This is a genomic window from Massilia timonae CCUG 45783 (assembly GCF_000315425.1).
Taxonomy (GTDB): domain Bacteria; phylum Pseudomonadota; class Gammaproteobacteria; order Burkholderiales; family Burkholderiaceae_D; genus Telluria; species Telluria timonae.
This window is the reverse complement of record NZ_JH992925.1, coordinates 328,858-385,116: the sequence shown is the minus strand read 5'-3', so window position 1 is coordinate 385,116 and position 56,259 is coordinate 328,858. Positions and strand designations below refer to the sequence as shown.

The following is a 56,259-nucleotide window of genomic DNA, read 5'->3' as shown; positions in this document are numbered from 1 at the left end:
CCCGCTCGGCCTCGCGCCGGCGCGCTTCATTGGCCAGCTTCAGGGACTGGAACGTGGCCTCGTGCCCGGCCTCGTCGATGTCGCGCAGGCGCCGCGCCGCTTCTTCTTCGCTCGCGCGCAGCCGTACGAGCTCGGCGCGCTGGCGCGCCGCGTCCTCGATCTGGCGCGCCTGCTCGATCTTGTTGCGGATCTGCTGTTGCAGCAGTTGCTGGGAAAAGCGCTGCTGCGCCAGCTGGCGCGCCTGGGTGGCTTCTTGCTGCGCGCTCGCGATCTCGGCGCGCATGCGCACGCCGGCCAGCGCCCGCAGGTGCCGCCACTCGGCCGCCTCGTCGGCGCGCTGCGCGTTCTTGTGCGCCATCTCGTGCTCGAGTTCGGCCAACACCTCGGCCGCGCCATTGGCCAGCGCCTGCTTGCGCGACCCTGCCTCGAGGATGCGGCCGTATAGTTCGATCTGGCGCGCCCGCACGCCATGCGCGCGGTCGGCGCCCTGCAAGGAAAGTTCGGCGCGCGCGATGGCGTCATCCTGGCGCAGCTCGGCGCGCCGCAGCCGCAGCCGCCCTTCTTCTTCGCTGCGCTTGATGCGCTGCCATTCCTCGGCCGTGTACAGTTCGTCCAGGTGGCGGCTGTGCGCGAGCTGCACGTGCTTGTCGTCGGCCGCCAGCCACAGGCTGCCGATGCGGGCCCGGTTGGCGTCGTATTTGTCGTGGCGCAGTTCGAAGGTCTCGACCGCCGTCACCGCCAGGCCGTAGCCGGCCAGGAGCGTCTTGAGGCCGCCCTGCAGGCGCTGGTCGAGCTGCTCGCGCAACTGTCCATTGGCCGCCAGTTCGCGGATCGAGCGCGCGCCGATGAACTCGAGCGCGAGCTGGCGCACCGGATGCGACAGCAGCTCACGCAGTTCGGCAGCGCCGATCGTGCCCGGCATGGTCATGAAGTGGCGCGCGAAGGCCGGCACGTTCTCGATCCTGACACTCACCGAGAAGCGCAGGGCGACGTCGAGATGTTCGCAGGTCGGGATGTCGTCGAACTCGAACGGCACCGCCAGCGCGCCGGTGCGCGTGACGAGGATCTCGGCGTGCTGGTCGCGCAGCAGGTGGTTCAGGCGGGTGAAGAAGCCTTCGATCTCGTATTCGCCCTGCGGCACCTCGGTGGCCTTGTCGCCTTGCAGGATGAAGCCGCGCGCCGTGGCCGGCACGCGCAGCGTCTTGACGAACAGGCCGGAGAGTTCACGCACGCCGAAGAACACGGCCAGTTCGTCGGGGCCGGGCACCCAGCGGTTCTCGACCAGCACCGGCTTGTTGCGCGGCGCGCCCAGGATCACGCCGCAGCCGGCGCAATAGCGCGCCTCAGGCGCGTTCTTGCACTCGCAGCGCGGGCAAGCGGCGCTTTTTACTGCGAACATCTGCAACATATCCGACTCCGTTCTGTCCTGTACTTCTTGTCACTACCAAAGCAAACCTGCCGGTCCAACCATTGGATTTTAGCAGGGCCATGCCTGCGGCACGGATCGCTCCCGTGCGCAGGGTGCGATCCGGTCAAACAAATCAACACGCCTGCTAGATGATCCCGATCCGCTCGACGCAGGCCAGGCTGGCGCCGCGCGCGCGCAGGGCTTCGCGCAAGCCCTGCGGCAGGGCGGTTTCCCACTCCTTCGGCAGCAGGACGCGGTCGCCCGGGCCGGCCTCGCGCGCGATCAGCGCGCATTTCGGCGCCAGCGCCTCGACCGCCTCGACCCGTCCCGCATGCCAGGCGCTGGAGCTGCCGGTGGCGATCACCCGGCCGCGCGCCAGGAATTCGCGGCCGCGCGCCATGCGGTCGGCCATCACCAGCGCCAGCTGGTAAGAGTCGCCCGAAAAGCGCGGCTCGCCGAAACGCACCGTGGTGCGCCACTGGCCCTGGCCGCGGCCGTCGAAGTGGCGCGATCCGGCCAGCACCGCCGCCACCTGGGCCTGGCGCACCGCGTCCATGTCAGGCACGCTGACCGGATCATCGTCGTCGCGTCCGGCCCTGGCCAGCGGCCGCACGCTGACCTCGACCCAGCCCAGGCCATCGTGTTCGCCGCCGCTGTGCAGCGGGAACCAGGCGCGCGCGCTCGAGATCCCGGCGCCAGGATCGGGCTGGCCGTTCAGCGCGCCCAGGTGCGCCAGGGCGTCGGCGCCGCCCAGCAGCACGCCGTCCGGGGCGCCGGCCAGCCTGCGGCCGTCGATCCGGCCCAGGTGCCAGGCGTCCGACCAGCCGTTGGCCACGACCTCGCGCCCCGGCGCAAAGACGTCGCGCACGACGCGGTCGGCCAGCACCGCCGCCAGTTCCCAGTCGCGGTCCCCGTCGGCCGGCGCCCGGTCCAGGCTCAGCACCACCTGGTCGCGGCTGTCGAAGCGCGGCTCGGTGTGACGCGCCAGGCGCACCACCTGCTGCATGCGCTCGGCCACGGCGGGCGCGCCCGGCACGCTGCACTTGACGTCGGCGCGCCCGGCGCGCGGGCGGCGCGTGGCGGTGATCGTCAGCATGCCGCCGTCGGCGGCGATGCTGCGGCACTGGACCGCGTTCGCGTCTGCGCTTGCGCTCATGCCTCCTCCAGCTCCACGTCGCGCGCCGTGACGGCGCGCCGCGCGCCGGCCTCGGTCTCGAGATTGGCCACGATGCGGTCGGCCTCGTCGAACAGGGCGTCGAGCGGGCCTTCGCCGGCCACCTTCAGGCGCGCCAACAGCGCCCATGCCTCGTCGAGCGCGGCGGCGGCGCGCCGGCTGTGGCGCGCGCGCCGCAACTGCTCTTCCTGCGCCAGCGGCTGGCCGGGGGCCGCCAGTTCCAGGGCCGGCATGGTGCCGACCGCCAGGCTGACCAGGTCGAGCCGGCGCAGCAGTTCCTGATGCTGGCGGAAGCGTCCCTGGTCGGCCGGCATCACCGCCATGCGCACCGCGCACATCAGGCACGGAAGCTCCAGGAACAGGCGGCGCAGCGCGCGCGCATCCTCGCAGGCGGGAACGAACGCTTGCTGCGGCGCCGGCGCAGCCGCCAACTCTTCCCTGGCCGCGGCGGACGGATGGACTGCATCGAGCCGCGCGGCCAGGCGCGCGTCGAGCGTGGCCGCATAATCGCGCGCGGCGCCCAGGTCGACCGGCACGCAATCGTCGACCGTCACGCCGAAACGGGTATACATCAACTGGTTGAAACCGGTGCGGAAGGCATTCCACTCTTCCAGGGTCGTGCAGGGAGGCAGCTCCAGGTTGCCCTGGGCCAGCTCGCGCTGCAGCGCGGTCTGCGCCAGTTCGACGAATCCTGTCAACTCGACCATGCAGCCGGCCTCGCTGGCCAGGAACAGGTCGAAGCGCTGGTGCGTGGCGCGCGGGTCGCTGGCGTCGATCGCGAAGTGCACCCGCAGGCCGATCTCGGGCGCGCCGGCGAACGGCACGAGCTCGCAGGCATAGGGGCCGGGATGGACGCACCATGCGGTTTCACCCTCGATGGCGGCGATGCGGCTGCCGGCCGCCTGGCGCCGGCTGCGTCCACCCCGGTCGACCAGTACGGCGGCGCAGCCCGGCGGGACGGTGAGGCCATTCGGCGCCGGCAGCGCGATCGCCGCGCTGCCGAGGCGCGTCGCGTCGAATTCCGGTTGCCGCAGCGGCCGCAGCGTGTTCTGCAATGTACTCTTGAACAGCGAACCTAGCATCATCGTCCTTCCGGGTATGTCCGAACTACTATGTGACTGGATTCACGCCGGGGATGACCTCGAAGCGTGCTCCATGCTGCTGAAAATGCGCCGCGGGCGACGCCGCGAAAGGCCACCGGCCTTCGCACTCGCCGTCGGCATCGAGTTGTCCTTCCAGTACCAGGGCGCCGCGGCCATCGCGCACCTGGATCGCCGGCCGCGCCGCCATCACCCCGGCCGCCCCCGCCGCTTCCGGGTCGAGCTGGACGACCACGGCCAGGCTGCCTGCGGCCTCGACGAAGTGCAGGCGCCACATGCCGTCGTCGGTGCGCAGCAGGTCCAGGGCATTGCCGCTGTCGGCGGCCCGCAACAGGCCGCGGCTGCCGCGCCAGTTGCCGGGTTGCGCCTGCGTGCGCCGGCTGTCCGCCAGGTGGCGCAGGCGGCGCAAGGTCAGCGGCGAGGCTTGCAGCGCGGCGCGTTCGCCCGCCGTCAGGGGTCGGCTGCCGTCCAGCGCCTGCGCCAGCACCGCGTCGGCCAGCACCAGGCGGTCGCCTTCCACCCGGCGTCCCAGCAAGGCGCCGGCCTGCAGCTTGCGATCCAGTTCCGTCATGCCCATCGTCTTTCCTCCTCCATTCCCGCCATCTCGTTCAGGCGCGCAATCGCGGCGTCGCGCCGCTTGCGCAGGGTCGGCAGCGAGATCCCGTCCAGCCCGGCCAGCTGCTGCATCGTCGGCAACTCGCCGGTCTGCGGATCCAGCCATTCGGACGGATAGCTGTCGTCGAATGGGCCGAGCAGCTTGAGATACACCGCCAGCCGCACCGGCAGGGAGTCATGCGCCATCCGGCGCGCCGCCCAGCTGGCGCGGTCCTCGGCCAGCGCCGCCAGCAAGGAATAGTTGGGGGGGAGTGAAACCTGTTGGGCGACCAGCGCCAGGCGTGCGGCTTCGCGCGCCTCGAGCGGATCGCCATCGATCGCGGCCTCGGGTTCGGCGCCGACGCTGGCGTCCAGCTCGTCCTGCCGCGCCTCCAGGATCAGGTCGGGGCCGGGCGTGCTTCCCCGTTCCGATTCATCCAGCACACGCCAGTAGTCGTCCAGCCAGGCATGGGCCTGGCTCGCGTCGTGCAGCCAATCCTGGTCGCGGTTGGCCGACAGCAGCTCGTATTCGCCGATCTCGCGCAGCATGGCGCCGATCTTGTCAGGACTGTTCTTGAGGCTGGCGAAGCGCTTGGACCTGGTGTGCAACGGGCCCGGCGCGCCGGTATGCAACGCGAGGCTTTCGCTCCAGCGCATGATCCATTCGGGCTTGCAGTCGCCGCTCGTGCGCAACTGGCGCGCTTCGATCGGCATCGCCACGACCTCGCGTCCCAGGATGGCGCCGACTTGCGGCGCGTGCTCGCGCCAGAGCTCGAACAGGCGCGCGACCTCGTGCCAGGCGGTATCGAGCATGCGGTAGGCATACATGCGGTTCGGGCTGCATGGACGGCCGCAGGCGGCCTGGTAATTGTCGCTGTCGACCTTGTCGCGCAGGACGGCATACAGGTCGTTGAATTTCTTGCGCAGCAGCGCCTCGCCGCCGGCTGCGTTCCAGAACGCGCCGATGCGCGCATGCTCGGCCGCCACCGCCGCGCACAGCGCGGCCCAGTCGGCCGGGCGCGCCTGCAGTTCGTAGACCAGGGTCAGCGCCAGCTCGCCGCAGGTGTCGCCATAGCTGTTGCCGTGCGCCTGTGTGCGCACGCCGGCCGCATGCAGGGCCTGGGCGACCGCGTCGACATAGGCGCCGAGCGACTGTTCAGGATCGGGGTCGAGCAAGGTGGCCGGCTTGATCCGGGCGCACGCCTGCAGGGAGCAGTGTCCCAGCAGCTTGCGGACCTGCTCCCAACCGTGCTCCTGATACCGGGTTCCCGGCAAACGCATACCTACCCCATCCTCTGTTTCGCCCCGCATTTTTTGCGGATTGAAATAGATGATGCCATACAAACACGGCCTTGAGGCGCGCAGAAGAACCTTATTTGTGCCTCTTTTCCAACGACTGCCCTTCTGTTGCCGATTGCATCGATTGCAACAGGGCCGCCACGACCGGGGCCGCATGGCCGCCGCCGGTGGCCGCCGAATGGCTCACGAATGCGGCGAAGGCCAGCCGCCCGGTCTGGCCCGGCAGGCTGCCCGGCTCGAGCCAGCCCATGAACCAGACGGTCGCCAGCTCGTCCTGGCCGGCCGGCGCCGTGCCGGTCTTGCCGTACAGGCCGGGGCGGAGCAGGTCGAAACCGGCGCCGCGAAACGCCCCGGCCGCGGTGCCGCCGTCGATCACGCCCTTCATCCCGGCGCGCACGCGGTCCAGGCGCACGCCCAGGGCCTGGCCCGGCGTCGCCTGCGCCGCGCGGCCGTCGAGCGACAGCAGCAGGCGCGGCGCCACGGTGCGGCCCTCCCCGACCGCCGCCGCCACCAGCGCCATCTGCAGCGGCGTGGCCTGCATGCGCAGGCCGATCGCCATCTGGCGCAGTTCGTGGCGGCTGTGGACCGGGTCGAGGCGCGAGGCGCTGGCCTGCAACGCGTCCCACTCGCCCCAGCGGTAGTCGGGCGGCAGCAGGCCGCCGTCGAGCCGCAGCGGCTGGCCGAAGCCGAGCCGCGCCGCCATCGCCGCTACCGGCCGCACCGTGTCGAGCGCGCCCGGCTCCAGTTCGCGCGCGCCCGGCATGCCGCCGTCCGGCTGTCCCATCAGCGTGCGGTCGCTCAGTTCGGCGCTCCAGGCGAACCAGGTGTTGACGCTGTGCGCCATCGCCTGCGCCAGGCCCAGGCGGCCGTCCTGGGCGCGGGTGCTGGTGATCTGGTCGCGGAAATTGGTGATGCGGGCCCGGTTGCCATCGAAAGGATAACTCGGCGCGCCGGTGCGGAAATCGTAGCCGCCCGCCTGCGCCAGCCGGTCCACCTCGTGCAGGGACAAACCCTGCAGCAGGCCGTCCAGGCGGGCGTCGGCGCGCGCCGCCCCTTCCAGGCCGAGGGCGGTGATCACCTTGAAAGTCGAGCCAGGCGCGCGGTGTGCGCCGCCGTCGTGCTGGAAGGCAGCGCTGCGCAGTGGGCTGCGCGCCGGATCGGCGCGGTCGAAGTCGCGCAATTCTGCCCAGCGGCTCGGATCGGCCTGGCCGCCGCCGCTGGAGGCCGCGGCCAGGATGTCGCCGCTGCCCGCATCCAGCAGCACCAGGCCGGCGCGCCGCTCCGGCTGGGCATCGAGGCCGCCGACACAGGCCTGGCCGTCCCAGCGTCCGCCACGCAGGCCGATGCAGTCCAGGAGCTGCTGGGCCCTGGCCTGCAGGTCCAGGTCGAGGCTCAGCTGCGCCACGTGGCCGGCGCCGCCAAGCCGCGCCAGCATGCCGGCCACGCTGCCGTCGTGCTGGCGGTGCACGCCCAGCAACGGCGCCAGGCCGGCGCCCAGCGCCGCTCCGGCCGGCGCGCCGTCGGCCCACAACGCTTCGCCATGGCGGTCGCGCAGGCGCACCGGTACGGCGGCGGGCCGTGTTCCACCGCTGCCGCCGGCGGGCAGCGCCTGCCAGGCCAGGCGGCCATCGACCATGGCCAGGTGGCGGTAGGCGGCGTCGGCGCTGCCCGACATCGCCGCCAGGTCGAGCGGCTCGACCTGCACCGCGATCGCGGCCGCCCCGGCCAGCGGCGCCAGCACCAGCCGCTGCACCGCCTCGCGGTCCGGGCAGGCGCGGCCGTCGCAGGCACCCTGGGCCAGCACGCGTGCACCAGTCACGCCGCGTACCCGGCCCGCCACCAGCAGCTCGACCGGCTGGCCGGTTGCCGGTGTATTCAAAGTCACCAGCGATCCCTGGCGGCCGCCATCCCAGCCGCCGACCCGCTGCCACGGTTCCCAGCCTTCCGGCAGGCGTGCGAACAGGCGCATCGCGGCCACCGGCAAGCCGGCTTCGCGCGGGGTCGGCGCGCCGCCGACGAGCGCATGCCAGACCGCGTCGGCGCCCGGCCGGGTGCGCCAGGCCACCAGCCGGCGCTCGCTGTTAAAGATGCGCACCTGTTCGCGCACATAAGCGCCGTCGGCGCGGTGATGCAGGCGTTCGAGCAGGCGGCGGTCGCCGGCGTCCAGCACGTGATCTTCCCAGCCCGGCAGCGGCGCGCGCGCCTCCTGGCCGGCCTGCTGCCAGGCCAGCAGGTCGCGCGGCGCCAGCTCGACCAGACCGTCGCGCCCCTGGCGCAGCAGGCCGCGCGCGCGCAGCGCCTCGAACAGCGCCTGGTCTTCCATGCCGGGGCCAGGCCGCAGCGGCACCTGCCACGCGCCCGGCGCCAGGCGCAACTCCACGCTCGCGCCGTGGGCCGGAAAGGCCTGCACGAGGGCCGCGCCGCCAGCGGCGCCTGGCTGATAGTGATGCAGCACCAGCTCGCCCACCTGCGGGCAGGCGGCGCTGGGCCGGCGCGTGAAGCGCAGGGCCTCGCTGCCCCACAGCAGCCAGCCGCTGTTGCCCAGCACGGCCTGGCCCTGGCGAGCGCGCGTCACGTTGCCGGCGCTTGCATCGCCGATCCAGCCCGCCGTTGCGGCGCCGGCGTTCCAGGCGAGCGTCAAGCCAGTCGCGCCGGCGCCGGCATTGCCGGCGATGTCGATGCGTGGCATCGTCGAGCCGGATCGGGCCAGCAGCACGCTGCGCGGCGGTGCATTGGCCGCGCCCGCGATGCGCGCCGCCTCGTCGAAGGGATAGCCGATCCGCAGCGGCAGCATGCGCGGCCGCGCCGGGTCGAGCATCTGGGTGCACAGGTCGACCCGCAGCGCCGGGCCGGCGCGCATGCCGCTCGCCACCAGCAGGGCCAGCCCCCCGTGCTGGGTGAGCGAGACGCCGCTCTCGCGCGGGACCACGAAGTCGAGCCCCGGCGCAAGCGGCTGCAGGGCGCCCAGCGCGACCGCGCCGGGCGTCTCGGCGGCGCCGTCCGGCAGCGCGCGCGCATGCATCGCCAGCGCGACGGCGCCGCCCAGGACCACGACCAGCACGGCCCACAGCCAGGCAGGGCCGATGGACAGCGACCGGCCGGCCTCGGCGCACGCCGGACGGGCGCCTGCGCGCAGGTTGCGGGAGCGCCGGCGCGCCGTGCGCGAAGCGGCCAGTTGGTCGATCAGGGTGGCGAGCATGCCTGTCATCCGGTGGTTACGTGGCGCCCACGCGCCCTTCGTGCTCATCTAGCCGGGGGAGCGTGAAAGACAGCCTGTCCGGGGCTTTATCCGCCTCCCGATGCAGCTCATTCCGCGTTTTCTACGGCTCGTCGCATGTCGCTGGAGACGGGGCGGCGGCTGGCCTACAGTGGACACATCGACACACCGACCACCCCTCACTACTCACTAAACGGAGCCGCAAAATGAACGTCCTCAAGCACATGGAAGCCATCTTCATCGCCGCCGCCCTGGTCGCCGTCCCGGCCGGTTACCTGGCCAGGATTCCCGACGCCCATGCAAGCAGCTACAACGTCAGCGATGCCGCCGTCGCCAGCGGCGACAAGATGGCGGTCGTCAAGGTCAGCGCGAAGCGCCTGGACGCTGCCGAAAAATCGCAGCTGCTGGCGGCGGACACCGTCACCGTCGGGAGCCGCATGTGAACGCCGCAGGTCGGATCGCCTGCGCCGACGCGCCGCCAGGATGCGGCGCGCGGCGGCCCGAAGCTGCGCCGCCCGCTGATCTGTTTCAGTTGTAAGAACTTGCTTCAAACGCCACGTTTCGTTTCCCGGATTGCTATATTGCAGCGCATCCGCTCAAGGATCTGGAGACGAACATGAAATCCCCTATTTTGATTGCAGCCCTGGTCGCCATCGGCGCCGCTGCCTTCACCCCGCAAGCCTCGCACGCCCAGCCGCATATCTCGGTCGTGATCAACACCGCGCCGCCGGCGCCCATCTATGAAGTCGTGCCAGCGCCGCGCCGCGGCTACGTCTGGGCGCCCGGCTACTGGGAGTGGCGCGCGCACCGCCACCACTGGGTGGGAGGCCACTATGTCGCCGCGCGTCCCGGCTATGTGTACGCCCCGCCGAGCTGGCACCATCGCGGCGGACGCTGGGTGATGGAGCCGTCGCGCTGGAACCGCGGTCCGGCCCACCATTATGGCCCGCCGCCGGGCCACTACCGCGACCATCGCGACCGCCATCACTACAAGCACGACAAGCACGACAAGCACGACCGCCACCATGGCCGCGACCGGGACCGCGACGGCATCCGCGACCGCCATGACCGCGACCGCGATGGCGACGGCGTGCGCAACCGCCACGACCGCCGCCCGGACAATCCTCACCGCTACTGAGCCAGGGCGCGGCCGGGATGCGGCTCAGGGCTTCAGGTGCTTGTCGAGGAAGGCGAGGATCTTGGCGTTCGCCACGGCCGCATTCTTTTTCTTGGAGAAGCCGTGGCCCTCGTCGTCGAACACGACGTACTCGACTTCCACCTTGTTCTTGCGCACCGCCTCGACGACCTCGTCGCTCTCGGCCTTGATCACGCGCGGGTCGTTGGCGCCCTGGATCACCATCAGCGGCTTGCGGATGTGATGGGCGTGAAATAGCGGCGAGGTCGCGACCAGGAAGTCCTTGTCCTTGACCGGGTCGCCGATCTCGTCGTACAGCGCCTTGCGCTGCGCTTCCCAGTACGGCGGGATGCTTTCCAGGGTGCGCACCCAGTTGCTGACGCCAAAGATGTCGATGCCGACCTTGAACGCCTCGGGCCGGAAGGCCAGCGCCGCCAGGGTCATGTAGCCGCCGTAGCTGCCGCCCATGATGCCGATGCGCTCCGGATCGATATAGCCCTGGCTGGCCAGCCAGGTCTTGGCCTCGACGCAATCCCACAGCGGCTCCATGCCGTGCTTGCGGTCGTCGGCGCGGAAGAAGGTCTTGCCATAGCCCGAGCTGCCGCGGTTGTTGATGCCCAGGACCGCATAGCCGTGGTTGACCAGGTACTGGATCTGGGCGCTGTAGCCGCGCATGGTCTGGCCGCCCGGCCCGCCGTGCACGAACACCACCGCCGGCACTTTCGCGCTCGGCGACGCGCCCTTCGGCCGGTAGTAGATCGACGGGATCACCATGCCGTCGAAGGACTTGAAGCGCACCACCTCGGCCTCGACCAGGTCGTTCGGATCGATCTCCGGGTTCAGGCTGCGCGTCAGCTGGGTGGTCTTGCCGTTCCTGAAGTCGTGCACGTAGAGGTTGCTGGGCGAGCGGTCGCCGTTGAGGTAGAACGCCATCAGGTTGCCGCTCTCCGAGAACGTCACCTGGCGCATCTCGCCGCCCGGCAGCCTGGGCAAGGCCACCGGGTTGCCGGCATCGTCATACAGGCGCACTTCGATGCTGCCGTCGCGGTTGACCATGCTGACGCGGTGGCGGCCGTTGCGCGAATAGCCGGTGCCCAGCAGGTCCCAGTCGGCTTTCTCGACGTCGCTCGTCGCGCCGCTGGCCAGGTCATAGGCCTTGATGCGCGCGAACTCGCCTTCCGCATTGCTCGTGAACAGCAGGCGCTTCGACGCCGGGTCGAACGTCTCGGCCGAATGACTGGCCGGCTCCTTGTGCGGCGTGACGTGCTTCATCTCGCGCGCCTGCACGTCATACACATAGACGTCGCTGTCCGACGTGGTGGCGGGCTTGTTGAAGGCCAGCCAGTTGCCGTCGCGGCTGATGCTCGAGACGTTCATGCCGCTGTCGTTCCTGTACACCACCGTGCGCGCATAGGTGGCGGCGTCGTACAGGTACAGATCGAAGAACTTCGGATCGCGCTCGTTGGTGACGACGTAGAAGCCGCTGCCGTCCGGCTTCCAGCCCGCGAACGAGGCTTTCAGCTTGTCGCCCGGCGTGAGATCACGTTCCTTTCCGTCGAGTTCACGCACATACAGGTGGTTCTGCTCGTTGCCGCCGCCATCGCGCGTGAACAGGATGCGGTCGTCGTTGTAGAAGTAGCCGACGGCGTAGGTGGTGTCGGTCTTCGACGCGGTCAGCGCGCGCGGCTTGCCGCCGCCGACGGGCAGCGTGTAGGCATTGAAGATGCCGGACTCGTTACTGCTGAACAGGATCTGCTTCTCGTCCTTGCTGAACGAGGCGCCGGTGAGCGAGGTCGTCGCCATGAACTGCTCGATGGTGTAGCGCTTGACGGCCCGGGCGCGCGGCCTGGCCGACGCGGCCTGGGCGAGGGCCTGCACCGGCGCCAGGCCGGCGCCGGCGAGCATGGCGAACAGGGACAGACTGACAGCTCGGCGATTCTGACGCATACCTTCTCCTGTGGTTGAGTTCAACGGGATGAGTGTTTCAAAAGTCTTAACACCTGTCAACAATCGCGAATCGGTTATGCTCTCGCCATGATCGATCTCGCCATCCTGCAAGCCGCCGCCTTCAAGACCGAGCTGTCCGCCGCCCGGCGCCTGACGGCGCGCACCGGCATGCCGGAGGCCGATGCCCTGGAACGCACCCTGACGCTCAGCGCCGGCAGCGCCGGACTGGCCAGCCTGCTGTCCGCGCGCCAGGCCCAGCGCCGGCACGCCGAACTGCAGGCCGCGCGGCGCCAGGCCAGCGTCGCCGCCGCGCGCACCCGCGGCGCGGGACCGGAGGCCAGCGCCTGGCGCGCCTGGTTCGATGGCTCGGCGCGGCCGAACCCGGGCCGCTGCGGACTGGGCGCCGTGCTTGAAGGGCCGGCCGGCCAGCGCTGCGAACTTTCCGTCGACGGCGGCCATGGCAACAGCAGCGAAGCGGAATACCGCGCCCTGAATGCCGTGCTGCGCGCCGCCATCGACCATGGCGCGACCGACCTGCTGGTGCTGGGCGACAGCCAGGTCGTGATCGACGACGTCAATGCCCCCGATGGCGCCAGCGCGCCGGCGCTGGGGCTGCTGCGCAGCGAGGCGCTGGCCCTGCTGGCCCGCCTGCCGCAGGCGCGGCTGCGCTGGATCCCGCGCCACAAGAATGCCCGGGCCGACGCGCTGTCGCAGCGCGCCATGCCGCCCCTCACCCTGGAACAGGAAACATGACCGACACAAGCAATACCGATCTCGCCGGCTGGCGCACCAGGCTGGCCGCCATGGCCGCCGGCAGCGCCGACACCGACGGCGCCCACGACAGCGCCCACCTCGACCGCGTCTGGCGCACCGCGCAAGCCCTGCTCGTCAACCACCCCGAGGCCGACCGCCTGGTGGTGCTGGCCGCCTGCTACCTGCACGACCTGGTCAACCTGCCGAAGAACGACCCCGAACGCGACCAGGCCTCCCGCCGCTCGGCGCGGCTGGCGCGCCACCAGCTGGCCCATCTCGGCTTCCCGCGCGAGAAACTCGACGCCGTGGCGCATGCGATCGAGGCGCACAGCTTTTCGGCGGCGATCCCGGCCGAGACCATCGAGGCGAAAATCGTGCAGGACGCCGACCGCATGGACGGCCTGGGCCTGGTGGGGCTGGCGCGCATGTTCTATATCGCGGGGCGCATGGAAAGCAGCCTGGCCCATCCAAGCGACCCGCTGGGCCGGGACCGCGCCTTCGACGACCGCCGCTATAGCCTCGACCACATCATGGTCAAGCTGCAGAAGCTCCCGGACATGATGCAGACCGACGCCGCGCGTGCACTGGGCCGTGAACGGCTGGCCAAGCTGCTGGCCTTCCGCGAGGAATTCGCGGCCGAATGGAGTGGAACCTGGACCACAACCTGGACCACTTGTAGCAATGCTAAGATAGACGAACTGTATTGACCGAGGTGTCCATGACCAGTTCGACCGCAGCACCGCAAGCTGTCCCCGGCAAACTCAATTTCGTCCTCGTCTGCGTCTTCATCGACATGCTCGGCATCGGCCTGATCGTCCCGGTGCTGCCGCTGCTGCTCGACCAGTTCGTCGACGGGCCGGACAAGCGGGCCTTGTGGTACGGGGTGCTGGCGGCAACCTTCGGGATCCTGCAATTCCTGTTCATGCCGGCGCTTGGCGCGCTGAGCGACCGCATCGGCCGCCGTCCGGTGCTGCTGTACTCGATGGCGGGCATGTGCCTGAACTTCCTGGTCACCGCCTGGGCGCCCAGCCTGGCCTGGCTGTTCGTGGGCCGCATCATCGGCGGCATGTCCTCGGCCAGCATGTCGGTCGCCTCGGCCTATGCCTCCGACATCTCGACCCGCGAGAACCGCGCCAAGAGCTTCGGCAAGATCGGCGCCGCCTTCGGCCTCGGCTTCATCTGCGGCCCGATGCTGGGCGGCGTGCTGGGCGACGCCGACCTCCATTTACCGTTCTACGTCGCGGCGGCGCTGTCGGCGGCGAACCTGGTGTATGGCTTTTTGTTCGTGCCGGAGTCGCTGGCGAAGGAAAGCCGCGGACCGTTCAGGCTGGCGCGCCTGAATCCCTTCTCCGCCCTGCTGCGACTGGTGAAACGCGAGGACATCCGCGGCCTGGTGGTCGTGATCACCCTGGCCACCTTCGCCCAGATGATGCTGCAATCGACCTGGGTGCTGTACACCACCTTCCGCTTCGACTGGACGCCGCGCGACAACGGCATCGCCCTGTTCTGCGTCGGCCTCGGTTCGGTGGTGGTCCAGGCCTGGCTGCTGGGAAAACTGATCCACCGTTTCGGCGAGGTGCGGCTGTCGCTGATGGCCCTGGCGTCCGGCATGCTGACCTTCCTCGCCTATGGCCTGGCGACCCAGGGCTGGATGATGTACGTCTTCATCCTGGCCAACGTGCTGGCGTATGCCACCGGCCCGGCGCTGCAGGGCATCGTGTCGAAATCGTCGCCGCCCGACCAGCAGGGCGAGTTGATGGGCTCCCTGCAGTCGATCGGCAGCCTGGGCGTGATCGTCACGCCGCTGCTCGGCACCGCCATCCTGAGCGCGGTCAGCCACCTGCCCCCCGGCGACTGGCGGGTCGGCAGCAGCTTCTTCGTGTGCGCGGCGATGCAGGCGCTGGCGCTGGTGGTGGCGTGGCATTACTTTCGCAGCCATCGATATGCCGGCGTGAGGACCTGATCCATGTCGGCGCCCGTGCTTGCCGCGATCCTGTTCGCAGCCTTCCTGCACGCGGCCTGGAATGCGGCCCTCAAATCGCGTACCGACACCTTCATGGCGGCGCTGGCCGTGATGAGCGGGGCCGCCCTGATCGGCGCGCTGGCCCTGCCCTTCCTGACGGCGCCGGCGCCAGCCAGCTGGCCATTCATCGCTGCATCCGGCCTGATCCACATCGCGTATTACTCGCTGCTGGCCGCCTCCTACCAGCATGCGGACATCGGCCACGCGTATCCACTGATGCGCGGCATAGCGCCGGTCCTGGTGGCCGTGGCTGGCATCTTCTTTACCGGCGAAACGCTCCAGGCGGCGCAGTGGTTCGCCATCGGCCTGATTTGCGCCGGCGCCGCCGCCCTGACGTTCGGCGCCCGCGGCCATGCCTCGGGCGGCGTGCGCCCGACCGTGCTGGTGCTGCTCACCGCCGTGACGATCGCCGCGTATACGCTGGTCGATGGCCTTGGCGTGCGGCGCTCCGGCTCGCCCGCCGCCTACACCGCCTGGGTCTTCATCGCCAGCGGGATCGGCATCGCCGTCGTGTCGTGGCGCCGTACCGCCGGCCAGCTGCCCCGCTACATGCTGCTCAACCCGACGCTGCCTCTGCTGAGCGGCGTCGCCACCACCGTCTCCTACAGCCTCGCACTGTGGGCGATGACCCGGGCGCCGGTCGCGGTGGTCGCCGCCCTACGCGAAACCTCGATCGTGTTCGCCACCGCGATCGCGGTCTTCGTGCTGCGCGAGCGCGCCACCCGCGCCCGGATCTGCGGCGCCGCCTTCGTAACGCTGGGCGCGGCGGCGGTGCGACTGGCGTAAATCGTACTCTCACCGTCCAGGGCAAGAAACGCGCAGCGCCAGCGTCCGCCACTGCGGCGCCACCTGGGGTACACTCGACCAAAGGCTTGCAATGGAAATACCATTTCCATTCGGCACTACTATAGTGTACGCCCGTTATAATGCGCACTTTTCGAAGAAAGGCGATCGTCCGTGTCCCGTATAAAAGTCTTGCCGCAATACGTCATGCCGAAGCAGGCGATGACCAACCTTGCCGGCCGCGTCGCCGGTCATAAGGGAGGGTCGATGACGACCAGCCTGATCCGTTGGTTCGTGGGCAAGTACGGCGTCGACATGAGCGAAGCGGCCAATCCGGACATCGCCAGCTATCCCAGCTTCAACGAGTTCTTCACCCGCCCGCTGCGCGACGGCGTGCGTCCGATCGCGGCCAGCGACTACGTGTGCCCGGTCGACGGCGCCATCAGCCAGTTCGGCGACATCGACGACCACCAGATCTTCCAGGCCAAGGGCCACAAGTTCACGACAAGCGAACTGGTCGGCGGCGACGCGTCGCTGGCCGCGCATTTCCAGCACGGCCACTTCGCCAACGTCTACCTGAGCCCGAAGGACTATCACCGCATCCACATGCCGTGCGACGCGCGCCTGACGCGCATGATCTATGTGCCGGGCAAGCTGTTCTCGGTGAACCCGACCACGGCGCGCGGCGTGCCGGGCCTGTTCGCGCGCAACGAGCGCGTGGTGTGCGTATTCGAGAACGATGAATTCGGGCCCTTCGTGATGACCCTGGTCGGCGCGACCATCGTCGGCAGCATGGCCACCGTCTGGCATGGCGTGGTCAATCCGCCGCGCATGCCGCGCATCTGCGAGTGGAACTACGAGCCGGGCCAGGTCACCCTGAAAAAGGGCGAGGAAATGGGCCGCTTCCTGCTCGGCTCGACCGTCGTGATGCTGTTCCAGCGCGGCGCCATCGCCTTCGATCCGGCCTGGGCGCCGGAAGGCAAGGTGCGCCTGGGCGAACCGATGGGCGAACGGCCGCTCACCTCCTAGTCCTCCAGCGCCGCGCGCGCCTTGAAGGCGGCCACCGCGGCATGCGGGCTATGGCCCTTTTCGGTGCACGCCGATTCGATCATCTCCAGGAAGGCCCGGGTCTTGGCCGGCATCAGCTTACGGCTCGGGAATACCGCCCAGCCGTTGGCGGTCGGCATGTCCCATTCGGGCAGCACCCGCACCAGTTCACCGGTCTGCATATAGGGCTGGGCGAACAGCGTCGAGCTGAGCGCGATGCCGGCGCCGCGCGAGGCGATGCGCGCCAGCAGGTCGGGCGAATTCGCCGTCAGCCGCGCGTTGAGCGCGCGCTCCCAGCGCAGCTTCCCGCGCACCAGCGTCCACGGCGCGGCGCCACCGGTGCGGCTCAGGATGCACAGCACGTCGTGCGCGTCGAGATCGTCGGGATGCTCGGGGATGCCGCGCCGCGCCAGGTAGCTCGGCGCCGCGTACAGGCCGGGCTGCTCGAGCGTGATCGGGCGCGCGCTCAGGGTCGCGTCGTTCGGCAGGTCGCCCATGCGGATCGCGATGTCGAAATTTTCCGCCACCAGGTCGACCCGGCGCGGCGTCAGGTCCATCTCGAGCCTGACCGCCGGATAGCGCTCCAGGAAGCGCGCGATGACTTCGTTCAGGCCGCTGTTGGCGAAGTCGCCCGGCGCCGAGATGCGCAGCTTGCCGCTCGGTTCGCCCTGGCGGTGCTGGGCCAGCGCGCCGGCGGCGTCGACTTCGTCGGCCAGGCGGCGCGCGTGTTCGTACAGGCTGGCGCCGAATTCGGTGACCACCAGCTTGCGGGTCGTGCGCTGCAGCAGGCGTTCGCCCAGGGTCGTCTCGAGCAGCGCCAGGCGGCGCGAGACGGTCGACTTGGGCAGGTGGACGCGTTCGGCGGCGCGGGTAAAGCTGCCCGACTCGACGATCCGCGCGAACAGCAGCAAGTCATTCGGTTCCACGTCCATGATTGTCCCATCAGCAGAATAATGTTATCCATTCTACTGGCTTCCGGACTGATTTTGGAATTGCTAAAGTGTCCCCATCGAAACTCTCCACCAAAACGAAGGGGCTTACCATGAACATCCTGCACATCACCACCAGCGTTCGCGGCGACGCATCGGAATCGACTCGCGTCACCCAGCAGATCGTCGACAAGCTGACCGCCGCCAACCCTGGCGCGACCGTCGTGCGTCGCGACTTCGGCGCCCAGCCGCACCCGCTGCTGGACGGCGCCGCCGTCGGCGCCCTGTTCACCCCGGCCGACCAACGCAGTCCGGAACAGGCGGCGCGCGTCGCCCTGGATGACGCGCTGATCCTTGAAGCGCAGGCGGCGGACGTGATCGTGCTGGGCGCCCCGATGTACAACTTCTCGATGCCGGTGCAACTGAAGAGCTGGTTCGACGCGGTCGCCCGCGCCGGCGTGACCTTCCGCTATACCGAGACCGGTCCGGAAGGCCTGCTGAAGAACAAGAAGGTGTACGTGGCCGCGGCCCGCGGCGGCGTCTACGACGAAGCGGCCGACCCGCAGGTGCCGCAGATGCGCGCCCTGCTGAACTTCCTCGGCCTGAACGACCACACCTTCATCTATTCGTCGGGCATGGCGATGGGTCCGGAGGCCGTGGCCAAGGGCCAGGCCGCAGCCAACGCGGCCATCGCAGCCATCAACCCCGCACTGGCGTAATCTGCCGCCCGCCAGGCGGCGCAACCAACAGGAGAACAGCATGCACACCGCAGTTGCCACCCCCCCCATCCAGAAAACGCGCGGCGTCGAGCGCATCATCAACGGCCAGTTCGTGATGGACGGCGCGGGCGTGAAGATCAACCGCGTGCTGACCGGTCCCCTGCAGCGCCGCCTGGATCCATTCCTGATGCTCGACGCCTTCGGCAGCGACAAGCCGGGCGACTACATCGCCGGCTTCCCGGAACACCCGCACCGCGGCTTCGAAACCATCACCTACATGCTGGCCGGCCGCATGCGCCACCGCGACAGCGCCGGCAACGAAGGCATGATCACCGATGGCGGCGTGCAGTGGATGACGGCCGGCCGCGGCGTGATCCACTCCGAGATGCCGGAGCAGAACGAGGGCCTGATGGAAGGCTTCCAGCTGTGGCTGAACCTGCCCGCCAGCGACAAGATGATCGAACCCTGGTACCGCGACATCCCGCTCGAGGAAGTGCCGCGCTTTACGCTGGACGATGGCGTGACGGTGCAGGTGATCGCCGGCAGCACCCACGGCGTGAGCGGCGCCGTGCAGCGCGCGCATACCGAGCCGCTCTACCTCGACCTGGAGATCCCCGCCGGCGTGACGTTCGAGCAGCCGATCCCGGCCGGCCACAACGCCTTCGTCTACGTGTTCCGCGGCGAGGCCGTCATCGAGGGCAAGGGCGTCGGCCAGGCGCGCATGGCGATCCTCGACAATGCGCCCGGCGCCGACGGCGTGCGCATCAAGGCGATAGCAAAGACCCGCCTGCTGGTGCTGGCCGGACGGCCGCTGAACGAGCCGATCGCGCAGTACGGTCCGTTCGTGATGAACACCCAGGCCGAACTGCAGCAGGCAGTGGAGGACTTCCGCGCCGGCAGGTTCACTTGAACGATCGGCAGCAGGGCGCCCCCAACCGCCCTGCTGCCCCCCTATGCGAGGTTCCCGGCCATGCGCTACACTCGCGGGATGACACAAGCGCAAGACATCTCGTAATGGCACTGCTGGACACCCTCGGCGACCTGTGGTCGCGTGCAAGCCGGGCCATGGGCCTGGAAAATGCCGACCGCTTCCCGCCCGGCCACGCCTATCCGCACACCCGCTGGAACAAGGCGTATTTCGACATCCCGTCCGACTACAAGGCCGACCGGATGGAGAGCATCGTCTGCGCCGCGATCGCCAACACACCCTATGTGTTCGGCGAGATCCGCAATCCCACCCCGCGCATGCAGCGCGCGCTGCTGTCCATCATCGAATCGCGCCTGCGCCGCGCCGATGCGCCGGCCGACCTGGTGCATCTATTGATCAAGGCTTATCGTCAGCCGCATACGCCGGACATCGTGCCGGGATTGCGCGCCGCGATCGCGGCCAATGCCCAGTACGACGCCAATATCCAGGCGCATGCGGTGCTGGCCTATCTGGGCGACGCGCCGGCCGGGTTCGGGGTCATTGAAGCGCAGGGCTGAGCCGCTCCTCGACATAGGCCAGCCATTTGTCGTCGGGGTTTGCCCGGCCCTCGATGGTCGCGACGTGCTCGTAACTGCGCGCAGTGACCGGATGCCCGACGAATATGAGATACCGTTCGCCGACGACGAACCAGGGTTCGATGCTGCAGAGGTGCATCCGGGCGTAGCGGCCGCCTCCGGCCTCCCAGAATTCCTCGCGGCTTTGGTCGGCTTCGGGTCCCGGGTCATGGAAGGCGGTCGGCGGCGAGACACCCATGAGCGTGAAAGTCGCGCGGTCCGCGCCGCGCCAGCGCTTCTCGACCACGAATTCGTACTCGACCGGGTATTGCGCCAGGTATCGTTCGTCGTCCCGATTCGCGGGGCCGCTGTGCCCGGTCGCCGGATTCCAGCCCAGATAGGGCATCATCCAGGCCGGCGTGTCGCGTGGGCGATCTGGCGCGGCCCCGGGCCTGGGCGTCGCGCGCACCACCTTGACGAGCGAGACGTCGTTGGCGCGCGCGACCTGCTCGTGTGCGCTTGACCGCTGCGGCAGGAAACGGCAGGCCAGCGCCGGCTGGGCCGCGCCGGCAAGCAGCAGCAACCCAAGCAGCGCCCCGGTCTTCCGTCGCTTCATATGGCTCCTTTCGGATCGGCAGCGACACCGCATGTCGGCCTCGCTCCAGGGGATAGTATCACTTGCACTTTTACCGATAGAATGTCGCCACCTTTTTTCTCCGGCCTACGCTACCCATGACTTCCCCCCGCCAGTACCAATTCAAATCCATCAACTACACGGCCCTAGCGGCCGGCCCGCGCGTCATCATCATGGGCGCGACCCATGGCAACGAGGTGTGCGGCACCAAGGCGATCCAGCGGGTCATGGAAGAAATCGACAGCGGCCTTCTTCACATCGCGGCCGGCAGCGTCACCTTCGTCCCGATCGTCAATCCGCTGGCCTACGCCCAGAACACCCGCAACGGCGACCGCAACCTGAACCGCGACCTGTTCCCGAAAGAGAAGCCGCTGGACTTCGAGGACCAGGTCGCCAACTGGCTGTGCCCCCTGCTCGGCCAGCACGACGTGCTGCTCGACCTGCATTCCTTCGCCGCCACCGGCGAGCCGTTCGTGATGGTCGGGCCGCTCGACAACGACGGCACCTTGCAGCCGTTCCGCCACGCCGCCAAGGAACGCGCGTGGGCGCGCCGCCTGGGCGTGCGCCGCTTCGTCGACGGCTGGCTGGCCACCTATGGCGACGGCGTGCAGCGCCGCAGCCGCAGCGCCGATGAACTGGAAACCGTGCTGCGCTACGGCGTCGGCACCACCGAGTACATGCGCAGCACCGGCGGCTACGCGCTGACCCTGGAATGCGGCCAGCACGACGATCCGGCCGCGCCGGACGTCGCCTACCGCGCCATCATGAACACGCTGGCCCACCTGGGCTTGATCGCCGCTGCGGATCCGGAACCGGTCGCCTTCGACGAGATGGAAGCGCTGTCGATGGTCGTGGTCCATGACAAGCTGCATGCGGACGACGCTTTTGTCCGCCCGTGGAAGAGTTTCGACCCGGTGAGCGAAGGCGAGCTGCTCGGCCACCGCGCCGACGGCACGCCGGTGGTGGCTGAATTCGGCGGGCGCATCCTGTTCCCCGCCGCGAACGCCGCCGCCAACACCGAGTGGTACTACCTGACCCGCCCGAACACGACTTTCGGCCGCGAGTAAGGCGTCCTCGCCACCTTCGACCGGGGATTTCGCACCGTCGCCAGCAAACATTTCTTGAATATCGTAAGATGACGATATTCGGATCGAAAGAACCCGATACAAGGAAACCCATGGACATCGACGCGATCCACAAGGCCCTGGCCAACCCGGTGCGGCGCCAGATCCTGCAGTGGCTCAAGGAGCCGCAGCAGCACTTCATCGAGCAGGAACATCCGCTCGAGATGGGTGTGTGCTGCAAGCTGATCGACCAGAAAACCGGACTGTCGCAATCGACGGTGTCGGCGCACCTGGCCACCCTGCAGCGCGCCGGGCTCGTGAACACGCGCCGCGTCGGGCAATGGATTTTCATCCAACGGAACGAGGAGGCGATCCAGGCCTTTCTCGCACAACTGAACGACGGACTTTAGGAATAACCCGATGACTACAATGTTTGACCCGATCAAGGTGGGCGCCCTCGAATGGCCGAACCGCATCGTCATGGCGCCGTTGACCCGCTCGCGCGCCGATGGCGGCGCACGCGTGCCGAATGCGCTGATGGCCGAATACTATGTGCAGCGCGCGTCGGCCGGGCTGATCCTGTCCGAAGCGACGTCGGTGACCCCGATGGGCGTGGGCTACGCTGATACGCCGGGCATCTGGTCCGACGAACAGGTCGAGGGCTGGAAGATCGTCACCGAGGCCGTGCACAAGGCCGGTGGCCGCATCTTCCTGCAGCTGTGGCACGTGGGCCGCATCTCCGATCCGTCCTTCCTCGACGGCGAGCTGCCGGTCGCGCCGTCGGCGATCCAGCCGGAAGGCCACGTGAGCCTGCTTCGTCCGAAGCGTCCCTACGTCACCCCGCGCGCGCTCGAACTCGATGAAATCGCCGGCATCGTCGCCGCCTACCGCAAGGGCGCCGAGAACGCCAAGAAGGCGGGTTTCGACGGCGTCGAAGTCCATGGCGCCAACGGCTACCTGCTCGACCAGTTCCTGCAGGATTCCACCAACAAGCGCACCGACGCCTATGGCGGCCCGATCGAGAACCGCGCGCGCCTGATGCTGGAAGTGACCGACGCCTGCATCGAGGTCTGGGGCGCCGACCGCGTCGGCATGCACCTGGCGCCGGCGCGCGATTCGCACGATATGGGCGACTCGACCCCGGCCGAGACTTTCGGCTACGTGGCGCGCGAACTGGGCAAGCGCAAGATCGCCTTCATCTTCACCCGCGAAGGGCAAGGTCCGGACGCGCTGGGCCCGATGATCAAGAAGGAGTTCGGCGGCGTCTGGATCGCCAACCAGCAGCTGACCCGCGAACAGGCAGAGGAACTGATCGCCAGCGGCAGCGCCGACGCGGTGTCGTGGGGCCAGCTGTTCATCGCCAATCCGGACCTGCCGAAGCGCCTGCAACTGAAGGCGCCGCTCAACGAGCCGAACACCGACACCTTCTACCATCCGGGCGCGGTCGGCTATACCGACTACCCGACGCTGGAACAGGCCGCCTGATTTTTCGTTTTCGCCACCGCTTCGCTGCCCTGTCGCCGGCGAAGCGGCGGCGCCTCTTTCGACGGGACCTTCGCGGTCCCGTTTCTTCGTATTGACACCGGCATCGAATCCGCATGCCGAGAGTACGCAATCTCTCCAACAGGTGTCCAGCGTGGAACGTTAGTGCTATTCTTGCGCGATTGACATTTCGCGCACCCAGATGCGCCCACCCGAGAGAGGATATTCAGTGAACTTTCCCGCACACCGCGTGATGGCCGTCGCCATCGCTTCCGCCTTCGTCTTCGGCGGCGCCGTTCACGCCGCACCGGCACAACAAGCCCCGGCCCGCGCCGAAACCGCCTTCCTCTCGCAGGCCGATGCGTTCGCCCGTTCCGCGCGCATCGCGAACGTGGACTATGTGCTGGACTTTACCCTGACCGGCAAGGAAACCTTCGCCGGCACCACGACCGTCACCTTCGACCTCAAGGACACGCATTCCGCGGTCACCCTCGACCTCAACAAGGCCACCGTCAAGTCGGTCAGCGTCAACGGCAAGCCGGTCCAGGCGCGCTACAACAACTGGTTCATCACGATCGACCCGGCGCACCTGGCCAAGGGCCGCAACACCGTCACCGTCGCCTACGAGCGCCTGCACAGCACCAATGGCGAAGGCCTGCACCGCATGGTCGACCCGGCCGACGGCCGGGTGTACACGTATTCGCACTTCGAGCCGGTGGCGGCACAGCAGATGTTCCCGCTGTTCGACCAGCCCGACCTGAAGGCCAGCTATACCGTCAGCGTCACCGCGCCGAAGGATTGGCACGTGGTCACCACCACCCGCGAGACCAGGATCGATGACGCCGGCGCCAACCGCCGCTGGAGCTTCAAGCAGACGAAGCGCCTGAGCCCCTACAACTTCTCGCTGCACGCCGGTCCTTACCAGGTCTGGGAAGACAATAGCGGCAAGTACCCGATGCGCCTGTTCGCGCGCCAGTCGCTGGCCAGGCAGGTGGTCCCGGCCGACTGGTTCCGCCAGACCAAGGCCGGCATGACCTTCTTCGAAGAGTATTTCGGCATCCCCTACCCGTTCGAGAAGTATGACCAGCTGATCGTGCCCGACTTCCTGTACGGCGCGATGGAAAACGCCGGCGCCATCACCTTCGCCGAAGCGCGCTACGGCGTGGCCAACATGACGGCCGACCAGAAGCAGTCGATGACCGAAGTGATCATGCACGAGATGGCGCACCAGTGGTTCGGCAACCTGGTCACCATGAAGTGGTGGAACGGCCTGTGGCTGAACGAAAGCTTCGCTTCCTTCATGGGCATCCTGGCCACCGCCGAGTCGACCGAGTTCAAGGATTCGTGGCAGAAGTTCTACCAGACCGGCAAGCAGCGCGCCTACATCCAGGACCAGACCGCGAGCACCCACCCGATCGAGGTGCCGGTGCCGTCGTCCGCCAACGCCTTCGACAATATCGACGCCATCACCTATTCGAAAGGGGGCGCCGCCCTCAAGCAGCTGCGCCACCTGCTGGGCGAGGAAGTGTTCCGCAAGGGCGTGCACAACTACCTGGTCAAGTATTCGTGGCAGAACGCCACCCTCGATGACTTCATCAATACGCTGGCCAGGACCGCCGGCCGCGACCTGTCAGGCTGGACCAGGGAATGGCTGTACCACGCCGGCGTGAACACGATCGCCGCCAATTACAGCTGCAGCAACGGCAAGATCAAGGACTTTACCCTTACCCAATCGGCGCCGAGCAAGGAGCTGCCGACCCTGCGCGAACAGCGCGTGCAGGTGGCCGCCTTCAAGATCGACGGCGGCAAGCTGTCCCTGGTCAAGAACGTGCCGGTGACCTACAAGGGCGCAAAGACTGCGGTCAAGGATCTGGACGGCGCGGCCTGCCCTGACCTCGTCTACCCGAACTACCAGGACTGGGGCTATGCGAAAGTCCAGCTGGACGCCCGCTCGTTCGATACCGCGCGCACGAAATTGTCGCAGGTCGATGATCCGCTGCTGCGCGCCATGCTGTGGCAAAGCCTGTGGGACAGCGTGCGCGACGCCCAGCTGCCGCTGAACGACTTCATCACCGTGGCCCTGAACAATGCGCCGCAAGAGAAGGACTACACCCTGCTCGGCGACGTGCTGGGCAAGGTCGTCCAGTCGAAGGCCTACCTCGACGCCATGCGCCTCGACAGCGCGTATGCGAAGCAGACCTATGCAGCCCTGGAGAAGATGGCCTGGGACGGCGTGCTGGCGCACAAGGCCGACGCCGACGTCCAGCGCCGCTGGTTCAATCTCTACGTGAGCGTGGCGTCGAGCCCCGAGGCGCTGGCGCGCCTGGCCGGCATCCTCGACGGCAAGGTCGACGCCGCCGGCCTGCAGCTCACCCAGGAAATGCGCTGGTCGATCATCGCCCACCTCAACCGCTACAATCACCCCGGCGCCGACGCGCTGGTCGCGGCGGAAAGCGCGCGCGACAAATCCGACGCCGGCCAGGTGGCGGCGGTGGCGGCCACCGCATCGCGTCCGGATCCGAAGGTCAAGGCAGAATGGGTCGGGAAGATCGAAGACCTCAAGACGCCGCTGCCGTTCTCGCGCATCCGCACGGCGATGGGCAGCGTGTTCCCGGCCGAACAGGGCCAGCTGAGCGAGCTCGAGGCCGATGCGCGCCTGGCACGCCTGCCGGCGATCGACAAGGCGGCCGGCCCGGTCTATATGCGCGCCTACGCCACCACCATGATCCCGACCGCGTGCACGCCGCACAGCGTGCAGCGCCTGAGCCGCGCCGCCGACGGGATGAAGGACCTGTCGGCGTTCACCCGCCGCTCGTTGCTGGACACCCTGCAGGACGAACAGCGCTGCGTGGCGATCAAGGCGGCGATGACGGCGCCCAAGGACTGACCGCTGCGTGAAGTGCTAATGCGACTGCGTGCCGCCCGTCGCGGCCCCGGACGGGACGCACAGTTCCGCCACCCGGCGCCAGGCGCCGTCGGCCCCGCATTCGGCCGGCGGGTGTTCGCGCAGCAGCGCGCCCAGGTCGGGCGGCGCGCCGCTGCGCACCCTGACTCCGCGCGCGATCGGCACGCACAGCGCGTCGTGCCAGGCCGCCGCATGGCCTTCGGGCGTGGGCAGCGCGCCGCGCAAGCCGACGGCGGCCTCCTCGCATGCGGCGCTGCTGGCGAACTCGCCGCGCAGGCTGCTGCTCGCCAGCGTGACGTCGAGGTTCTGTTGCAGGTACAGCAGCAGGATCATCGTGAACATATAATGCCCAGGTTCGCGGCCCCGGCCGCGCTTGCAGAGGACACACTTTGGACTGGGATTATCCGCAACCGTTCATCCTGCCGGTCATGCCGCAGGCCGGCGACATCGATGGCCTGAACCACACCAACAACGCCGTCTACGTGCGCTGGTGCGAACAGGCCGGCTGGGCCCATTCGGAAGGGCTGGGCCTGTCGCTGGACGACTACCGGCGCCTGGACCGCGCGATGGCGATCCGGCGCGGCGATTACGCGTACCTGCTGCCCACCGTGGAAGGCGAGGCGCTGAGCCTGGCCACCTGGCTGGTCGGCGGCGACGGCAAGCTGACGATGGAGCGCCGCTTCCAGCTGGTGCGCGACAGCGACGGCGCCACCGTGCTGCGCGGGCGCTGGGAACTGGTCTGCATCGAGATCGGCAGCGGCCGGCCGCGCCGCATGCCGGCCGCGTTCCTGGACACGTATATGCCGGTGGTGGTCGCTGCGCCGACCGCTTGATTTCGACGTCCCGCGGCGTGCGCGCATTGCGCATGCTCAAGGACGAGTTTGATCGATCCGGCATCCCCCTCGCATGGGCAGGCTCAGACTGGTTCCGTCACCTGCTCTAATGACGAGGACGCAATGCGCCGGATTTTGCCCGAGGTCTTGACCGCCGTTCGCCTGCTGATATACCCGCTCGTGCGCCGGCGCATGCAGCTGGGCGTGTTCTGGCTGCTGGCCTGCCCGCTGTTGGCGGGGCAATTGCTGGCCGGCTGCCGGCTGCGCGACGGCGGGCACGAAGAACTCGTGGTGCCCGAACTGGTGCGCACCCACCTCCATGTCGCGCCCAACGGCTCGGACAGCAATCCCGGCACCCGCGCCGAACCCTTCCGCACCCTCGCGCGCGCGGCCCAGGTGGTCACGCCGGGTACGACCGTGCACGTCGCGCCCGGCATCTATTCGGGCGGCGTGCGCACCACCACCAGCGGCACGCTCGAGGCGCGCATCATCTTCCAGAGCACCGAGCGCTGGGGCGCCAGGATCGTGCCGCCGCTCGACGCGCGCCAGAGCGCGGCCTGGGACAACCGCGGCAACTACGTCGACATCATCGGCTTCGAGATCGACGGCACCCAGTACCAGAGCGGCATGAAATGGCTGAGCGGCATCTACAACGGCGGCTCGCACAACGGCGTGCACGGCAACCGCATCCACCACATCGGCAACGACGTGCCGTGCGAGTCCAAGGGCGGCTCCGGCATCGGCATCGACAGCTATTACAAGGGCGTGGACGTGGTCGTGACCGGCAACCACGTGCACGACATCGGCCCGCCCGGCTGCCGCTACATGCACGGCATCTACGTCAGCACCACGGCCAGCGTGCGCGGCAACGTCGTCTACCGCGTGTCCGGCGCCGGCATCCATCTGTGGCACGACGCCAACCGCGTGACCGTGCGCGGCAATACCGTGGCGGCCTCCGGCACCGGCATCGTCGTCGGCGGCGGCGACTTTTATCACAGCAAGGGGCCGAACGACCACACCCACGTCAGCAACAACATCGTCTACGACAACAACAACGGCATCCTCGAACAAGGGGCGATCGGCCGCCACAACAGCTTCCGCAACAACCTCGTGTACCAGAATGCCGGCGACGACTGGAAGCTGTCGCCCGGCCGCGAGCATGTGGGCAGCATCAGCGCGCCGCCTCAGTTCGTCGAGTACAGCGCCAGCGGCACGCCGGACTTCCGCCTGCGCCCCGGGTCGCCGGCGATCGGACAGGGCTTGCCATCCGAATCGGCGCCGCCCGGCAGCGGCAATACCGGGGCGCGGCCGATGCGCAAGGCGGACATCGGGGCGCTGCCGGCGGCGCCGCCATCCTGAGGTTTACAAGACTTCGCGCACCCGCTCGAACGGCCGGCACAGGCGCACGCCGTTCGGCGTGACCACGAAGGGCCGCTCGATCAGGATCGGATGCGCGGCCATCGCATCGAGCAGCGCCGCATCCGTCACCTCCGGCCGGTCGAGGCCCAGCTCGGCGTACAGGGCTTCCTTGCGGCGCACCGCGTCGCGCGGCTGCAGGCCGGCATCCGCGATCAGGCGCGCCAGTTGCTCGCGGCCCGGTGGATGGGCCAGGTACTCGACCACTTGCGGTTCGTGGCCGGCCTCGCGGATGGCGGCCAGGGTGTTGCGCGAGGTCCCGCAGCGCGGGTTGTGATAAATCGTGATATCCATTGTCATTACACGTAGTGGCGGATTGTCATTGGCTTGTCGTTCGGACAGCGGCATGATAACCACAGCGCATACCCCGCACCAGCATTTTTGCTTGTCCCCCCTCTCCGCTCCGGCTAGAATCCCACGCTTCATTTTCTAGAGCGTAATCAAAAATTCCCGTAGCAACATGCCATTACGCCCAACCGGAGACCCGATGAACGATCACCTGCAGCGTCCCGAGGCACTGCCCACCCTGCGCCAGCGCACCGCGCTGCGCGTGCTGCAGCTGTTCGGCTGGAAGCTGTATTTCAAGCCACTGCCCGGTCCGCACGGCATCGTCGTGGTCTATCCGCACACCTCGAACTGGGACTTCCCGATCGGCCTGGTCGCCAAATGGGCGCTCGACCTGCCGTTTCGCTGGCTGGCCAAGGATTCGCTGTTCCGCGGCGCGATGGGTCGCCTGATGCGCTACTGGGGCGGGATCGCAGTGGACCGCAGTTCGCCGATGGGCGCCACGCGCCAGCTGGCCCAGAAGATGCTGAAGGAAGACTGGTGCTGGGTCGCCATCACCCCGGAGGGCACGCGCGGCTACCGTCCGCACTGGAAAAGCGGCTTCTATCACCTGGCGCGCACCGCCAACGTGCCGCTGCTGCTGGTCAGCTTCGATTACAAGAAGAAGGAGCTGCGCGTGACCGCCACGCTCGATCTCAGCGGCGACGTCGAAGCCGACATGGAAGCGATCCGCGGCGTCTACCGGGACGTCACCGCCCTCTATCCCGAGAACGCCGCGCCGATCCGGCTCGCCCCGCGCGACGACAACGAAGCGCAGCGCAAGCGCGCCTGAACTCAGGCGCCCGGCTGCGGCCGGCCCGCCGCGCTCGACCCCGCCAGCCTGTCCCAGGCATTCGCCGCGCTCAGGAACACCTGCCCGCTGAGCTGGCCCAGCAGGTCGCTGTCGCGCAGCCGGTCCATCACCGGCCCCTTCACTTCGGCCAGGTGCAGGGTCACGCCGCGCTGGCGCAGCGACGCGTTCAATTCGCCCAGGCCGAACAGGGCCGAGGTGTCGATCGCATTCACCGCCGACAGCACCAGCACCAGGTGGGTTGTAGAGGCACGCTGCGCCAGTTCCTCGTCGATGCGCTCGTTCACCGCGTCCACGTTGCCGAAGAACAGGCCGGCGTCGATCCGCAGCATCAACAGGCCGGGCGTGGTTTCGGCTGAATAACGGTCGACATTGCGGAAGTGTTCGGTGCCGTGGATGCGGCCCAGCACCGCGATGTGGGGCCGGCTGGCGCGCCAGATCAGCGCGCCCATCGACAGCGCCACGCCCACCAGCACGCCCGCCTCCACCCCCAGCACCAGCACGCCACCGGCGGTGGCCAGCAGCGCCAGCGCGTCGGCGCGGTCGTAGCGCCAGGCGGTGCGCAGGGTCGACCAGTCGAGCATGCCCAGCACCGCCACGATGATGGTCGCGGCCAGCGTCGGCAGCGGCAGCAGGGCCAGCCAGCCGGTGGGCGCCACCAGCGCCAGGGCCAGCAGGCCGGCCGTGATCATGCTCGCCAGCTGGGTATTGGCGCCGGCCGCGAAGTTCACCGCCGAGCGCGAGATGCTGCCGGTGACCGGAAAGCCGCCGGAGAGGGCGCTGCCGACGTTGGCCGCGCCCAGACCGACCAGCTCGCGGTTGCTGGCCAGCTTCTCGCCGCCGCGCTTGAGCGCCAGCGCCTGCGCGCCGGACATGCTGATCAAAAACACCATGAAGCCGATCAAGAGCGCCGGCTGCAGCAAGGCCTGCCAGTGGCCGCTCGAGGTGGCCAGGTTCAGGCCCGGCAAGCCGGCCGGCACCGCGCCGACGGTGGCCACGCCCAGCGCCTCCAGGCCCAGCAGCGGCACCAGCGCGGTCGCGCCCAGCACCACGAACATCGGCGCCAGCTTGGCCGCGATGTCGGCCACGACGGGCTTGACGCGCAGCCGGCGCAGCAGCGGCGCCAGCCACTCGCGCGCCATCACCAGCAAGGCCAGGGAGCCCAAGCCCAGCGCGATGCTGGGCCAGCGCGCATACCAGTCCCGGGTCGCGTCCAGCGTGAGCGGGCCGCCGACCAGGGTGCGCAGCTGGCCCCAGGCGATGACGATCGCCGAGCCGATGGTGAAGCCGCTCATCACCGGGCGCGAAAAGAAATTGGCGAGAAAGCCGATGCGCAGCAGGCCGCAGGCCAGCAGGACCAGGCCCGACATCAGCGCCAGCTGGGCCGCCAGCACGCCATACAGGCCGGTGCCGGGCGTGGCCAGCGGCGCGAGCGTCGACGCCGTCATCAGCGACACGATGGCCATCGGCCCCACCGACTGGGTGCTGCTGGTCCCGAACAGCGCGTACAGCAGCGGCGGGAAGATGCTGGCGTAGATCCCGACCACCGGCGGCAGTCCGGCCACCAGCGCATAGGCCATGCCCTGCGGGATCATCATCATCGCCACCACGATGCCGGCGCTGATGTCGCCCGGCAGCGCGGCGCGCCGGTACTCGCGCAGCCACTGAAGCATGGATTACCCTGGGAGGTCTTGCCTGTTTGAAAGGCCGCTAGCGTAGCATAAATACCGCATATCGATATTCGGTTTGTGATCGTCCGGTCGCCGCGATGGGCGCGACACCGGCCGCACGCCCTCAGGACATCGCCAGTTCCACGCAGTTGCGCCCGGCCCGCTTGGCGCGCGCCAGTGCGGCATTGGCCCGCACCGCGAGCGAGTCGCCGCTCTCGCTCTCGCCCAGCTGGGCCACCCCCAGGCTGATGGTCACGTGGTCGCAGCCCGGGATCTCGACCTGTTCGATGGCGGCGCGCAGCTTCTCGGCCATCCTGAGGCCGTCGATCGCGCTGGTATGCGGCGCGATCACCAGGAATTCTTCTCCGCCCGCGCGCACCAGCACGTCGCTGGCGCGCAGCAGCGCGCGCGCGGTGTCGGCCACGGTGCGCAGCACGATGTCGCCGACCGGATGCCCGAAGCTGTCGTTGACCTGGCTGAAGCGGTCGATATCGAAACTCACCAGCGCCAGCGGCAGGCGGTAACGGCGGGCGCGCTTGATCTCCTGCTCGAGCAGGTGTTCGCCGTGGCGGCGGTTGGCGACCTCGGTCAGGGCGTCGGTCGTGGCCAGGTGGGTCACGCGCGCCAGCAGGGCCTCGTTCTCGCGCGTGACCTCGGCCATGCGCAGGCCATGCGCGGCCAGCTGGGCCAGGTCGTCCAGCGCCTGCAGCTGCGCGCGCGAAAAGGCGCGCGCATGGTCGAACATCAGGCACAGCGAGCCACGCGGGCCGCCCGGGCCCGGGCCCGGGATCGGCAGGCCGACCGCCATGCGCACGCCGAAGCCCTCCAGGCTGGCCGCCAGTTCGGGCTCGCCCGCCTTTTCCGGCGCGTCGAGCAGGGTGAACTCGCCGCTGGCGGCGGCCAGCAGGCCGGGAAAGGCGTGGCGCAGCGGCGACTGCAGCAGGCGGCCCTCGACCTCGAGCAGCGCCATCAGGTGCAGGCCGGCCACACCCTGCTCGGCTTCCAGGTGCAGGTCGCCGTCGCGGTGCTGGAACAGCGCCGCATGCACCAGGCCCGGCCAGCCCGACAAGGCCGCGCACAGGCGCTCGGCGAAGCGCACGCTGTCGTCGGCGTGGTCCAGCGCCTCCTGGCTGGCGCCGCGCAGCGCCAGCAGCGTTTGCAGCGCTTCCTCGGCCGGGCTCGGGGCCGGCGCGCGCGCGAAGCCGGCGCGCAGGCGCGCGTCCAGCAGCGCGCGCGTCTGCTGCGCGCGCAGCGGGCCGATCGCATAGTCGATCGGGCCGAAGGCCATCAGCGCCGGCAGCCAGCGCGCGTTGGTGAAGGGGCACAGCACCAGGATCGGCTTGCCGGCCCGTTCGGCCACCAGGGCGCCCAGGGCCGCCAGGTCGATGCCCAGCTCGCAGCGTTCGAGGTCCAGCACCACGAGGTCGGCCGGCTCGCGTTCCAGCAGGCCGCGCGCCTGGGTCGCGCCGGAGGCCACCCGCAACTGCGCGAAGACCCCGGCGCAGGCGCTCTGGAAATCGGCGCGGCGCTGGCCCACCGGGTTCACGAACAGGCAGCTGTAGTCGATGTTCACTTCATCGGCGCGCGCGCCCTCTTCTCCCATTCTCATCCTCCAAAACGTTTCCTGGCATTACCGATTCGACATGTTTGCCTCGCGAGTGTGCCATAACCGCGGCGCTGTGTGTGGAACCGCACCGTCGCGCCGCGCCGCGCGTCCAATACTCTCCAGATCGAACGTACATTCATGGGAGAAGCACGATGGGACAGCAGGACGACGTGGCAAACAAGCAGAAGGCCATCCAGAACCGCCAGGACCAGATCGATGGCAGCATGCAGAAGGCCGAGAGCCGCGACGAGGCGGTGCAGACCGGCGTGCGCCAGCCCGAGACGCCAATGCCCGCCCAGCACCTGGCCAAGCCCGGCATCGAGGCGCAGATGGAACTCAAGCCGAAGTTCATGGCCGAGGGCTACAAGGGCAGCGGCAAGCTGGAAGGCATGAGCGCCATCGTGACCGGCGCCGACTCCGGCATCGGCCGTGCGGTCGCGGTGCTGTTCGCGCGCGAAGGCGCCGACGTGGCCGTGATGTACCTGAACGAACACGAAGACGCCGAGGAAACCAGGCGCTGCGTCGAGGCCGAGGGCCGCCGCTGCGTGACCATCTCGGGCGACGTCAAGGACGCCGCCTTCTGCAACGAGGCAGTGGAAAAAGTCGTGGCCGAATTCGGCCGCCTGGACGTGCTGGTGAATAACGCCGCCTTCCAGGAACATGCGAATTCGCTGCTCGACATCACCGAAGAGCGGCTCGACGAGACCTTCCGCACCAATATCTACGGTTACTTCCACATGGCGAAGGCATGCCTGCCGCATCTCAAGCAGGGCGCGTCCATCATCAACACCGGCTCGGTGACCGGCCTGCAGGGGTCGAAGAAGCTGCTCGACTATTCGGCCACCAAGGGCGCGATCCACGCCTTCACGATGTCGCTCGCCTCGAGCCTGATCGAACAGGGCATCCGCGTCAATGCGGTGGCGCCGGGCCCGGTCTGGACTCCGCTGAACCCGGCCGACCAGCCGCCCGAGCAGCTGAAGGAATTCGGCGCCCAGACCGACTACAAACGCCCGGCCCAGCCGGAAGAACTGTCGCCGGCCTATGTGTTCCTGGCCTCGCCAGTGTGCTCGGGCTACATCACCGGCATCGTGCTGCCGATCACCGGTTCGGTCGGCTGACCGGCCGGCCTGCGAACGACAAGGAGGACATCCATGCGCAGCATGTGGAAGGGGGCGATCAGTTTCGGGCTGGTCCATATTCCGGTCGATATGTATACCGCGGTCGAAAGCAAGGGGCTGGACCTGACCATGCTCGACCGGCGCGACTTTTCGCCGGTCGGTTTCAAGCGCTACAACAAGGGCAACGGCAAGGAGGTGGCGTGGGACGACATCGTCAAGGGCTACGAATATGAAGACGGCGAGTACGTCGTCCTGTCCGACGAAGACCTGCGCCGCGCCAACCCCGAAGCGACGCAGACCATCGACATCCAGGCCTTCGTGGATGCCGAGGACGTGCCGCTGATCTACTACGACCAGCCGTATTACCTCGCGCCGGGCAAGGGCGGCGCCAAGGTGTATGCCCTGCTGCGCGAGACCCTGCGCGAGGCCGGCAAGATCGGCATCGCGCGCGTGGTCATCCGCGTCAAGCAGCACCTGGCGGCGCTGGTGTGCGTGGGCGACACCATCGTGCTCAACACGCTGCGCTATCCGGACGAGATGCGCGATGCGGGCGAACTCAAGATCCCGTCGCCCGACTCCAAGACCGCCGCCGTCACCGTCAAGGAACTCAAGATGGCGATGGCGCTGGTCGAGGGCATGAGCGAGGACTGGGCGCCGGAGCAGTACCACGACACCTACCGCGAGGACGTGCTGGCCCTGGTCAAGAAGAAGATCAAGGCCAGGCAGACCAAGACCATCACCCAGCCCGAGCCCGAGAAAGAAAAACGCACGAGCGGCAAGGTCATCGACCTGGTCGCCCTGCTCCAGGCCAGCCTGGGCAAGAAGCCGGCCAGGGCCGCGCTGGCGGCGGCGCTGGAAGATGACGACGACGATGACGACGATCCGCCGCCGCGCAAGTCGAAAAAGCCGGCGGCCGGCGACGACGACGACGACGAGGTCCACGTGCCGCGCGCACGCAAGACGGCGGGATCGGGCAGCCGTGCGGGCGCGAGCGCCGCCAAGTCGACGCGGGCTACGGCGAGCAAGACCGCGGCCAAGCCGGCGGCGAAGAAAGCGGTCGCCAGGAAAGCGTCCGCCAAGGCGCCGGCACGCAAGAAGGCGGCGTGAGGATGGAGGGACTGATCGACCTCCTTCAATGGCCGGCGATGCTGGTCAGCCTCTACGCCGCCTTCCTGATCGGCTCCAAGCGCGCCGAACGCCGGGTGTTCGGGTTCTGGATGTTCATCCTCAGTAACCTGCTGTGGATCGTGTGGGGCTGGCACGACGAAGCCTGGGCCCTCATTACCCTGCAGCTGGCGCTGATGGCGATGAACGTGCGCGGCATCTTCAAGAACGGGCACTGATTCCCGGGAGGTGGCGGCGCCTCCCGGCATCTCATTCTTTCGCTGTATTGTAAAAACCTATCAATTTAATTAAATCAAATAGCTTTCACTTATGAGGATTGCTCCGTAGAATCTATCTCATTGAAATCACACGCAATGAGGAGTCTACGCATGAGCCAACCCCGCCTGACCACCGCCTCCGGCATCCCACTCGCCGACAACCAGAATTCGTTGAGCGCCGGCCCGCGTGGCCCGCTGCTGCTGCAGGATTTTCACCTGATCGAAAAGCTGCAGCACTTCAACCGTGAGCGCATCCCCGAGCGCGTCGTCCACGCCAAGGGTTCGGGCGCCTACGGCAGCTTCACCGTCACCCACGACATCACCGGGCTGACGAAAGCGAACCTGTTCGCCCACGTCGGCAAGCAGACCCCGGTCTTCCTGCGCTTCTCGACCGTCGGCGGCGAAAAAGGCAGCGCCGATACCGAACGCGATCCGCGCGGCTTCGCGCTGCGCTTCTATACCGAGGAAGGCAACTGGGACCTGGTCGGCAACAACACGCCGGTGTTCTTCATCAAGGACCCGATCAACTTCCCGGACTTCATCCACACCCAGAAGCGCGATCCGCAGACGAACCTGAAGTCGGCCAATATGATGTTCGACTTCTGGAGCAATGCGCCGGAGAGCCTGCACCAGGTGACGATCCTGTTCTCGGACCGCGGCACCCCGGACGGTTACCGCCACATGGACGGCTTCGGCAGCCACACCTATAGCCTGATCAATGAACAGGGCGAGCGCGTCTACGTGAAGTGGCACTTCAAGACCCGCCAGGGCATCAAGAACCTGAGTGCCGCGGACGCCACCCGCATCGCCGGCAGCGATCCGGATCACGCCCAGCGCGACCTGTTCAATGCGATCGCCGCCAACGACTTCCCGCAGTGGGACGTGCAGGTGCAGGTCGCGACCATCCAGGAGCTGGAAGCCTGGAGCGCGCGCACCGGCTGGAATCCGTTCGACCTGACCAAGGTATGGCCGCATGGCGACTTCCCGGTGCAGCCGGTCGGCGTGCTGGAATTGAACCGCAACCCGCAGAACTACCACGCCGAGGTCGAGCAGGCTGCCTTCTCGCCGGCCAACGTGGTGCCGGGCCTGGGCTACTCGCCCGACAAGATGCTGCAGGGCCGCCTGTTCGGCTACCACGACGCCCAGCTGTACCGCGTCGGCACCAACCACCAGCACCTGCCGGTGAACGCCCCGCGCTGCCCGGTCCACAACCACCAGCGTGACGGTTCGATGGCGATCGCCAACGGCGGCGCGGCGCGCAACTACTACACGCTCAACAGCGTGGGCGCCGGCGTCACCGGCATGGGCCACGGCGAGCGCGAACTGGCCCTGGAAGGCGATGCCGGCCGCTTCGACTTCCGCGGCCAGGAAGACGATTACACGCAGGCTGGCAACCTGTTCCGCCTGATGGACGCCCAGGCGCGCCAGAACCTGTGCGACAACCTGGCCGGCCCGCTGAGCCAGGTGGACGAGGACATCCTGCAGCGCCAGCTGGGCCACTTCGACCAGGCCGATCCGGCGTATGGCCGCGGCGTGCGCGCCTCGCTCAAGGCGCTGGGCAGGAACGTCGACTAAGCCTCGACCACGCGTCACCAGCCTTCAAGCTTCTCCCTCCTTGCCGCCACCCGGACCGCCAGTTCCGGTGTGGCGGTTTTTTTTTATTCAGGGCTCGAAGCCGAGCGCCTTCATCGCTTTGGTCAGCGTCTTCGCGGCCCTGGCATAACCGTCCCACGGCGCATTGCCTTCGTCCAGCCGCGTGTGCACATTGGCCACCGTCCACTGCGTGCTCGACGTCAATCCCGCCAGTTCTTCCCAGCGCAGCGGCACCGAGATCCCGAGTCCCGGCCGCACCCGGGCCGACCAGGCCGCGACGGTGGTCGCGCCCTGCCCGTTGCGCAGGTAGTCGATGAAGATCTTGCCGACCCGGTTCTTCGGGCCGCTCTTGAAGGCGAAGCGGTCGGGCAAGGTGTCGGCCATATGGCGCACGATCGCCTGCGAAAACGCCTTCACCGTATCCCAGTCGTGACCACCCTTGATCGGCACCACCACGTGCAGGCCCTTGCCGCCGCTGGTCTTGAGGAAAGCCGGCAAGCCCAGTTCGTCGAGGAAGGCATGCATCAGCTGGGCCGCCTCCTGCATCGCCGGCCACTCGACGCCCTCGCCCGGGTCGAGGTCGAACACCATGCGGTTCGGCTTCTGGTAGCTGCCCTTGAACGCGTTTTGCGTGTGGATCTCGACCACGTTCCACTGCGCCGACGACAGGATGCCTTCCCTGCTCGCCACTTCGAGCATCGGCGGATGATCGGGGTCGAGCGCCTGATCCAGGTGGCGCAGGCCCGGCATCTTGCGCACGTCGGCGTGCTTCTGGAAGAACAGTTCGCCGCCCACGCCCTCGGGCGCGCGCACCAGCGATACCGGACGCCCCTTCAGGTGCTCCATCATGAGCTCGCCGACCAGCGCGTAGTAGCGAATCAGGTCGAGCTTGGTCGCGCCGGTCTCCTTGTCGATCACGCGGTCGCCATTCGTGATCTTCATCGTCGCCGGCAGCTTGCCCGGCGCCGACACAGGGTCCGCAGCGTCTGTCGCGGATGCGTCATCCATATGCTGTGCCTTTTCACGTGTGATGCCCTTGGCCGGCTTGTCTTCGCGCAAGCCCTGGAATACCGGGTGGCGCACCGCGCCGGCGCTGGTCCATTCGGAGAAACTGACCTCGGCCACCAGCACCGGCTTGACCCAGTGGTGCTTGCGGCCGGGAACGGCGCGCGGCGGGAAAGGACTCTCGTCGCTGCGCAACTTTTCCAGCCGCTTGGCGATCGAGGCCAGCGAGGAATGGTTGAAGCCCGAGCCGACGTTGCCCGCGTAGCGCAGCACGCCTTCCTCGTCATACGTTCCGAGCAGCAGCGAGCCGATGCCGGTGCGCGAACCCTTGGGGTCGGTGAAGCCGCCGATTACGAACTCCTGGCGCAGCCCGCACTTGAGCTTGATCCAGTCGGGCGAGCGCCGCGACACATAGCGCGCATCGCGCCGCTTGCCGATCACGCCTTCCAGCCCGATCTTGCAGGCGGCGACCACCAGCTCGTCCGGCTTGTTGCCGAACTCGGCCGAGAAACGGACCTTGTCCGACTTCTTCTTCGCGAGCAGCTGTTCGAGCAAGCCGCGCCGGTCGACCAGCGGCAGCTCGCGCAGGTCGTGGCCGTCGAAGTATGGCACGTCGAACAGGAAGAATTCGATGTGTTCGGCATGCTTGCCGTCGAAGGCCAGCTGCAGCTTGCCGAAATCGGGCTTGCCGTTCTCGTCGTGGACCACGATCTCGCCGTCATACCAGCCGTCGGGCAGCTTCATGCGCTCCAGCTCGGCCTTGAGCGGCAACAGCTTGTCGGTCCAGTCGTTGGCATTGCGCGTGATCAAGCGCACCGCGCCGTCCTCGATGCGCGCCAGCATGCGGTAGCCGTCGAACTTGACCTCGAATACCCAGTTCTCGGGGTCGGGCGGCGGCGCGTCCACCAGCGTGGCCAGCTCGGGCGAGAATTTTTCAGGCAAGGCGACCAGGGCGGAAGCCGGCGCCGCCCTGGGCTTGGCGGCGGCTTTTTTCTTCGCCGGCGTTCTTTTTTTCGACGCCGGCGCCTGCTCCTCCTCCTCTTCTTCGCGCAGCGCCTCGACCTTGCGCTGCACCCGCTCGGGCATCGGCAGGTCCTTGACGCTGTCCGGCATCTCGTCGACCAGCGAGAATTCCTCGGATGAGCGCGCGTACTCGTCCTTCTCCTTGATCAGGAGCCACGGTTCCTGCTTCTCGTCGCCGCGGCCCTTCATGCGCACCAGGGTCCAGCGACCGCGCATCTTGTGGCCGTGCATCTCGAACTTGATGCTGCCCTTGGCGAAGCCCTTGTGCGGGTCTTCCAGCGGTTCCCAGGTGCCCTTGTCCCAGATGATGACTTTGCCTGCGCCATATTGCTTGGCCGGAATCGTTCCTTCGAAATCGGCATACGAGATCGGGTGGTCCTCGACGTGCACCGCCATCCGCTTGTCGTGGGTGTCGTAACTGGGGCCCTTCGGCACCGCCCAGCTCTTCATGGTGCCGTCCAGCTCGAGCCGAAAATCGTAATGCAGGCGGCTGGCCCAATGCTTCTGGATAACGAAGGTCAAGGCATCCACGCCGGGCGTGCCGCCTTCGGCCGGCTCCGACGTGATCGAGAAATTGCGCTTGGCTTTATAGACTTTCAGTGCGTCCGGCATGGCGATGCTCCAGGAACCTATTGATCACAGCCTATTCCTGCCTCGCGTCGGGGACTGTACGGCAGCGAACGCTGACCGGGGTCGTTGAGATAAATGTAAGTGGATGTAAATGCCGTCAACTGGACGGTAACGCGCCCCGTTATCTGCTCAGTAACACGACGCAGAAACACCTGGATTGCTCTACGGAGCCCCACGAGATCAACCGAGTTTCAAACCACTATAAAGGAATGACACCATGAGCAAAATCGCCGCTACCCTGATCGCTGGTCTGTTCGCTACTTCCGTGTTCGCCCAGACCCCTGCCACCATGCACGACCAGGCGCACGCCACCAAGGACGCGGCCAAGGCCGACGCCAAGCATGCGAAAGAAGTCGCCAAGGCCGACGAGAAGGTAGAGAAGGCCACTGCCGAAGCGAAGGCCGACGTGGCCAAGGCCGAGGCGAAGGCAGCCGAGAAGAAGGCTGAAGCCAAGGCCGACCAGGCCGAAGCGAAGGCCGACAGCGTCGCGCGCTCGCAGTAATCCCCGGGCTCAGGGTCCTCATCAGAAGCCGGCTCGAGCCCCACCATATCGCGGCATTCCCCACGCCGCCCCCGTGCAAAAGACAGGCCATCCTGTCTTTTGCCACGCCTGCTCTACAATAGGATTTTGCCCGCCACTCCAAAGGACACCATGGACCGTATCGTCTTCCTCGACCGCGACAGCCTGCAGGCCAATGTCCGCGTGCCCGGCTTTGCGCATACCTGGCAGGACTACGCGGGCACCAGCCCCGACGAGGTCGTGGAACGCCTGGCCGGCGCCACCGTCGCGATCACCAACAAGGTGCCGCTGCGCGCCGCGGCGATCGCGCAACTGCCCGACCTGAAACTGGTCGCCGTCGCGGCCACCGGCCTCGATAACGTCGACCTGGCTGCCTGCCGCGAGCGCGGCGTCGTGGTCTCGAACATCCGCGACTACTCGCTGGTCTCGGTGCCCGAACACTGCGTCACCCTGATGCTGGCGCTGCGCCGCAACCTGCGCGCCTACGCCCTCGACGTCGAGGCCGGCAAATGGGAAACCTCCAGCCGCTTCTGCCTGCTCGACCACCCGATCGGCGACCTGGCCGGCAGCCGCCTGGGCATCGTCGGCTACGGCGCGCTCGGCAAGCGGGTCGCCGGCATCGCGCGCGCCTTCGGCATGCGGGTGGCCGCCACCTCGCGTTCGCCGATCCAGGATCCGGACGTCGACCAACTGGCGCTGGACGAGCTGCTGGCCACCTCGGATATCGTCAGCCTGCACCTGCCGCTCACCGAAGACACCCGCGACCTGATCGGCCGGCGCGAGCTGGGCCTGATGAAGCCGGGCGCGCTCCTGATCAACACGGCGCGCGGCGGCCTGGTCGACGAGGCGGCGCTGGCCGAGGTGCTGATGGAAGGCCGCATCGGCGCCGGTTTCGACGTCCTCTCCAAGGAGCCGCCGTCGTCCGGCAATCCCCTGCTCGGCCTGCGCCTGCCGAATTTCATCCTGACCCCGCACGTGGCCTGGGCGAGCGCCGGCGCCATGCAGACGCTGGCCGACATGCTGGTCGATAATATCGAGGCCTGGCAGGCGGGCGCGCCGCGTAACGTGGTCTGACGTCTAGTCCGGCGCCCGTAGCGGCAGGTCGAGCACGAACAGCGTGCCGGCCCCTGGCGTGCTCTCGACCCGGATCGTCCCGCCCAGCAGGCTGGTGACGATGTTGTAGACGATGTTCAGGCCCAGTCCGGTGCCGCCCTGCCCCATGCGGGTCGTGAAGAAGGGATCGAAGATGCGCCCGAGATAGGCCGCCTCGATGCCGCGTCCGTCGTCGCGGAAGGTGATGGTCACCCGGCCGTCGTGCGGCGCGGCGGCGATCGTCATGGCGCCGCCCGGCCCCTCGAAGGCGTGCAGCATGGCATTGTTGACGAAGTTGATCAGGACCTGGCCCAGCGGACCCGGGAATCCATCCATCGCGATCCCGGCCGGCACGTCGAGCAGCAGGCGGTGTTCGGCCAGGCGCACCGTGTTCATCAGCGTCGCGACGATCTCGTGGCAGGCCTGGGCCAGGTCGAAGCGGCGGCGCTGGGCGCTGGCCTGGTCGACCGAGACCTGGCGGAAGCTGCTCACCAGTTCGGCCGCATTGTGCAGGCTGCGCACGATCAGCTCCGATGCCTCCCTCGAGGCGGCCATGTAGTCTTCCAGGTCCGAGCGCTTGAGCGTGGCCTGCGCGAAGCGCGCCGCCACCGCATTGGTGCGCTCCTGCAGGGTGCTGGCCATCAGCAGGCTGTTGCCGATCGGGGTGTTGAGCTCGTGCGCCACGCCCGCCACCAGCGAACCGAGCGAGGCCAGTTTCTCCTGGGCCGCCAGCTGGGCCTGGGTTTCCTTGAGGCGGTGATAGGCTTCGGCATTGTCCATGGCCACGCCCACGTAGGCCGCCAGCGTGCCCAGCATGTCGAGGTGGACCTGGCCGTAGGCGCCGGGCTGGCGGCTCTGCACCGTCACCGCGCCCAGCACCCGCTCGCCCACCGTCACCGGGACGCACAGCAGCGAACGCGGCGCCTGGACGGCGGACTCCGACACCGCCACCGCATCGAGCGCGTCGACCGCCTGCGAAAGGCACGAAGGAAGCTCGGCCTGCACGTCGGCCCGCAGGAACTCGCGGCCCTCGGCCACGCAGCACGACAGCAGGTGGCGCGCCGGATCGAAGCGCAGCTCGCGCGGCGCCATGCGCCGTCCGACCACCATCGCATACGGCAGCTCGAGCGTCTCGTGCTCGGGGCGCCACAGCGCGACCGCGAACACCGGCGCGTCCATCAGCGCCACCACATGCTGGTAGAGCGTGCTCATGATGGCCTCATTGTCCAGGTTCGCGGTCAGCACCCTGCCCATGTCGGACAGCAGCGCGATATTGCGGTGCGCGCGCTCGACCGATTCCTTCTGGCGCTCGACTTCGCGCTTGCCGCGTTCGGCCGCTTCCTTCTGCAGCCGCAGTTCGGCGGTGCGGGCATGGACTTCGCGCGCCAGCAGCCCTTTCTGCTCGACCAGCGCGCGCACCCGCAGCCGGTAGACCAGGTACGACAGCGCCAGCGCCACGCTTGCCGCCAGCGTGCGGAACCACCAGGTCTTCCAGTACGGCGGCGTGATCGTGATCGCCAGCGCGGCGGCGTCCTGGCTCCACAGGCCGTCCTTGTTGCTGGCCCGGACCCGGAACACATAGCGCCCCGGATCGAGGTTCGTATAGGTCGCGAAGCGCCGGCTGGCATTGGTGTCGACCCAGGCCTGGTCGAAGCCTTCGAGCTGGTAGGCATAGCGGTTGCCGTACGGGTCGGCATAGTGCAGGGCCGCGAATTCGAGGGTGAACACGGTGTCGCGGTGCGACAGCGTGATCTCGCGCCGCGTCGGCAGGTCGGGGATGGAGCGGGTCTTGTTCAATACCAGCAGGTCGGTGATCGCCACCGTCGGCGCAAACGGGTTGTCGCGCACCTCGGCCGGAAAGAACGAGGTCATGCCGCTGATGCCGCCGAAATGCAGCTGGCCGTTGGCGCCGCGCCAGCCCGATCCGACGAAGTAGGAACCGTCGATCAGGCCGTCCTTGGCGGTGTAGCTCTTGGCCTGGCCACCCACCGGATCGACCCGCGTGATGCCGGCCGTGGTGCTGACCCACAGGTTGCCGTCGTCGTCCTCGAGGATGGCGCCGATCGATGGCGCATCCTCGCCGTCGGCGAAGGGATAGAAGCGGAACCAGGTGCGCTCGCCGTCGCGCATCATGCGGTGCAGCCCGCCGGCGGTGCCGACCCACAGCTCGCCCCTGGCCGATTCGTACAGGTAGTTGACGCGGCTGTGGCGCAGGCTGCCCGGATCGGCCGGATCGTTGCGAAAACGGGTAAACGTGTCGGCGGCGCGGTCGTACCGTTCCAGGCCCGACTCGGTGCCGATCCACAGGATGCCGTGCCGGTCTTCCAGCAGCGCGCGGCCGTAGTTGTCGCCCAGGCTGGTCGGGTCGAGCGGGTCGTTGCGCCAGCTGCGCGTGGTTTCATGGCCGGGGGCCAGCGCCGACAGGCCATCCCGCGTCGTCACCCACAAGGTGCCGTCGCGGCCGGCGAGGATGGCCTGCACGTGGTTGGCGCTCGGGCCGCGCCCCAGTCCCACCCGCCCCATGCGTCCATCCGGCGTGCGCCACAGCAGGCCGGTCGGGGTGCCGATCCACATCCGGCCGCGCGCCGGCGCCAACGCCGTGACGCGCTCGCCCAGCATGCCGGAGCGCAGGCGCGTGGCCTGGCGGGTGGCCGGATCGAGCAGCATCAGGCCGTCGCTGACGGTGCCGACCCACAGGCGGCCGTCGGCTTCGCCGGCGATGGCGCGCACCCGCGCGCGGCCGATGCCCTCGGTCTCGCCATAGCGCGCGAAGCCGCCGCTGGCCAGGTCGGTGCGGTTGATGCCGCCGAAATAGGTGCCGACCCACAAGGTGCCGGTGCGGTCGACCAGCACCGCCGGCACCTGGTTGTCGGACAGGCTGTGCGGGTCCTGGGCCGCGTTGCGATAGCTGATGAACTTGCCGCTGGAAGGGTCGCGCCATTTGAGGCCCTGGTTCTCGGTGCCGACCCACAGCTGGGCTCCACTGTCGTGGTACAGGGTCCTGACGTGCACCTCGCCCATGCCGTCGGCCGCGCTCATGCGCTGGCGCCGCGGCGGGCCTTCGTCGAGGCGCCAGGCTTCGAGCCCGGAGGCGGTGCCGACCCACAGCGTGTCGCGCGGCCCCATCGACAGCGCGAGCACGGTATTGCGCCGGGCATCCGCCGGTGGCGCGAGCGCAAAATGTGCAAAGCGGCCGCCGCCCGGCTCCATCCGGTCCAGGCCGGCGGCCGTGCCCACCCACAGCGCGCCGGCATTGTCGAAGGCGAGCGCATTGACCCGATCGTCGCGCAGGCTGGCGCGGTCCTCGGGGTCATGCACATAACCGCGGTGCCGGCCGGTGGCCGGATCGAAGCGCACCACGCCGTCGGTGGTCGCCAGCCACAGCGCGCCATCCGGTCCCGGCACGATGGCCACCACCGAACGCATCACGCTGCGCCCTTCGTCCGCCAGCGCATGGCGCTGGAAGCGGCCGGTGGCGGGGTCGTGACGCGCGAGCCCGCCCTTGGTGCCGAACCACAGGTAGCCTGCGGGATCTTCGTAGGAGGCGGACACGAAATTGTCTGGGATGCTGCCGGGATCGTTGGTGTCGTTGCGGTACACGGTCATCCGGTAGCCGTCGAAACGGTGCAGCCCGGCCTGGGTGCCGAACCAGATGAAGCCGCGCCGGTCCTGCAGGATGTTCATCACCGAATGCTGGGACAGGCCGTCGTCGACGGATAGCCGCTCGAAACGCAGGCTGCGCTGGGCGGCGCCCGCGTCCTTGGCCAGGCTCGCGGCGAGCATGCCCAGGACGCTCAGCAACAGGATGAACATGCAGCGGCACGATGTGGCGCGGACAGTGGCGAAACCCGACATGGCGATCCAATTAATTATCCTGCTATCAAATCTACCAGAGGAGTTTGCTTAGGTGAAATATTTTGAGTCTTCCAGAAACGACAACCCGCTGCTATAATGCGTGCTTCGGGCGGCTGTAGCTCAGCTGGATAGAGTACTTGGCTACGAACCAAGGGGTCGTGGGTTCGATTCCTGCCAGCCGCACCAGAAAATACGAAGGGCCAGATCGCGAGATCTGGCCCTTTTTCTTTGCTCCGGGCATTTGCCGCGGACGGTTTTCGCGGGCCGTTACGCGGTTCGGCAATGAACCTTTGCCAAGACGCCCGCCTCCCGCTATAATGCCTGCATTGGGCGGCTGTAGCTCAGCTGGATAGAGTACTTGGCTACGAACCAAGGGGTCGTGGGTTCGATTCCTGCCAGCCGCACCAACCTTCTTCAGATAAGGGCGCTTCGCAAGAAGTGCCCTTATTGCTTTTGGCCCGCACGATCATTTCAGCCGCCACCGTCCCATGAACGACGCCGCCGTCCATCATCCCCAGCCTGACGAGCACGGCAAGCCAGTGCTGATTGCCCGGCCTTCGCAGCCGAGCGCGCCCGGCACCTGGCACGACCCTGCCCGGGTCGCCACCGTGATTCCCCTCGGCGCCCTGCCCCCGGCGCTCAATGGCCTGCCCTTCGCGCCATGGCTGGACGTGCCGGCCACGCAGGCCGACTGGGCCGACGTTGCGGGCCAGGCCGACATCGCCGAACCGGCCTTCGAACCAGCGCCATCGAAATCCCCCGCGGCCGGCGTCGTCATCGTGGAAGACGATGGGCGCGTCTGGGCGGTGTCGCCGTCGAACCGCTTCGGCGGCTATGACGCGACCTTTCCCAAGGGCCGGGTCGATCCCGGCATCAACCTGCAAGCGACGGCGATTCGGGAAGCGTTCGAGGAATCGGGGCTGCGCGTGGAAATCCTGGCTCACCTGATCGACTCCGCGCGCACGCTGACCCATACCCGCTATTACCTGGCGCGCCGGATCGGCGGCAACCCGGCGCTGATGGGGTGGGAAAGCCAGGCCGTGCACCTGATTCCGCAGGCGGATCTTCCTTCCCTGTTGTGCAATCCGAACGATCGGGCGGTCATCGACGCACTGACCCGATCACTTACGAAATAAATTTCCCGATAACCCTTTGCCAAGACGAACAAGCATCGCTATAATGCGTGCCTCGGGCGGCTGTAGCTCAGCTGGATAGAGTACTTGGCTACGAACCAAGGGGTCGTGGGTTCGATTCCTGCCAGCCGCACCAACTGTTTCAAAGAGAATGGCTCAGAAGAAATTCTGAGCCATTTTTCTTTCCGGCTCGCCAAACGCCTGCGCGAAGCCGACCTCGAGATGACCACCGACCGGCACCGCCGCCCACCTTGCAGTCAGCTCGGCGAGCGCGCAGCGCACCGCATCGATGGCCGCCGCGTCGATATCGAGCATGGGGCACGATCTCGCATGGCATGTGACCCGGTACAGGTCGATGAGATCCGTTGCGGGGGCATCGCCGCCGGACCACTGGTCGCCCTGGAAGACTTCCACCAGACGCTCGACCGCGTCGCTGCATGGCTCGCCCTGCATCCCGAAGCTGGCCGCCTCTCCCTCGCCCACCCTGGCGAGAAATCCGCGCACGGCCAAGGTATGCTCCACGGCGTAATGCACCATATCGTGCGGAATGATTCCTTGCTTTGGGCAGTCGACCTGCTCTGGCGGGCGCCCCGGGCGCACGATGGTCATCCGGTCGAACTTCCCGGCGCCCTTGGTAAAGACGAGTCGCATGTGAATAGCTCCAGACTGCGCGCATGGCGCATGATCGAACCGTGCCTGCCAGTGTATTCACATGCTGACAGGCAAGCAAGGCCTGGCGCCGGCCGATCCGGCGCACAGCGCCCGGCTTGCCCGGCGCCAACAGCCGCTTGGCGAACTTGCCACATGCCGCTATAATGCGTGCCCCGGGCGGCTGTAGCTCAGCTGGATAGAGTACTTGGCTACGAACCAAGGGGTCGTGGGTTCGATTCCTGCCAGCCGCACCAACCGTTTCACAGAGAATGGCTCAGAAGAGATTCTGAGCCATTTTTCTTTGCTGAACACGGTTTCTGCAATGCAGAATCCTTGCTTGGCGTTCTGGCTGATTGCCGTTATAATGCGTGCCTCGGGCGGCTGTAGCTCAGCTGGATAGAGTACTTGGCTACGAACCAAGGGGTCGTGGGTTCGATTCCTGCCAGCCGCACCAACTGTTTCAAAGAGAATGGCTCAGAAGAAGTTCTGAGCCATTTTTCTTTTCTGCCTGCATCTCATTCTCGCGCGCTCAGTCGTCTGAGCATAAGTTCACACGCGCCATTGTCGCTCATCCCTTTCGCCCTGTTCAGGACCCTAGGCCGGGTGTCAACGGCCTCTGCGCCGGATCACGACCGCAGTTCTTGTAGGACTTGCCCTACATAGGTTGAGCAAACCCACGTGATTTTCTGCTCTACAACGCCAGATAGCGACGCTCTCCTATGACACGTCATCCGATAGCTATCTCTCCAGAAAATAGTTAGCCTCGAGCACACATTTCCTGTTCCATAAGCCACATAGCGCAGGGGGATGCTTTTCTTTGCTCTTTTGTTAGCATGAAGTTCCCCTTCTTGAAACCATGGCTGCGGGTTGCGGCTGTTTCGCGGCAGATTTCGCGGCTGACCTTTTGCGAGGAAAGACATGAAACGATCTCTCATTGCTGCAATGGTGCTGGCTGGCGCGTCGTCGTTCGGTTCTTCCGCCGTGATGGCGCAGGACGTCATCGGAGACTCGCCGCAAGCACTGGACCTGGTCGATCTGACCGCCTACTTCGGCGACACCTTCGGCGCCGACAACCAGGGCAACACCTTCGCCGACCAGTTCACCTTCACGATCGCGAGCACGATCGGCCACAATCTCGACGCCGTGGTCGCCTCGAGCAGCCGCAGCGGCGACGTCGGCCTGGACATCACCGGCCTGGCCCTGTACGGCGCCGATGACGTGCTCATCAGCGCGGGCGAAGAAGTGCAGGCTGGCGCGGTCGACCTGTGGACCCTCGCCAGCGACAACCTGGGGGCCGGCGACTATTACCTGCAGGTGAGCGGAGAACTGTTGTCGGCCGACGGCGCCAGCTTCGGCGGCGCGGTGGCGCTGGCGCCGGTGCCCGAGCCGGGCACCTACGGAATGATGCTGGGCGGCCTGGGCGTGCTGGGTTTCCTGGCCCACCGCCGCCGGGCGAAGCAGGGCTGACGCCCTGCCGATCTGCAGCAGCACTGCAGCAGCACGAACGGAAGCGTTGCACACGCTTCCGTTTTTTTATGTGCGCAACTTCTTGACGACGCTGCGCGTGCCCAGGATTTCCTCGATCTGCTCGAAGCGCACCGGCTTGACCATGTGGTGGTCGAAGCCGGCCTCGAAGGCCAGCTGGCGGTCTTTTTCCTGGCCCCAGCCGGTCACCGCGATCAGCACCGTCAGGGCGCCGGTCGGCAGCTTGCGGATGCCGCGCGCCAGGTCGTAGCCCGACATGTGCGGCAAGCCGATGTCGAGGAAGGCGTAGTCAGGACAGAAGCGCGCCGCCGCGGCCAGCGCGTCCGGGCCGTTGTGGGTGATCACCACGCTGTGGCCCATCGCGGTGAGCAAGGCGCCGATGCTATTGACGAAGTCGACGTTGTCGTCGGCCAGCAGGATGCGATAGCTCTCGGTGCTGATGAAGGCGGCCGGGGTCGGCTTGGTCGGCGGCTCGGGCTCGACCACGATCGGCAGGCGCACCAGGAAGCGGCTGCCCAGGCCCAGGCCTTCGCTGTGGGCGGTGATGGTGCCGCCGTGCAGCTCGACCAGCTTGCGCGCCAGCGACAGGCCCACGCCCAGGCCGGCATTGCTGCGCTCCAGGGTCGAATCGACCTGCACGAACATCTCGAACACCGAATCGAGCATGTCCGGCGCCAGGCCGATGCCGGTGTCGGCCACTTCGAGCACCAGGGTCTTGTCTTCCACCGCGCCCTTGAGCATTACCTTGCCGCCGCGGTTGGTGTACTTGGCGGCGTTGTTCAGCAGGTTCGACAGGATCTGGGCCAGGCGCGTGGCGTCGCCGTGCAGGAACACCGGACGGTCCGGCAACTCCAGCACCAGCTCGTGCCCGTGCAGCTCGATATACGAACGCACCACTTCCAGCGCGTCGTTGACGACGGCCTTCAGTTCGACACGGCCCATCTTGATGGTGAACTTGCCGGTGTTGATGCGCGAGACGTCCAGCAGGTCGTCCACCAGGCGCACCATCTGGCGCAGCTGGCGTTCCATGATGTCGGTGGCGCGCTGGGTGGCCTGGGCGTCGCCGCTGCGGATGCGCAGGATGTCGAGGCCGGTGCGGATCGGGGCCAGCGGGTTGCGCAGCTCGTGCGCCAGGGTGGCCAGGAATTCGTCCTTGCGGCGGTCGGCCACGATCAGGGCGCCTTCGGCGCGCTGGCGCACTTCCATCTCGTGTTCGAGCGTGCGGTTGGCCGCCTGCAGCGCGTCCGAACGGCGCCCGATCTCGGCCAGCATGTCGTTGAAGGCCTCGACCAGCACGCCGATCTCGCCTTTCTCCTTGCCCGGCACGCGCAGCGAGAAGTCGCGGCGCAGCATCACCTGGCGCGCGACGTCGGTCACGGCCTCCAGCGGACGCGTGATCGAGGCCTGCAGGCGCGAAGCCACCAGGGCCGCGATCACCAGCGCGCCCAGCAGCACGCCGCCGAGGATGGCGCCATAGCTCAGGGCCCGATCCAGCACGCCGTAGCGCGAACGCAGGTAGACGGTGCCGATCCGCTCGCCGTTCTCGACGATGTCGCGGTACAGCACGACTTCGCCGCGTTCGATGCGGTAGCCGGCCGGCTCGGGCCGCTCCGGCAACTGGGCGCGCACGTCGGGCCGCACATAGGTGGCGAAACGGGTGCCGCCCGCGGTGTAGACCGCGGCCGCCACGATCTGCGGACGCACGCGCAGCAGGGTCAGGCTCTGGGTGACGTCAGACGCATCATTGAACGAGACCGCGGGCGCGGTCACGCTGGCGACGATGTCGGCCTGGGTGGTCAGGTCGTCGATCCAGTAGCGCTGGAAGGTGCGCAGGTCGAGCAGCAGCATCGCCACGCCCGCGCTGAGCAGGGCCACCACGGTGGTCGCCACCGCCATCAGGATCAGTTTGCTCCGGACGGAGCCGGTATCGTGCATCGGCATCAGGAGGCTCCTTTCTGCACGCGGTTCGCGACCGTCAGCAGGCGCGAACTGAGCTTCACATTCTTCTTTTCCGCCGCATCGAGCGAGACGTCGAAACGGACGCGCTCATCGACGATCGTAAAATTGATCACGCTGCCGTGCTGCAGGCAGCCCTCGCATTCGGTCACGGTCAGCCAGGCCGGCGAGGCGCGCAGCAGGCGCGCCGTGCGCGCCCCGTCCTGGCCGGCCACGAACAGCAGGTGCACCGGCTGGGCCAGGTCTTGCTCGCGCAGCACGCGCACGGCGATCGTGCGTCCCGCCACCATGCGCCCGGTGGCGATCCGCGTCAGCTCGGCCGCCATGTCGTCGGCGCCGAACACGCCCAGGGTGAGGGGCGTGGTGGCGTCGGAGAAAGCCTGCGGCGGAAATTCGGCGTAACCGAGGAATTTATACAGGAAAGCCGCCTTCACGCGCCGCTCGAGCGCCGGCGCCGCGGCCTGCGCGGCCAGCGGCAGCAGGGGCGCGCCGACGCCGGCCAGCAGCAGGGGCAGCGCCAGGGCCCGGCATGCCAGGCGGCGCTGCGGGCTTTCAGGTTGAGTGATTGTCATGGAATCCATTGGCCAGTCAAAAACGCAGCGCCGCGCTGGCGAACACCGATCGCTCGATCAGCTGGCGGCTGCCGGCCGCGCCGTATTCGGCGTGGCGTCGGTGCAGCAGGTTACGCCCGACAAGGGCGATCTCGAGATCGGGGCGCACCTGCCACGCCAACCGTGCGTCGAGCTCATGATAGCTTGGCAGGGCCGCCTGCGGCATGCTCGCTACGTAACGAAGCGCCAGATCGGCGCGCAGGTGCGGCCCCAGGTCGTGCGCGCTGCGCACGGTCCAGGTCATGCGCAGATCGTTGCCAGCAAGAAAACTCAGGCCGGTACTGTCGCGACTGGCAGGCTCGCGCCCGACGTCCACGTCCTGGACCACCGCTCCCGCATGCAGGCGCCAGCCGCGCGCGGCCTGCCAGTTGGCCCACAGCTCGACGCCGCGCAGCGCGCCCTTGCCCAGGCTTTGCAGGACGTAGGCAGCCGGCGGAATGGCGCCCACCGACGCCCGTTCCAGCGTGCGCAGGCGCTCGAAATCCGTATAGAAGACGGTGGCCGACCACGACAGCGCGGGGGTGGGCTGGGCACGGTAGCCCAGCTCGGCCACGCGCGCCGTTTCCGCCACCACGTCCGCCCCGCCCCCGACCAGATAGGCGTTCGGATCGAGCGGGTCGACGACGTAGAAATCGCGGTCGAGGCGCGACGGCGCGCGCACCGTGCGCGACAGCGCCGCCCACAGCATCGAGCGCGCATCGACGTCCCATGCCAGGCGCAGGCTGGGCAGCACCTCGCTGCCGGTATACACATTGTGTTCGATGCGCACGCCGGCGCTCGCGCGCAGGTCGCGCGCCAGCTTGACTTCGTCCTGGACGAACAGGTGCGACCAGCGCAGGCTGCGCCGCGCCGGCGTGAAGCGCAGCAAGGGACCGTTGTCGATCCGGTCGCGGCTGTAGCGATAGCCGCCGCCCCAGGCCAGGCTGTGGCCATCCAGGCGCAGCAGGTGCTGGGCCTCGACGTCGACCGTGTCCAGGCGCTGTGCGCCGACGCCCTGCTGGTCGCGCCGCGCATGGTCGATCCAGGCCTGCAGGCGCACGCTCTGGTTCTCGTCCAGCCGATGCTCGCCCCGCCCCAGCAGGTTGGCGCCCGAGGTCTCGGTGCGCGCCTGGTCGGCGCCGGCGCGCTGGCGGCCGTCGTGGACGTCGCCGCTGAAGGTCAGATCAAGGGCCTCGGCTTCCCGGTCGAGACGAAAGCCCGCCTGCTGACGCCGCATGCCGCCGCCGCCCGGCCCGCCCCCATCGAACGCCAGCCCCTCGACATCCATGCCGCGCGCATAGGCGCGCCAGTGCGCGCCGCCGGCGAGCTGCCCGCCATAGCGCACGCTGGCGCCCTTTTCGCCGGCGCCGGCATGCGCCGTCGCCAGGCCGCCATGGGTCTCGGCGGCGCTGCGGGTAATGATGTTGATGACGCCGTTGACGGCATTCGTGCCCCAGGCGGTGCCGCCGGCGCCGCTGACCACCTCGATGCGGTCCACGTCTTCCAGCGCCACGTCCTGCATTTCCCAGAACACGCCGGAAAACAGCGGCGAATACACGCTGCGGCCATCGACCATCACCAGCAGCTTGTTGGCCAGCGGCGAGACGAAGCCGCGCGCGCTGATCGCATACGACCCGGCGCCGATGCGCGCCACCTGCAGGTTCGGCGCCAGGCGCAGCGCCTCGGGCAAGGTGGTGGCGCCGGAGCGGGCGATCTCGGCGCCCTGGATCACGTAGACCGAGGCCGGCGCGCGCCCCAACGCTTCGTCCTGGCGCGAGACCGAGGTCACCACGATATCGGAAAGCTGTTCAAGGGAATAGTCGGCGAGCGCCACGGCCTGGCCCGGCGGATCGACTGGCCGTGCATGTGCCTGCGCCGCGCAGGCGCAGGACAGCAGCGCGATACCGGCGCGAGCGAGCAACGAAGAAGATGACATAGTTGCCATCGTAGAACATTTTCTCGCACCCACCAAGTGTGCACACGCTACAGTGCGCACTTGACAATCCGCCCAGGATATTTATTGAGGCTATGACTGGTATTGGAAATATAAATTGGACTGATTTGACGCAATGCAGCATCATTCACCTGTCTCCTCTATTCTCCTCCTAGGAAATAGATTCAGCCCGCTTCTAACGAAGCGGGTTTTTTTTTGCCTGCTGCAGGGCCGCGATAGCGGCCTCACAGCCCCGCAATCGGCTCATTCGTTGGTTAGTTACAAATCGTGCTATGCCGCCGCGCACGCTTGTTGAAGCAAACGACAGGCTTTTGGTGTACGATGCCGGCCATATTTTCGTTTTTACAACTAGCTTGCCCATGCCCGACCTCGACACTTCCGCCCGGAGCACCGCATCCTACGACTGGTCGGCGACCGCGCTGGGCGACGCCGCCCGCTGGCCCCTGCCGCTGCGGCTTGCCAGCGACCTGCTGCTCAACGCTCCGCTGCCCACCCTGCTGGTCTGGGGCACCGAGACGATCACGGTGTTCAACGAGGCGTATGCGCTGCTGGCCGGCCCCGGCTACGGCCGGGTTCCCGGCGGTTCGGTGCCGCCGGTGCTGCCGCCCCCGCTGGCGGCGGCCGGCAAGGCGTTGGAGGCAGCCTGGCGCGGCGAAGCCGGCGTAGTGCAGGACGCCCCGCTCACCTTCCGCCGTCTCGACGGCAGCCAGGAGTCGCGCTTCGACCTGCGCCTGACCCCGCTGCGCGACGAGACCGGCGCGGTGCGCGGCGTGCAGGTGGCGCTGGCCCCGGCCACCGAGGCGCCGGCGCAGGAAGACGCCGGCGGCGGCGCCATGCGCATCCTGGTGGTCGAGGACAACGTCGATTCGCAGTACCTGGTGTGCGAGATGCTCAAGGCCTTCGGCCACGAGGCCGACGGCGTGGCCCATCCGGACGACGCCCTGGCCCTGCTCGCGCGCCAGCGCTACGACGTGTTGTTCTCCGACGTCAGCCTGCCCGGCATGTCGGGCGTCGACCTGGCCACCCGCGCGATCGCGGACGATCCGTCGCTGCGCGTGATCTTTGCCTCCGGCTACGGCGACACCCTGCTGCGCCACCTGTCCTTCCCTTACCAGTCGCTGCAGAAGCCCTACGAGATCGACCAGTTGCAGGACGCCCTGTCGAAGGTCGCGCGCCAGGCGGGCAAGTCCGGCTGAACAGCGCCGCAAGGAGCGCCGCACGGAAACGCCTTGAAGCGCGTTTGAAACGCGGACCGGCGCCAGGCGCGCATCAAGCGTGTGTGTCGGACCGGCTTGTCTGGTCTACAATGAAACACATCCTGCCCGGTCTCGGGCGTTCCGCACCCCCGGCATGAACACTCCCTCCGACCTATCCAGCAGCAGCACTCCCTGCCACGTGTCCGAGCAAGACCTGGCAGCCACCCGGCAAGAGCTGCAGCGCGCCAACGAGCGCATGGAAAACATGCTCGAAAGCCTCACCGACGGCTTTTGCGCGGTCGACCGCGACTGGAACATCACGTATATCAACGGCCGCGCGCTGCAGATGGTGGCGCCGCTCAACAAGAGCCGCGACAGCCTGGTCGGACGCCGGCTGTGGGACGAGTTCGAGGACCTGCACGGCACCTCGGTCGCCGCCGACTGCCGGCGCGCGATGGAGCAGCGCATCACCGTCAACAAGGAATTTTTCTACCGCCGCCTGCAATGCTGGCTCGACATGCGGGTGTACCCCTCGCCCGACGGCCTGACCCTGTACTTCCAGGACATCACGGCGCGCAAGCTCGACCAGCAAGCGCTGATCGACAACAACAACCGGCTGCAGCTCGCGATCGCGGCCGGCCGCCTGGGCGACTGGCGCTGGGACGCGGCCAGCGACCGCGTCACCTTTGGCGCGCGCGCGGCCGAGATCCTCGGCCTGCCCGCGGGCGTGGCGCTCGCGTGGCCGCTGCTGCGCGCGCGCCTGGTCCAGGAAGACCGGCCGCGGGTACGGCGCGCGGTGCTCGCGGCTTTTTCGCAAGGCAATGACCTCGACCTCGAATGCCGCCTGCTGCCGCTCGACGGCCACGCCGGCGGCGCCCTGGAGAACCAGGCCGCCGCGCGCTGCGTGGCCCTGGTCGGCCGCCCCGACCATGCCAGCGCGGCCCAGGGCGGCGCCGTGCTGGGCATGACCGGCATGGCCCAGGACATCAGCGCCCGGCGCGAAGCCGACGACCACCTGCGCCAGAGCGAAGAAGAACTGCGGGCGCTGGCCAACACCATCCCGCAACTGGCCTGGATGGCCGACCCCAGCGGCGCCATCGTCTGGTTCAACCAGCGCTGGTACGAATACACCGGCATCACCCCGAGCGAATCCACCGGCTGGGGCTGGAAAGCGGTGTACGATCCGGCGGTGCTGCCGGCCGTGCTCGAGCACTGGGACGAATCGGTGCGCACCGGCGCGCCGTTCGAGATGGAATTCCCGATCCGCGGCGCCGACGGCAACTTCCGCTGGTTCCTCACCCGGGTCGAGGCCGTCCACGACCGCGACGGCCGCGTGGTGCGCTGGTTCGGCACCAATACCGATGTCGACCAGGTCAAACGCGCCGAGCAGGCGCTGCGCGAAGAATCGCACGTGCTCGAACTGCTCAACAGCACCGGCGCCATCCTCGCTTCGACGCGCGACCTGCGCTCGCTGATGCAGGCCGCCACCGACGCCGCCGCCGGCGTCTGCGGGGCCCGTTTCGGCGCCTTCTTCCACTATGGCGAACAGGGCGCGGGCACGCTGTTCTCGCTGTACACGCTGTCGGGCGCCACTTCGGCCGAGTTCCAGGACTTCGCCGAACCGGGCGCCAGCGCGCTGTTCGGTCCGGGCTTGCGCGCCGACGGCATGGTGCGGATCGGCGACCTGGGCGACATCGGCAACGCACCACAGTACGCCGCCAAGGCGCCGCAGTTCGGCCTGCCCGCCGGCCATCCGCCGGTGCGCAGCTACCTGTCGGTGCCGGTCACGGCGCGCTCGGGCGAGCTGCTGGGCACGATGTTCTTCGGCCATCCCGAGCCCGGCGTGTTTACCGAACGCAGCGAGCGCATCGTCAGCGGCATCGCGGCCCAGGCCGCGATCGCGGTCGACAATATCCGCCTGGTGGAGGCCGCCAGCCGCGCCGCCGAAGAGCGCAAGGTGCTGCTCGAGAACGAGCGCGAGGCGCGCGCCGAGGCCGAGCGCACCAGCCAGATGAAGGACGAATTCCTGGCCACCCTGTCGCACGAGCTGAGGACGCCCTTGTCGGCCATTCTCGGCTGGTCGCAGGTGCTGCGCCGCGGCAGCCGCGACGGCGCCGACCTGCAGCGCGGCCTGTCGACCATCGAGCGCAATGCGCGCGCCCAGGCCCAGCTGATCGAAGACCTGCTCGACATGAGCCGCATCACCTCGGGCAAGGTGCTGCTCGACATGCAGACCGTGGCCCCGGCCGCCTTCATCGACGCCGCCATCGAAACCGTGCGCCCGGCGGCCGACGCCAAGGGCATCCGCATCGAGCGCCATTACGGCAGCGAGACGCCGGCGGTGGCGGGCGACCCGAGCCGGCTGCAGCAGGTGATCTGGAACCTGCTGTCGAACGCGATCAAGTTCACGCCGCGCGACGGCCTGGTCACGATCGAGGTCGGCCAGCGCGACGAACAGGTGGCGATCACGATCCGCGACAACGGCGCCGGCATCGGCCCCGAATTCATCACCCACGTGTTCGAGCGCTTCCGCCAGGCCGACGCCTCGATGACGCGCAGCCACGGCGGCCTCGGCCTGGGCCTGTCGATCGTCAAGCACCTGGTCGAGCAACACGGCGGCACGGTGCGCGCGGAGAGCGCCGGGGTCGGCCAGGGCGCCAGCTTCACCATCGAGCTGCCGCTGGCCAAGGCCGCTCCCGCCGCCAGCGCCGATGCCGCCCG

The 56,259-nt window shown here is 68.1% G+C and carries 45 protein-coding genes, 5 tRNA genes and 1 pseudogene (1 of these 51 only partly in view); 32 read left to right on the top strand and 19 right to left on the bottom strand.

Annotated elements, in window-relative coordinates:
- The 6 genes from HMPREF9710_RS21955 to HMPREF9710_RS21930 form a co-directional block, all read right to left on the bottom strand.
- Nucleotides 1-1,408, bottom strand: partial view of a coiled-coil domain-containing protein gene (locus HMPREF9710_RS21955; protein ID WP_005670043.1) — the 5' portion only. It extends 647 nt beyond the left edge of the window; the window shows 1,408 of its 2,055 coding nt (coding positions 1-1,408); it begins with the start codon at nt 1,406-1,408; the stop codon falls past the left edge of the window.
- A gap of 145 nt (nt 1,409-1,553) precedes the next feature.
- Complete coding sequence (locus HMPREF9710_RS21950; RefSeq protein ID WP_005670041.1) at nt 1,554-2,564, bottom strand: hypothetical protein; 1,011 nt, start codon at nt 2,562-2,564, stop codon at nt 1,554-1,556.
- A complete protein-coding gene (locus HMPREF9710_RS21945) occupies nt 2,561-3,667 on the bottom strand; it encodes a hypothetical protein (RefSeq protein ID WP_081589987.1) in 1,107 nt (368 codons plus the stop codon). The genes HMPREF9710_RS21950 and HMPREF9710_RS21945 overlap by 4 nt, the downstream gene beginning before the upstream one ends.
- A gap of 25 nt (nt 3,668-3,692) precedes the next feature.
- Nucleotides 3,693-4,253, bottom strand: coding sequence for a hypothetical protein (locus tag HMPREF9710_RS21940; RefSeq protein ID WP_229409909.1), 561 nt, complete (start codon nt 4,251-4,253; stop codon nt 3,693-3,695).
- Complete coding sequence (locus HMPREF9710_RS21935) at nt 4,250-5,557, bottom strand: hypothetical protein (protein ID WP_005670036.1); 1,308 nt, start codon at nt 5,555-5,557, stop codon at nt 4,250-4,252. Before HMPREF9710_RS21935 ends, HMPREF9710_RS21940 begins: the two co-directional genes overlap by 4 nt.
- Before the next feature lie 91 nt (nt 5,558-5,648).
- Complete coding sequence (locus HMPREF9710_RS21930; protein WP_005670034.1) at nt 5,649-8,774, bottom strand: penicillin-binding transpeptidase domain-containing protein; 3,126 nt, start codon at nt 8,772-8,774, stop codon at nt 5,649-5,651.
- A gap of 224 nt (nt 8,775-8,998) precedes the next feature.
- Between HMPREF9710_RS21930 and HMPREF9710_RS21925 the strand changes: the two genes are divergently transcribed.
- Together HMPREF9710_RS21925 and HMPREF9710_RS21920 are read left to right on the top strand one after the other, a co-directional pair.
- Nucleotides 8,999-9,235 (top strand): hypothetical protein, encoded by a 237-nt coding sequence (locus tag HMPREF9710_RS21925; protein ID WP_005670032.1) that lies wholly within the window; start codon nt 8,999-9,001, stop codon nt 9,233-9,235.
- A 173-nt stretch (nt 9,236-9,408) separates the two neighbouring features.
- Nucleotides 9,409-9,930 carry a YXWGXW repeat-containing protein gene (locus HMPREF9710_RS21920; RefSeq protein ID WP_005670030.1) on the top strand — a complete coding sequence of 174 codons (522 nt, stop codon included), beginning with the start codon at nt 9,409-9,411 and terminating at the stop codon, nt 9,928-9,930.
- Between the two features lie 24 nt (nt 9,931-9,954).
- On the opposite strand, the gene HMPREF9710_RS21915 is transcribed toward HMPREF9710_RS21920, so the two are convergent.
- Nucleotides 9,955-11,874, bottom strand: coding sequence for a S9 family peptidase (locus tag HMPREF9710_RS21915; RefSeq protein ID WP_005670028.1), 1,920 nt, complete (start codon nt 11,872-11,874; stop codon nt 9,955-9,957).
- A gap of 87 nt (nt 11,875-11,961) precedes the next feature.
- Between HMPREF9710_RS21915 and HMPREF9710_RS21910 the strand changes: the two genes are divergently transcribed.
- The 5 genes from HMPREF9710_RS21910 to asd all read left to right on the top strand — a co-directional run bounded on the left by HMPREF9710_RS21910 (nt 11,962) and on the right by asd (nt 16,462).
- Nucleotides 11,962-12,627 carry a ribonuclease HI family protein gene (locus HMPREF9710_RS21910; protein ID WP_005670026.1) on the top strand — a complete coding sequence of 222 codons (666 nt, stop codon included), beginning with the start codon at nt 11,962-11,964 and terminating at the stop codon, nt 12,625-12,627.
- Nucleotides 12,624-13,334, top strand: coding sequence for an HD domain-containing protein (locus HMPREF9710_RS21905; protein WP_005670024.1), 711 nt, complete (start codon nt 12,624-12,626; stop codon nt 13,332-13,334). The genes HMPREF9710_RS21910 and HMPREF9710_RS21905 overlap by 4 nt, the downstream gene beginning before the upstream one ends.
- Nucleotides 13,335-13,345: 11 nt before the next feature.
- Nucleotides 13,346-14,590 carry a tetracycline resistance MFS efflux pump gene (locus tag HMPREF9710_RS21900; protein WP_005670021.1) on the top strand — a complete coding sequence of 415 codons (1,245 nt, stop codon included), beginning with the start codon at nt 13,346-13,348 and terminating at the stop codon, nt 14,588-14,590.
- 3 nt (nt 14,591-14,593) lie between these two features.
- Nucleotides 14,594-15,436 carry an SMR family transporter gene (locus tag HMPREF9710_RS21895; protein ID WP_005670019.1) on the top strand — a complete coding sequence of 281 codons (843 nt, stop codon included), beginning with the start codon at nt 14,594-14,596 and terminating at the stop codon, nt 15,434-15,436.
- Nucleotides 15,437-15,607: 171 nt separating this feature from the next.
- Nucleotides 15,608-16,462, top strand: a complete 855-nt coding sequence (asd, locus tag HMPREF9710_RS21890) for an archaetidylserine decarboxylase (RefSeq protein ID WP_503826226.1) — start codon at nt 15,608-15,610, stop codon at nt 16,460-16,462.
- Here the strand turns inward: asd and HMPREF9710_RS21885 are convergent.
- Nucleotides 16,459-17,412 carry a LysR family transcriptional regulator gene (locus HMPREF9710_RS21885; RefSeq protein WP_005670016.1) on the bottom strand — a complete coding sequence of 318 codons (954 nt, stop codon included), beginning with the start codon at nt 17,410-17,412 and terminating at the stop codon, nt 16,459-16,461. The genes asd and HMPREF9710_RS21885 overlap by 4 nt on opposite strands.
- A gap of 110 nt (nt 17,413-17,522) precedes the next feature.
- Between HMPREF9710_RS21885 and HMPREF9710_RS21880 the strand changes: the two genes are divergently transcribed.
- From HMPREF9710_RS21880 to HMPREF9710_RS21870, 3 genes are all read left to right on the top strand, one after another.
- Nucleotides 17,523-18,128, top strand: a complete 606-nt coding sequence (locus HMPREF9710_RS21880; protein ID WP_005670014.1) for an FMN-dependent NADH-azoreductase — start codon at nt 17,523-17,525, stop codon at nt 18,126-18,128.
- Between the two features lie 40 nt (nt 18,129-18,168).
- Nucleotides 18,169-19,038, top strand: coding sequence for a pirin family protein (locus HMPREF9710_RS21875; protein ID WP_005670012.1), 870 nt, complete (start codon nt 18,169-18,171; stop codon nt 19,036-19,038).
- Between the two features lie 104 nt (nt 19,039-19,142).
- The gene (locus tag HMPREF9710_RS21870; RefSeq protein WP_005670010.1) at nt 19,143-19,613 is read left to right on the top strand and encodes a hypothetical protein; all 471 of its coding nucleotides are present in this window, start codon (nt 19,143-19,145) and stop codon (nt 19,611-19,613) included.
- On the opposite strand, the gene HMPREF9710_RS21865 is transcribed toward HMPREF9710_RS21870, so the two are convergent.
- Nucleotides 19,594-20,226: a hypothetical protein gene (locus tag HMPREF9710_RS21865; RefSeq protein ID WP_005670009.1), complete on the bottom strand. Its 633-nt coding sequence runs from the start codon at nt 20,224-20,226 to the stop codon at nt 19,594-19,596. The two genes, HMPREF9710_RS21870 and HMPREF9710_RS21865, sit on opposite strands and share 20 nt — an antisense overlap.
- Before the next feature lie 116 nt (nt 20,227-20,342).
- On the opposite strand from HMPREF9710_RS21865, the gene HMPREF9710_RS21860 reads away from it, so the two are divergent.
- The 4 genes from HMPREF9710_RS21860 to pepN all read left to right on the top strand — a co-directional run bounded on the left by HMPREF9710_RS21860 (nt 20,343) and on the right by pepN (nt 25,677).
- Nucleotides 20,343-21,311, top strand: coding sequence for a succinylglutamate desuccinylase/aspartoacylase family protein (locus HMPREF9710_RS21860; protein ID WP_005670007.1), 969 nt, complete (start codon nt 20,343-20,345; stop codon nt 21,309-21,311).
- 110 nt (nt 21,312-21,421) lie between these two features.
- Nucleotides 21,422-21,718, top strand: a complete 297-nt coding sequence (locus tag HMPREF9710_RS21855) for an ArsR/SmtB family transcription factor (RefSeq protein WP_005670005.1) — start codon at nt 21,422-21,424, stop codon at nt 21,716-21,718.
- Between the two features lie 10 nt (nt 21,719-21,728).
- Nucleotides 21,729-22,793 carry an alkene reductase gene (locus HMPREF9710_RS21850; protein ID WP_005670003.1) on the top strand — a complete coding sequence of 355 codons (1,065 nt, stop codon included), beginning with the start codon at nt 21,729-21,731 and terminating at the stop codon, nt 22,791-22,793.
- A gap of 226 nt (nt 22,794-23,019) precedes the next feature.
- Nucleotides 23,020-25,677 (top strand): aminopeptidase N, encoded by a 2,658-nt coding sequence (gene pepN / locus HMPREF9710_RS21845; protein WP_005670002.1) that lies wholly within the window; start codon nt 23,020-23,022, stop codon nt 25,675-25,677.
- 15 nt (nt 25,678-25,692) lie between these two features.
- On the opposite strand, the gene HMPREF9710_RS21840 is transcribed toward pepN, so the two are convergent.
- Nucleotides 25,693-26,037 (bottom strand): hypothetical protein, encoded by a 345-nt coding sequence (locus HMPREF9710_RS21840; protein WP_005669999.1) that lies wholly within the window; start codon nt 26,035-26,037, stop codon nt 25,693-25,695.
- Between the two features lie 47 nt (nt 26,038-26,084).
- Here HMPREF9710_RS21840 and HMPREF9710_RS21835 point away from each other — a divergent pair, with 47 nt between their 5' ends.
- Together HMPREF9710_RS21835 and HMPREF9710_RS21830 are read left to right on the top strand one after the other, a co-directional pair.
- Nucleotides 26,085-26,528, top strand: a complete 444-nt coding sequence (locus HMPREF9710_RS21835; RefSeq protein WP_005669997.1) for an acyl-CoA thioesterase — start codon at nt 26,085-26,087, stop codon at nt 26,526-26,528.
- A 123-nt stretch (nt 26,529-26,651) separates the two neighbouring features.
- Nucleotides 26,652-27,887, top strand: a complete 1,236-nt coding sequence (locus HMPREF9710_RS21830; RefSeq protein ID WP_005669995.1) for a right-handed parallel beta-helix repeat-containing protein — start codon at nt 26,652-26,654, stop codon at nt 27,885-27,887.
- A 6-nt stretch (nt 27,888-27,893) separates the two neighbouring features.
- Here HMPREF9710_RS21830 and arsC read toward each other — a convergent pair.
- Nucleotides 27,894-28,238 (bottom strand): annotated as a pseudogene (arsC, locus tag HMPREF9710_RS21825) (arsenate reductase (glutaredoxin)); the annotation flags it as partial.
- A gap of 193 nt (nt 28,239-28,431) precedes the next feature.
- On the opposite strand from arsC, the gene HMPREF9710_RS21820 reads away from it, so the two are divergent.
- Nucleotides 28,432-29,061, top strand: a complete 630-nt coding sequence (locus tag HMPREF9710_RS21820; RefSeq protein ID WP_005669992.1) for a 1-acyl-sn-glycerol-3-phosphate acyltransferase — start codon at nt 28,432-28,434, stop codon at nt 29,059-29,061.
- A gap of 2 nt (nt 29,062-29,063) precedes the next feature.
- Here HMPREF9710_RS21820 and HMPREF9710_RS21815 read toward each other — a convergent pair whose 3' ends face one another.
- Nucleotides 29,064-30,752 (bottom strand): SulP family inorganic anion transporter, encoded by a 1,689-nt coding sequence (locus HMPREF9710_RS21815; protein ID WP_005669990.1) that lies wholly within the window; start codon nt 30,750-30,752, stop codon nt 29,064-29,066.
- A 121-nt stretch (nt 30,753-30,873) separates the two neighbouring features.
- Complete coding sequence (locus tag HMPREF9710_RS21810) at nt 30,874-32,352, bottom strand: GGDEF domain-containing protein (protein ID WP_005669989.1); 1,479 nt, start codon at nt 32,350-32,352, stop codon at nt 30,874-30,876.
- Between the two features lie 155 nt (nt 32,353-32,507).
- On the opposite strand from HMPREF9710_RS21810, the gene HMPREF9710_RS21805 reads away from it, so the two are divergent.
- The 4 genes from HMPREF9710_RS21805 (at nt 32,508) to HMPREF9710_RS21790 (ending at nt 36,430) form a co-directional block, all read left to right on the top strand.
- Nucleotides 32,508-33,473 carry an SDR family oxidoreductase gene (locus HMPREF9710_RS21805; protein ID WP_005669987.1) on the top strand — a complete coding sequence of 322 codons (966 nt, stop codon included), beginning with the start codon at nt 32,508-32,510 and terminating at the stop codon, nt 33,471-33,473.
- Between the two features lie 33 nt (nt 33,474-33,506).
- Nucleotides 33,507-34,580 (top strand): non-homologous end joining protein Ku, encoded by a 1,074-nt coding sequence (gene ku, locus HMPREF9710_RS21800; RefSeq protein ID WP_005669984.1) that lies wholly within the window; start codon nt 33,507-33,509, stop codon nt 34,578-34,580.
- A 2-nt stretch (nt 34,581-34,582) separates the two neighbouring features.
- On the top strand, nt 34,583-34,816 hold the full coding sequence (locus HMPREF9710_RS21795) for a hypothetical protein (protein ID WP_005669982.1): 234 nt from the start codon (nt 34,583-34,585) through the stop codon (nt 34,814-34,816).
- Nucleotides 34,817-34,966: 150 nt separating this feature from the next.
- Nucleotides 34,967-36,430: a catalase gene (locus tag HMPREF9710_RS21790; protein WP_005669980.1), complete on the top strand. Its 1,464-nt coding sequence runs from the start codon at nt 34,967-34,969 to the stop codon at nt 36,428-36,430.
- Between the two features lie 87 nt (nt 36,431-36,517).
- Here HMPREF9710_RS21790 and ligD read toward each other — a convergent pair whose 3' ends face one another.
- Nucleotides 36,518-39,088: a DNA ligase D gene (ligD, locus tag HMPREF9710_RS21785; protein ID WP_005669977.1), complete on the bottom strand. Its 2,571-nt coding sequence runs from the start codon at nt 39,086-39,088 to the stop codon at nt 36,518-36,520.
- 235 nt (nt 39,089-39,323) lie between these two features.
- On the opposite strand from ligD, the gene HMPREF9710_RS21780 reads away from it, so the two are divergent.
- Together HMPREF9710_RS21780 and HMPREF9710_RS21775 are read left to right on the top strand one after the other, a co-directional pair.
- Nucleotides 39,324-39,608 carry a hypothetical protein gene (locus HMPREF9710_RS21780; protein ID WP_005669975.1) on the top strand — a complete coding sequence of 95 codons (285 nt, stop codon included), beginning with the start codon at nt 39,324-39,326 and terminating at the stop codon, nt 39,606-39,608.
- 150 nt (nt 39,609-39,758) lie between these two features.
- A complete protein-coding gene (locus tag HMPREF9710_RS21775; RefSeq protein ID WP_005669973.1) occupies nt 39,759-40,700 on the top strand; it encodes a D-2-hydroxyacid dehydrogenase in 942 nt (313 codons plus the stop codon).
- Between the two features lie 3 nt (nt 40,701-40,703).
- Here the strand turns inward: HMPREF9710_RS21775 and HMPREF9710_RS21770 are convergent, their stop codons facing one another.
- Nucleotides 40,704-44,531, bottom strand: coding sequence for a two-component regulator propeller domain-containing protein (locus HMPREF9710_RS21770; RefSeq protein WP_229409908.1), 3,828 nt, complete (start codon nt 44,529-44,531; stop codon nt 40,704-40,706).
- 151 nt (nt 44,532-44,682) lie between these two features.
- Between HMPREF9710_RS21770 and HMPREF9710_RS21765 the strand changes: the two genes are divergently transcribed.
- The 4 genes from HMPREF9710_RS21765 to HMPREF9710_RS21750 all read left to right on the top strand — a co-directional run bounded on the left by HMPREF9710_RS21765 (nt 44,683) and on the right by HMPREF9710_RS21750 (nt 45,842).
- Nucleotides 44,683-44,759: transfer RNA gene (locus HMPREF9710_RS21765), tRNA-Arg, on the top strand.
- Between the two features lie 144 nt (nt 44,760-44,903).
- A tRNA-Arg gene (locus HMPREF9710_RS21760) sits at nt 44,904-44,980 on the top strand.
- Between the two features lie 81 nt (nt 44,981-45,061).
- Entirely contained in the window at nt 45,062-45,709 is a 648-nt protein-coding gene (locus tag HMPREF9710_RS21755; RefSeq protein ID WP_005669970.1) for an NUDIX hydrolase, read from the top strand.
- Nucleotides 45,710-45,765: 56 nt separating this feature from the next.
- A tRNA-Arg gene (locus HMPREF9710_RS21750) sits at nt 45,766-45,842 on the top strand.
- A 20-nt stretch (nt 45,843-45,862) separates the two neighbouring features.
- Here the strand turns inward: HMPREF9710_RS21750 and HMPREF9710_RS21745 are convergent.
- Complete coding sequence (locus tag HMPREF9710_RS21745) at nt 45,863-46,357, bottom strand: hypothetical protein (RefSeq protein WP_005669968.1); 495 nt, start codon at nt 46,355-46,357, stop codon at nt 45,863-45,865.
- 177 nt (nt 46,358-46,534) lie between these two features.
- Between HMPREF9710_RS21745 and HMPREF9710_RS21740 the strand changes: the two genes are divergently transcribed.
- From HMPREF9710_RS21740 to HMPREF9710_RS21730, 3 genes are all read left to right on the top strand, one after another.
- Nucleotides 46,535-46,611: transfer RNA gene (locus HMPREF9710_RS21740), tRNA-Arg, on the top strand.
- 123 nt (nt 46,612-46,734) lie between these two features.
- Nucleotides 46,735-46,811, top strand: a tRNA-Arg gene (locus HMPREF9710_RS21735).
- A gap of 464 nt (nt 46,812-47,275) precedes the next feature.
- Entirely contained in the window at nt 47,276-47,824 is a 549-nt protein-coding gene (locus HMPREF9710_RS21730) for an FxDxF family PEP-CTERM protein (RefSeq protein ID WP_005669967.1), read from the top strand.
- A 66-nt stretch (nt 47,825-47,890) separates the two neighbouring features.
- On the opposite strand, the gene HMPREF9710_RS26735 is transcribed toward HMPREF9710_RS21730, so the two are convergent.
- Genes HMPREF9710_RS26735 through HMPREF9710_RS21715 form a run of 3 tightly spaced genes read right to left on the bottom strand, consistent with a single transcriptional unit; the run spans nt 47,891 to nt 52,324 of the window.
- On the bottom strand, nt 47,891-49,783 hold the full coding sequence (locus tag HMPREF9710_RS26735; RefSeq protein ID WP_005669965.1) for a sensor histidine kinase, YfiR-like protein-associated: 1,893 nt from the start codon (nt 49,781-49,783) through the stop codon (nt 47,891-47,893).
- The gene (locus HMPREF9710_RS21720; RefSeq protein WP_005669962.1) at nt 49,783-50,370 is read right to left on the bottom strand and encodes a TOL_0243 family YfiR-like periplasmic protein; all 588 of its coding nucleotides are present in this window, start codon (nt 50,368-50,370) and stop codon (nt 49,783-49,785) included. The genes HMPREF9710_RS26735 and HMPREF9710_RS21720 overlap by 1 nt, the downstream gene beginning before the upstream one ends.
- A gap of 16 nt (nt 50,371-50,386) precedes the next feature.
- Nucleotides 50,387-52,324: a TOL_0244 family TonB-dependent receptor gene (locus HMPREF9710_RS21715; protein ID WP_005669961.1), complete on the bottom strand. Its 1,938-nt coding sequence runs from the start codon at nt 52,322-52,324 to the stop codon at nt 50,387-50,389.
- A 377-nt stretch (nt 52,325-52,701) separates the two neighbouring features.
- On the opposite strand from HMPREF9710_RS21715, the gene HMPREF9710_RS21710 reads away from it, so the two are divergent.
- Nucleotides 52,702-53,538, top strand: coding sequence for a response regulator (locus HMPREF9710_RS21710; protein ID WP_005669959.1), 837 nt, complete (start codon nt 52,702-52,704; stop codon nt 53,536-53,538).
- A gap of 154 nt (nt 53,539-53,692) precedes the next feature.
- The coding region (locus HMPREF9710_RS21705) for an ATP-binding protein (RefSeq protein ID WP_005669956.1) at nt 53,693-56,259 on the top strand (2,567 nt) is incomplete at its 3' end.

Excerpts from the sequence above, each read along its gene's own strand:
- HMPREF9710_RS21865 (WP_005670009.1), bottom strand. The coding sequence starts at position 20,226 with ATGAAGCGACGGAAGACCGGGGCGCTGCTTGGGTTGCTGCTGCTTGCC.
- HMPREF9710_RS21840 (WP_005669999.1), bottom strand. The coding sequence starts at position 26,037 with ATGTTCACGATGATCCTGCTGCTGTACCTGCAACAGAACCTCGACGTC.
- HMPREF9710_RS21870 (WP_005670010.1), top strand. The coding sequence starts at position 19,143 with ATGGCACTGCTGGACACCCTCGGCGACCTGTGGTCGCGTGCAAGCCGG.
- HMPREF9710_RS21950 (WP_005670041.1), bottom strand. The coding sequence starts at position 2,564 with ATGAGCGCAAGCGCAGACGCGAACGCGGTCCAGTGCCGCAGCATCGCC.
- HMPREF9710_RS21820 (WP_005669992.1), top strand. The coding sequence starts at position 28,432 with ATGAACGATCACCTGCAGCGTCCCGAGGCACTGCCCACCCTGCGCCAG.
- HMPREF9710_RS21900 (WP_005670021.1), top strand. The coding sequence starts at position 13,346 with ATGACCAGTTCGACCGCAGCACCGCAAGCTGTCCCCGGCAAACTCAAT.
- HMPREF9710_RS21795 (WP_005669982.1), top strand. The coding sequence starts at position 34,583 with ATGGAGGGACTGATCGACCTCCTTCAATGGCCGGCGATGCTGGTCAGC.
- HMPREF9710_RS21855 (WP_005670005.1), top strand. The coding sequence starts at position 21,422 with ATGGACATCGACGCGATCCACAAGGCCCTGGCCAACCCGGTGCGGCGC.
- HMPREF9710_RS21715 (WP_005669961.1), bottom strand. The coding sequence starts at position 52,324 with ATGTCATCTTCTTCGTTGCTCGCTCGCGCCGGTATCGCGCTGCTGTCC.
- HMPREF9710_RS21850 (WP_005670003.1), top strand. The coding sequence starts at position 21,729 with ATGACTACAATGTTTGACCCGATCAAGGTGGGCGCCCTCGAATGGCCG.
- HMPREF9710_RS21815 (WP_005669990.1), bottom strand. The coding sequence starts at position 30,752 with ATGCTTCAGTGGCTGCGCGAGTACCGGCGCGCCGCGCTGCCGGGCGAC.
- HMPREF9710_RS21940 (WP_229409909.1), bottom strand. The coding sequence starts at position 4,253 with ATGACGGAACTGGATCGCAAGCTGCAGGCCGGCGCCTTGCTGGGACGC.
- HMPREF9710_RS21810 (WP_005669989.1), bottom strand. The coding sequence starts at position 32,352 with ATGGGAGAAGAGGGCGCGCGCGCCGATGAAGTGAACATCGACTACAGC.
- HMPREF9710_RS21745 (WP_005669968.1), bottom strand. The coding sequence starts at position 46,357 with ATGCGACTCGTCTTTACCAAGGGCGCCGGGAAGTTCGACCGGATGACC.
- HMPREF9710_RS21910 (WP_005670026.1), top strand. The coding sequence starts at position 11,962 with ATGATCGATCTCGCCATCCTGCAAGCCGCCGCCTTCAAGACCGAGCTG.
- HMPREF9710_RS21780 (WP_005669975.1), top strand. The coding sequence starts at position 39,324 with ATGAGCAAAATCGCCGCTACCCTGATCGCTGGTCTGTTCGCTACTTCC.
- HMPREF9710_RS21945 (WP_081589987.1), bottom strand. The coding sequence starts at position 3,667 with ATGATGCTAGGTTCGCTGTTCAAGAGTACATTGCAGAACACGCTGCGG.
- HMPREF9710_RS21790 (WP_005669980.1), top strand. The coding sequence starts at position 34,967 with ATGAGCCAACCCCGCCTGACCACCGCCTCCGGCATCCCACTCGCCGAC.
- HMPREF9710_RS21905 (WP_005670024.1), top strand. The coding sequence starts at position 12,624 with ATGACCGACACAAGCAATACCGATCTCGCCGGCTGGCGCACCAGGCTG.
- HMPREF9710_RS21875 (WP_005670012.1), top strand. The coding sequence starts at position 18,169 with ATGCACACCGCAGTTGCCACCCCCCCCATCCAGAAAACGCGCGGCGTC.
- HMPREF9710_RS21830 (WP_005669995.1), top strand. The coding sequence starts at position 26,652 with ATGCGCCGGATTTTGCCCGAGGTCTTGACCGCCGTTCGCCTGCTGATA.
- HMPREF9710_RS26735 (WP_005669965.1), bottom strand. The coding sequence starts at position 49,783 with ATGCCGATGCACGATACCGGCTCCGTCCGGAGCAAACTGATCCTGATG.
- HMPREF9710_RS21925 (WP_005670032.1), top strand. The coding sequence starts at position 8,999 with ATGAACGTCCTCAAGCACATGGAAGCCATCTTCATCGCCGCCGCCCTG.
- HMPREF9710_RS21730 (WP_005669967.1), top strand. The coding sequence starts at position 47,276 with ATGAAACGATCTCTCATTGCTGCAATGGTGCTGGCTGGCGCGTCGTCG.
- HMPREF9710_RS21805 (WP_005669987.1), top strand. The coding sequence starts at position 32,508 with ATGGGACAGCAGGACGACGTGGCAAACAAGCAGAAGGCCATCCAGAAC.
- HMPREF9710_RS21920 (WP_005670030.1), top strand. The coding sequence starts at position 9,409 with ATGAAATCCCCTATTTTGATTGCAGCCCTGGTCGCCATCGGCGCCGCT.
- HMPREF9710_RS21755 (WP_005669970.1), top strand. The coding sequence starts at position 45,062 with ATGAACGACGCCGCCGTCCATCATCCCCAGCCTGACGAGCACGGCAAG.
- HMPREF9710_RS21885 (WP_005670016.1), bottom strand. The coding sequence starts at position 17,412 with ATGGACGTGGAACCGAATGACTTGCTGCTGTTCGCGCGGATCGTCGAG.
- HMPREF9710_RS21710 (WP_005669959.1), top strand. The coding sequence starts at position 52,702 with ATGCCCGACCTCGACACTTCCGCCCGGAGCACCGCATCCTACGACTGG.
- HMPREF9710_RS21770 (WP_229409908.1), bottom strand. The coding sequence starts at position 44,531 with ATGTTCATCCTGTTGCTGAGCGTCCTGGGCATGCTCGCCGCGAGCCTG.
- HMPREF9710_RS21880 (WP_005670014.1), top strand. The coding sequence starts at position 17,523 with ATGAACATCCTGCACATCACCACCAGCGTTCGCGGCGACGCATCGGAA.
- ligD (WP_005669977.1), bottom strand. The coding sequence starts at position 39,088 with ATGCCGGACGCACTGAAAGTCTATAAAGCCAAGCGCAATTTCTCGATC.
- HMPREF9710_RS21775 (WP_005669973.1), top strand. The coding sequence starts at position 39,759 with ATGGACCGTATCGTCTTCCTCGACCGCGACAGCCTGCAGGCCAATGTC.
- HMPREF9710_RS21720 (WP_005669962.1), bottom strand. The coding sequence starts at position 50,370 with ATGACAATCACTCAACCTGAAAGCCCGCAGCGCCGCCTGGCATGCCGG.
- HMPREF9710_RS21935 (WP_005670036.1), bottom strand. The coding sequence starts at position 5,557 with ATGCGTTTGCCGGGAACCCGGTATCAGGAGCACGGTTGGGAGCAGGTC.
- HMPREF9710_RS21895 (WP_005670019.1), top strand. The coding sequence starts at position 14,594 with ATGTCGGCGCCCGTGCTTGCCGCGATCCTGTTCGCAGCCTTCCTGCAC.
- ku (WP_005669984.1), top strand. The coding sequence starts at position 33,507 with ATGCGCAGCATGTGGAAGGGGGCGATCAGTTTCGGGCTGGTCCATATT.
- HMPREF9710_RS21915 (WP_005670028.1), bottom strand. The coding sequence starts at position 11,874 with ATGCGTCAGAATCGCCGAGCTGTCAGTCTGTCCCTGTTCGCCATGCTC.
- HMPREF9710_RS21860 (WP_005670007.1), top strand. The coding sequence starts at position 20,343 with ATGACTTCCCCCCGCCAGTACCAATTCAAATCCATCAACTACACGGCC.
- HMPREF9710_RS21930 (WP_005670034.1), bottom strand. The coding sequence starts at position 8,774 with ATGCTCGCCACCCTGATCGACCAACTGGCCGCTTCGCGCACGGCGCGC.